Below are 57,505 nucleotides of genomic sequence, written 5' to 3' on the forward strand. Positions count from 1 at the left end.
ACGCCACCCGCATCGCCACCGCCCAGCTCAACACCCAGGCCAAACCCTGGGTCTGGGGACGCCCACCACCGCCACCACGGCAGCTACGCCGACGGTTCACCTACACCCTTTGAGGAACGCAGCACTAGTGCTCGACGGCATCGCGGTCCGCCGCGAGCGGTGAACTGTCCTGCTATGGGGCCGTGCTCACCGTGCTGCTGGACGGCGAGCCCGACGTCCACGAAGGCCTCTACACCGGTCTGCGGCGTGGGCAGGTCCTGCGCCGTCAGAGCTGACCTCGAATCCGGGAGCGCGGAGCCTCCCGGCATTGGACCGTGCCCGACTAGCCAATTTGCCCAAACTATGGTTAGCCTTTCCTAACTGTTGACCTGTGAGGCTTCACCCCCAAAAGAGAACGGAAGCTCCGCCATGCGCGCATGGCGTCCGGTCCTGGCACTCGCCACCCCTGAGCGTTGTGCTCGCCGGCTGCGGCTCCACCACCACCGGCACCACCGGCACCCGAGGCACCACCGGCACCACCGGCACCGCCGCCGCCTCCTCCGCGCCGTCCGGCCCCTGGTCCTTCACCGACGGCTCCGGCAAAGTCGTCACCGCCGACACCACCCCCACCCGGATCATCGCGCACGTCGGCGTAGATGCCGCCCTGATGTCCTTCGGCATCAAACCGGTCGGCATCTACGCCGACGAATCGGTCAAAACCGACGCCAACCTTAAAGACCTCGACCTGACCGGCATCGAGATCCTCGGCCAGGAATGGGGCAAGATCGACGTGGAAAAGGCCGCGGCACTGCGCCCCGACCTCATCGTCGGCGACTGGTGGCCCGCCGAAAAAGCCCACAGCGGCTTCGAAGAAGGCGTCGACGAAAAAAGCAATAAACTCGCCGAATTGGCCCCCGTGGTGGGCATCTCCCAAGGCAAATCCATCGTCGACCTCGCCAAGGGCTACGAAAACCTCGCCAAGAGCCTGGGCGCCGACCTCGACGCCCCCGCCATCGCCGCCAACAAACAACGCTTCGAACAATCCGTGACCGCCTTCAAACAGGCGGTGGCCGCCAAACCCGGCCTGACCGCGGCCGCGATGTCACCCGCCGGTGACAAGCTGTACTTCGCCAACCCCGCATACGCGCCCGAACTGCTGGACTTCCAGCGCTGGGGACTGAAGGTCATCAACCCCGACAGCCCCGACCCGGGCTTCCCCTACTGGGAGAACCTCAGCTGGGAGAACGCCGACAAATACCAGCCCGACCTGATCTTGTGGGACAGCCGCAACTACACACCCACCTCCAACGCCGACCGGGGCAAGAAACAGCCCACCTGGTTCAAGATCAAAGCAGCCAAGGCGGGCGCGGTCACCCCCTGGCCGGCCTACTGGCTGCACACCTACGGCGACTTCGCCACCGAACTGGACGCCCTCACCCAGGCCATCAAGCCCGCCAACCCCGACATCGGCGACTGACCACCCGCCCATGACCCCTCCGCCAACACCGACCACACCGCCGGCACCGCCGACACCGTCAACACCGAGCACACCGCCGGCACCCAACACACCATCGGCATCGTCGGCACCCGCCGCGCCGCCCCCGCCCGCCGCTTCGGGGACGCTGGGCGGGCGGCGGGCCGTGATCCTCGGCCCGGGCCCGGCCGTGCTGTGCGCCCTGCTGGCCCTGGCCGCCTTCCTCAGCATCACCCTGGGCTCGCGCTCCATCGGCCTGCCCCAAGTCCTGGCCGCGCTCGGCAGCTGGGACGCCGACGCCTCCACCGCCAGCACCGTGACCCTGCACCTGCGGGTACCCCGCGCCCTGCTGGGCATCCTGACCGGCGCCGCACTCGGCGTGGCCGGCGCCATCTTGCAAGGCGTCACCCGGAACCCCCTCGCCGACACCGGCATCATGGGCATCAACGCCGGCGCCGCCGTCTTCGTCGTCTTCGCCATCACCGTGCTCGGCGTGCGCGGCGCCGGCCTGTACGTCTGGTTCGCCTTCGCCGGCGCCAGCGCCGCGCTGGCACTGGTCTACGCCATCGCCTCACTCGGCCGCGAGGGCGCCACCCCCGTCAAGCTGGCCCTGGCCGGCGCCGCCGTCACCGCCGGGCTGGTCTCCCTGACCACCGGCATCGTGATGACCAACATCGACGCCCTCAACGAGCTGCGGTTCTGGCAGGTCGGCTCACTCGCCGGCCGCTACACCCCCATCCTGACCGGCATCGCCCCCTTCCTCCTCGCAGGCCTGGCCACCTCGCTGACCTTCGGGCGGGCGCTCAACGGGCTCGCCCTCGGCGAAGACCTCGCCCGCGGCCTGGGCCAGCGCGTCACCCTCACCCGCGCCGCCGCCTTCGCCGTGGTCGCGGTGCTGGCCGGCGCCGCCACCGCCGCCTGCGGCCCCATCGTGTTCGTCGGCCTGGTCGTCCCCCACCTGGCCCGCATCCTCTGCGGCCCGGACTACCGGTGGATCCTGCCGTACTCCATGCTGCTGGCCCCCATCGTGCTGCTGGCCGCCGACGTGCTCGGCCGCATCGCCGCCGCCCCCGACGAGCTGCAGGTCGGCGTGGTCCTCGGCGTGCTTGGCGCGCCGGCGTTCATCGGCATCGTCCGCTACGGCCGGCTGTCGGAGGTGTGACCATGACCCCCACCACACCGCCCACGCCGCCCGCGCCACCCACGCCGCCCACGCCGTCCACGCCACCCCCGGCACCCGCCAGCCTGGCCACCACAGGCACCACGCCGCCCATCACGCCGCCGACCGGGCCGGCCGGGCGGGCCGCGCCCACCACCCCAGCCGCCACCCCACCGGCCACCCCACCGGCCGGAGCGCCGGCCGCGATGCCCACTGCGGGGGCCTTCCGCGCCACCCGCCGCCGCCGCACCACCCGCCTGATCGCCGTGACCTGCGCACTGACCGCCACCGTGACCGCGTTGTTCGTGCTCACCATGATGGCCGGCAGCTTCCAGCTCACCCCCGGCGAGGTCATCACCTCCGTGCTGCACCTGCGCCACGAGCCCAGCGTCGACTTCGTCGTGCGCGACCTGCGCCTGCCCACCGCCACCTCCGCCCTGGCCGTCGGCCTGGCCCTGGGCGCCTCCGGCACCATCTTCCAGCAACTCCTGCGCAACCCCCTGGCCTCCCCCGACTTCGTCGGCATCACCTCCGGCGCCGGCCTGGCCGCCATCACCGGCATCGTGCTCCTGCAAGCCGGCGGCCTGGCCATCAGCGCCCTCGCGCTCGGCGGCGCCCTGACCGCCGCCCTCCTGATGTACCTGCTGGCCTGGCGCGACGGCCTGGCCGGCTACCGATTCATCCTCATCGGCATCGGCATCGCCCTGTTCTTCGACGGCCTCATCGGCTACATGCTCACCCGCGCCCAGCTGTCCGAAGCCCGCCAGGCCATGCACTGGCTGACCGGCTCCATCGGCCAAGCCGGCCCCGCCGTGCTCCTGGTCGCCCTGGCCGTCGCCGTGGCCGGCCCCATCATCTTCGTCGCCCTGGTCGCCGGCCCGATCGCCAACCGGCTGCTCGGCCCCGCCACCGGCGCCATCATCGCAGCCGCGCTCACCGGCGCCACGCTGCTGCTGACCGCCGACCTGATCGCCAACCACCTGCTGCCCACCCCGCTGCCCACCGGCGTGGTCACCGGCGCGGTCGGCGCCCCCTGCCTGTTGTGGCTGCTGGCCACCGCCAACCGGCAAGGAGCAGGCGGATGACCCGGCTACACGCCCAAGCCCTGACCCTCGGCTACGACACCCACCCGATCGTGGCCAACCTCGACGTGCACATCCCCGACAGCAAGATCACCGCCATCGTCGGCGCCAACGCCTGCGGCAAATCCACCCTGCTCCGCGGCCTGGCCCGCCTCCTCAAACCCCAGCACGGCGCCGTCTACCTCGACGGCAAACACCTGGCCGGCCTCAGCACCCACCAGGTCGCCCAAACCCTCGGCCTGCTCCCCCAAACCCCGCTGGCCCCCGGACGGCATCACCGTCGCCGACCTGGTCGCCCGCGGCCGCTACCCCCACCAAGGCTGGTTCCGCCGCTGGAACCGGCGCGACGACGAGGCCGTCACCCGCGCCCTGGACGCCACCGGCACCGCCGACCTGGTCACCCGCCCGCTGCGCCAGCTGTCCGGCGGCCAGCGCCAACGCGTCTGGGTCGCCATGGCCCTGGCCCAAGACACCGACCTGCTGCTGCTCGATGAGCCCACCACCTACCTCGACATCAACCACCAGGTCGAACTGCTACGCCTGCTGCGCACCCTCAACACCGAATCCGGCAAGACCATCGTGGTCGTGCTGCACGACCTCAACCTCGCCTGCCGCTTCAGCGACCACGTCATCGCGATGGCCGAAGGCGCCATCGTCGCCGAGGGCGCCCCCACCGACGTGATCACCGCCGAACTGGTCGAGAAGGTCTCCGGCTGGCCTGTGTCGTGGTGCCCGACCCGGTCGCCGGCACACCCATGGTGGTGCCCACCTAACAGACGGCCGAATCACCACAGGCGAAGCCACGGAATCGCGGCCGACTCCTTGCCGCCTTCGGCGGGCGCCGGCTCAGGGGTCAGGTTGCGGGTGATGATGTCCAGGGGCCACCGGGTGAGAGCCGCGCCGAGCACGCTCCCGGCCGTGGCGCTGCCGAGGGCGATGCTCCAGCCGACGGGCCCCAGTGGGGTGCAGCCGAAGAAGCCGCTCACGATCGGTGTCTGGATGATGGTGGCGAGCAGGGCGGCGGAGCCGAGGCCCGCCGCCAGGACGTTGCGGTCCGGCCCGCCGATCAGCAGGGTCTGGCCGAGCTGGGTGCCGACCAGGGCCGCGAGTGCCACGGTGGCGGCGCGGCGGGAGCGCCCGGTGAGCCGGGCGGCAAGCCAGGCGCTGCCGGCGCCGGCGGTGGTGGCCAGGGCTCTGATCGTCATCTCCTGGGTGAGCGCCTCACCGAGGGAGATGTCCGGGCCCTCGCGCAGCAGGCGTGCGACGTCGTGCTCGCTCGGTGGGCGCAGCGCGATCGCCAGCGCCGGCGCGAGGTCGGTGAGCAGGTTGACGAGCAGCAGTTGACGGGCGTTCAGCGGGGACCGTCCGGTGAGTGCGGCGCCGAGGACCGTGAAGCCGATCTCGCCGAGGTTGCCGCCGAGCAGGATGCCGAGGGCGTGCCGTACCGATGACCACATGGCCCGTCCCTCGACGAGCGCCGCGATGATCGTTTCGAGGCGGTCGTCGGAGACGACGAGGTCGGCGGCGGCCTGCGCGGCGGGGGTGCCGCGCCGGCCCAGGGCGATGCCGACGTCGGCCAGTCTGATGGCCGGGGCGTCGTTGGCTCCGTCACCGGTCATCGCGACGACCTTGCCCAGCCGCTGGTAGGCCTGGATGATACGGACCTTCTGCGCCGGGCTGCAGCGGGCGATGACGTTCACCTCGGGCAGCCGCCGGTCCAGGGCGTCGTCGTCGAGCCGGTCGAGTTCCGTCCCGGTGAGGACCTGGTTGGGTGCGGCGTCCGGATGCACGGTGGCCGCGATCGCGTCGGCCGTCGCGGGGTGATCTCCGGTGATCATGACGGTCTGGACGCCCGCCTCGTGCAGGCGCGCCGCGGCCGGGGCGGCGCTGGTGCGCACCGGGTCGGCCAGGGTGAGGAAGCCGAGGAAGGTCAGGTCGCCGACCGCGTCCTCGTCGATCTCCTGCGTCGTCATGGGCGTGCGGCGTTCGGCCACGGCGAGCACGCGGTGGCCGGCTCCGGCGAGCCGTTCGGCCAGCTCGGCCAGGCTCTCGTGGTCGCGGTCGGTCAGGTCGTGCTCGTGGCCGCCGGTCAGGCGCCGCCGGCAGCGGGAAAGCACGACCTCGGGGGCGCCCTTGACGCTGAGGACCAGCTGTTTGCCGGACCGGCCGAGGGTGGCGTGGAAGCCGCGGGATGGCTCGAACGGCAGGGCGAGAATCGTGCGCCAGCCGCGTGCGCTGGTGCCGTGCCGGATCCTGGCGCGGCGGGCGCACTCCAGCACGGCGCGGTCGGTCTGGTGAACGGCGTCCTGCGGGTGGCGGACGTCCGGGCTTGCCCGCAGCGCGGCCGCCACCACGGTGCGGCAGGGGCCGTCGAGTGACCGTGGCATACAGCTGTGGGCGCCGTCGTGGATCTGGCTCACCGCCAACCGGCCCTCGGTCAGAGTGCCGGTCTTGTCGAAGCACAGCACGTCCACCCTGCCCAGAGCCTCGATCGTACGGGGGTTGCGCACCAGGGCGCCGAGGTCGGCCAGGCGGCGGGCGGCCGACAGCTGTGCGGCGTTGACCAGGAACGGCAGGCCCTCGGGCACCGAGGCGATGGCCAGGTTCACCGCCGCGCCCAGGCTGTCGCGGATCGGCACCCCGTGCAGCAGCCCCGCGCCGGTGACCGCGGCCGCCGACCCGAGAGCCAAAGGGAGGCTGCGGCGGGTGAGCCGGGTCAGCTGGGTCTGCACGCCGGTGGCGGGCGGGCGCTGCCGGGCGGCGGCCATGCTGCGTCCGACCTCGGTGTCGGCGCCGGTCGCCACGACGACCGCAACAGCCCGGCCGGTCGCCAGGGTCGTGCCCTCGTACAGCATCGAGCGACGCTCGGCGACCTCTGCGGCGATCACCGGGGCGACGTCCTTGGCCACCGGCAGCGACTCGCCGGTCAGCGACGACTCGTCGGCCTCCACCCCGTCGGCCTGCAGCACCCGGCAGTCGGCCGGGACGACGTCGCCGGATTCGAGCCGGATCACGTCGCCGGGGACGAGTTGCTCGGCGGTGACGACCTGTTCGACGCCGTCGCGCCGGACCCGTGCCCCGACCGCGGAGCGGGCCAGCAGGTCGGCCAGGGCGCGGTCGGTGTGTACCCGTTGTGCGGCGCCGGTCAGCGCCGAGATCCCGGTGATCCCGGCGACCAGTCCGGCGTCCACCAGCGAGCCGACGACCGCGCTCAGCGCCGCCCCACCGGCCAGGATGGGGGTCAGCGGGTTGGCGAGCTCCTCCAGGAACGCCGTGCCCAGGCTGGTGCCCAGCGGCTCCAGCCGGCTGCCGGCCCGCCACCGCTTCTTCGCCTCGGCGCTGGTCAGCCCACCTTCGCCGACCTCCAGCCGACGTAGCACGGCCGAGGTCGGCATCAGGTGCCACAGCGGGCGGGCGGCGGCTCGAGCCGGCGTACGGGTGTGCAGGTGGTGAGCACGCCAGACCCCGTCGGCGAAGCCCAGCGCCGCACCGGCGTTGACCGCGTGGAGACTACGGGTGGACGGCCGCGCCGCCCCGCCCTCCAGGGCCGAGACCGCGCCGATGCCGGTGGCCGCCTGGGCCAGCACGATGCAGTCGCGGTCCACGCAGCGGGCCGCCGCCACGGCCTCCACGAGCAGGAGCACCGTGGCGAAGTCGGATCCGACCAGCACGTGCGCGCCCCACGGCGGGGGTGTGCCCTCCTGGTGCACCCCGAGGCCGCAGTCGGCGGCGCCCAACGCCCGGCGGTCGCACGACACCAGCATGACGGCGCCGCCCTCCGCCTGGAGCTCGCGTACCGCGGCGGCCAGGCCGCGCCGGCGCTGCACCACTCTGTCGGCGTAGCCGGCCCGCGGTCGCTGCTCGTCGGTGGCCAGCACGATCGTCAGGTCGGCGCGGCGGGCGGCGCCGATGACCGCGTCCAGCCCGGCCGCGGTTTCCTGCTCGGCGGCCAGGACGGCCTCCAGCCGCCCCCGCCGGGCCAGTCCCAGCACGACGTCGGCCCCCGCTTCGGCGAGCCGCCGCCGCTGCCGGATCCCGGTGCGGCCACGCAGCTGGAGCTCCTCGACCGGACCCAGGCTCCACTCGCCGTCGTGACGTACGGAGCGCGCGTCCTCGGGCGCGAACAACGCGAAACCGGTCTCGGCCACCTCACCGGCGTCCACGCCGGCCAGCGGGACCAGGTCGGTCAGCTCCCAGCGGCCGGTGCGCAGCGCGGCGTCGTCCAGGACGAGCGTGTCGATCCGGCCCAGCAGGCGCAACGCCGCCCGGTCCATCACCAGCGCGCCGTTGCGTGCGAGCACCTGACCCAGATGGGAGGCGAACGCGGCCCGACCCACCTCGGTCGCCTTGGGCAGCGTGGCCAGCCCCACGGCCGCCGCCCGCCGCCATCCGACCAGCGGCGTGGCCGCGGGCACCGCGACCGCCCCGGCGGCCAGCACCCGCCGCTGGTAACGCTCCACCGGGCCGTCCGGCAACGCGCACGGACGCTCGACGGCCACGGGCTCGGCCCCGGCGTCCTCAGGGCCACGGATCAGCCGCGGCTCGGCCTCCTGCCACGCCAGCTGATCGGCGCGGGCCTCCTGCCACTGGCCGATTCGCTGCGCGATGTCCAGAACCGTACCCGATCCGCCCGCCGCCAGAGCGTGCGCCAGGCCGATGCCCATGGACACCAGCGACTCCGCCCGCTCCTGCCCGTGCAGGCGCTTCGCGGTCAGCTCACGCAGGCGCGGGTGCAGCGAAACGGCGGACGCCAGGCCGGCCAGCTCTGTCGGCAGCGGCGCCCACGGCGCCACCCGGGTGAGGCCGGCCAGGGCCAACGCGGCCGTGTCGACGGCCAGATTCGGCAACACCCAGGTGCGCGCCAGGCTCTCGGCCGGATGGTGCAGCTCCTCCTCGGCGATCTCCTCATCCTCGCTCATCGGCGCGGACTCGGCCTGCTCCACCAGGGCCACCAGCTCCCTGCGCGGCGGTGGCGGATCGGTCACGGCCACCACCACCCGGCACGCGGGCGCGTTCACCCTCGCCCACACCACGCCCGGGTGCCGCTCCAGTGCGTGTTCCACCCGGCGAGCCACCCGGGCACCGCCCGCGCCGTGGACGCCGTGCGTCTCGATATGCAGTCGGCCCGGACACTCCCACACATCCCGCGCATCGTGGCCCCCGCCCAACAGCCAGCCCGCCACGCCGGTGACCAACCCGACCGCACCGGAGACGGGAGCAGGCGCCCGCAGCCCCAGCACCGCCAATTCGCCCCCTCTCGTGATGTGTCTCCTTCTGCCCGAGCCGGCTCATGTCATGCCGCAAACCGCGGTGCTCTCCGACGCCTTATCAACTCGAGCCGACAACGACGGTGCCGGCGCTCACCACGACCGCCGGCCCGTTCGTCCAGGGGCCTCGGCGGTACGAGACATGCGAGGCGGCCGGGGACTCACGGTCGTGCCTTGGCACGGCGCGACCAGGCCGGTCTGATCGGTGCCAGCAGCGACAGGACGGCCAGCGCGAAGGTGGGCAGCAGCGCCCAGCGCAGCACCTCAACGCTCACCTCCTGGCTCTTGGTCGTGCTCCCGAGCGAGCTGCCGATGCTGCGATACACCTCGTCCAGCGAGCCGGCGCTCTGGGCGTCGTAGGCCTGTCCCTCCGTGCCCACGGCCAGCGCGCGCAGGGTTTCGGGGTTGGGCGGGACCTGCACCTGCCGCCCTTCGAGCTCGACCGTGCCGTCCGGGGTGCCGAAGGCGATGGTGGAGACCGGCACCTCGGCCCGGGCCGCCTGCTGCGCCGCCTCGGGCACGGTACGGCCGGCGGTGTTGTCGCCGTCCGACAGCAGCACGATGGCCGCAGGAGGCGGGTCGCTGGCGGCCTGCTGGTCGAAGGAGCGGATGGTCTCCAGGCCGGAGAAGACCGCCTCCCCGATGGCGGTGCCCGACGCCGGTTGGAGCGCGTCGATCGCCCGCGCCACGGCCTCGTGATCGATGGTGGGCGAGACCACCACGGCGGCGGAGCGCGCGAACGAGACCAGGGCCACGTTGAACCGGTCGGGCAGGCTGGTGACGAAGGTCTTGGCCGAGGACTTGGCCGCCTGCAGACGGGACGGCGGGATGTCGGTGGCGACCATGGACAGCGACACGTCGATGGCGACGATGATCGTGGCCCGGTCCCGCGGCACCTGCACTGTGGCGGTCGGGCGCGCGGCGGCCACGATGAGCATCCCCACGACCAGCGTGAACAACGCCGCGGACACGTGTCGCGCCCAGCCTGCCCGGCTGGGCGCGATCAGGTCGAGCAGCCGCAGGTCGGTGAAGCGGGCGGCGTAGCGGGGCCGCAAGAGCTGGGCGACGACGTACCCCGCCACGCCGGCGACCAAGGCCGCGAACAACCACAGCCAGCCGGCGGATTGAAAGGTCACCTGCACTCCCTGCAAGGACGCCGGCGCTCCCCGGAGGAGCGCCCCTCGCCCATCGGCGCTCTCTCGTGCGGGTGCACCTTCTTACATACGGACATTCCGGCATCTACCCGCACACGAATGGGCACATGCCAGCGCGGGTCCTGCCGCTCGCCTGGCGGCCTCCGGCCGCGGGCAGAACCAGGGCGCGCGTGCATGCCGCACTCGGCGAGCCCGCCCGCTTGGCGATCGTCCGACCACCTGGCCCTGGGCGACGCGTCACCGGGGAGACCGGCCAGAGCTGGGCCTGCCCACCAACCTGCTCGCCCACCACCTGAAGATCCTCAATCAGGCCGGGCTCATCCGCCGCTGCCAGTCGAAGGGCGACCGGCGGCAACTGGTGCTGGGCACGCCGACCGGCCTGCTGCCGTCGGTGCGCAGCACCTTGAGGTGGTGGGAGACGGTGGGGGCGGTCAGGTCGAAGGCGTCGGTTGCTGGCAGCGGCTCGCGGGCGATCGGCGCGCAGCACGGCCCTGCGGTGGCGGCCACGACGACACCTCAGCCGCAGCAACCGCCGCCGTCGCCGGAGGCGGAGACGGTGGCGAGCGGCAACGGGGTGGCGAGCAGGCCGCCGCTGATGCCGGTGGCCAGGCCGGCCCGCTGCTCCTGGGCCTCGGCGAGGCTGGAGGAGCACACGCCGGTCTCGGGCAGCTCGAGCTGCACCTGGCGGGCCGCCTCCCAGTCTCCTGCCAGCGCGGCCACGACGGAGCGGGCCTGCTCGTAACCGGTGGCCATCAGGAAGGTCGGGGCGCGGCCGTAGCTCTTGACGCCGATCGCGTAGTAGCCGGGCTCGGGGTGCGCGAGCCCGTCCACGCCGTGAGCCGGTACGGTGCCGCAGGAGTGCTGGTTGGGGTCGATGAGCGGGGCCAGCGCGCGGGTGGAGCCGAGGATCGGGTCCAGGTCGAGCCGCAGTTCGCCGGCGATGGAGTGATCGGGCCGATAGCCGGTGGCGCTGACGATCCGGTCCACGACGAGCGACTGCTCCGCACCGGAGGGGTCCCGGCTGACCACTTCGACGCCATGGGCGGTGACGTTGACGCGATGGGTGAAGAAGCCGGTCAGCAGCGTGATGCGGCCGGAGGTGACGAGGGCGTGCAGGCGGGTGCCCAGCGCGCCGCGGGCGGGCAGGGCGTCCGCTTCCCCTCCGCCGTAGGTCCGGGCGGCGTCGCCCGCGCGGATGGCCCACGTGATCGGAGTGTCGTCCAGCTGGGCCAGGGCGAGCAGGGTGGTGGCCGCGGAGTGGCCGGCGCCGACCACCAGGACGCGCTTGCCCTCGTACCGGCCGCGGTCGGCGCCCAGGACGTCCGGCAAGGCGTGGTCGATCAGTTCGGCCGCCGTCTGCTCGCCGTGCGCGGGCAGGCCGCCGGCGCCGAGCACGTTGGGGGAGGCATAGGTGCCGGAGGCGTCGACGACGGCGCGGGCCTGCAGCTCCTGACCGTCGGCGAGACGGATCAGGAAGGGCGCCTGCTCGCGGCCGTTGGTGCGGACGCGGTCGTAGCCGAGCCGGCTGATCGCGGTGACGGCGGCCCCGGTTCGCACTCGCCGGCCCAGGAGCTTGGCCAGCGGGGCAAGGTAGTCGTCGACGAGCTCGGCGCCGGTGGGCAGCCACTCGGGGTCCGGGGCGGTCCAGCCGTCCGCCTCCAGCAGGCGACGGGCGGCGGCGTCGATGTCGTATTTCCACGGGCTGAACACCCGGACATGTCCCCACTTGGCAATCGAGGCGCCCGCCTGCTGCCCGGCCTCCAGGACCAGGAAGTCGAGGCCGCGTTCGGCCAGGTGCGCGGCGGCGGCCAGGCCGACCGGGCCCGCGCCGATCACGACGACCGGCAGGCCCTCGGGCTGGTGCTGGGTGGTGAACTGCTCGATCTCGGCGGTGGCGGGGCCACAGCATCCACTCATGATCCGGCTCCTGAATAGAAATCCATCTAATCAATGAGGAGCTTGCCCTGCTGCTTAGATGATTGTCAAATTAGCCTTCCGTCGAATCTGGATGCGTCCATCCGCGTTCGGCGACGTCTCCTCAATGACACGTACACCGTCTGCACCCCGCCGCCCAGTCGGCCTGCTGCCCGCCCGAGGCGAAGGCCGAGTGCCGCGGCACGACCCAGGCCGCCGAAACGGGAGTCCAGACGCCAGCCCCGACCCTCGGAGTGGCCGGGCCTCCGACCGCTCCGGCCCACGAAAGGAGCCGAGCGCGATGTGTGCGCAAGAGGCCCGGCGTGCGATGCACGGGCGGCTCGGACGGCGCTCGAGCGGTTGTCCGAGCAGACGGTCAGACGATCACACCGGTGGAGTGGTCCGGGTCCGTGCGCGTGCCGCGCCTGATCACGGCCGGTCAGAATGCGCCCTTCAATCGCATCCGCAGGCCGGCGACGTCTGCCCGGGAGGCGGGCAGCAGGCGTTGAGGGTGGCCTGCAGGTCCGACAGCGCCTTGCTTATGCGTACCGGGTCGGCCCGGTAGTAGACGGTCTTCCACTCACGGCGCGAGGTGAGCACGCCGCCGTCGCGCAGGGTCGCCAAGTGGGTGGAGGTGGCCGACTGGGCCAGCGACATGCGTTCGGCGACCTCGTTGACGGTCAGCTCGACGCCGCCGACGAACAGCTCCATGATCTGCTGGCGCGTCTCGCTGGCCATCGCCTTGAGGAAGCCGCGCGCCTCGTCGCTCAGCTCGATCGCCTTCGTCGTCATGGTCAAAGCATCACCCCGGACACATCATATTGTGTCTTCTGGATATGACGATATGATGCGGCGTCATGGACACGATCGTCATCGGCGCCGGCCAGTCCGGCCTCGCCGCCGCCCGCGCGCTTCGCGACCGCGGCGTCACGCCCGTCATCCTCGAAGCCGGCGACCGCCCCACCGGCTCCTGGGCCTGCTACTACGACAGCCTCGCCCTGTTCTCCCCGGCCCGCTACAGCGCCATGCCCGGCCTCGGCTTCCCCGGCGACCCCGACCACTACCCCGGCCGCGACGAGGTCGTCGCCTACCTCCAGCGCTACGCCGGCGGCCTGGACGTGGAGATCCGCACCGGCATCCGGGTCGCCTCCGTGGAAGCCGACGGCGCGGGCGGATTCCTCGTGCACTCCGCCGGCGGCGACACCCTGCGCGCCATGGGAGTCGTGGCCGCCTCCGGGTCGTTCGGCAACCCGTACGTGCCCGTCCTGCCCGGCCAGGACGACTTCACCGGCCAGGCCCTGCACGTGGCCGAGTACCGCAACCCCAAGCACTACGCCGGACAGCGCGTGGTCGTCGTGGGCGGCGGCAACTCCGCCGTCCAGATCGGGTACGAACTGGCCGCGGTCGCCACCGTCACCCTGGCCACGCGCCGCCCGCTCCAGTTCTTTCCGCAGACCGTCGGCGGCAAGGACGTGCACTACTGGCACACCACCACCGGCTTCGACACCCTGCCGCCGCACTGGCTGGCCCGCATCGCCACCGGCACTCTGGTCATGGACACCGGCGACTACGCCGCCGCGGTCGAGTCCGGCCAGATGGAGCGCCGCCCGATGTTCACCGCCTTCGACCGCGACCACATCCTCTGGGCCGACGGCACCCGCGAACGCGTGGACACGGTCATCTACGCCACCGGCTACCGTCCGCACCTGGACTACCTGCGGCCACTCGGCGCCCTCGACGACAACGGCCTCCCCCTGCACGTCGGCGGCCTCTCCGCCACCCATCTGGGGCTCGGCTACGTCGGGCTGGAATTCCAGCGCTCCTTCGCCTCCAACACGCTGCGCGGGGTCCACCGCGACGCCGAGCACATCGCCGCCCCGATCGCCGCCCACGCGAGCAAGGCCCTGGCCGCCTACGGCCTGTGACCCCGAACTCCCCACCTGCCACTCCCTGGTGGCGGCCATGCCGCCCGCCGGCCTGGTCATGCACGCCGTCCCCGGCCCCGTCACGCCGACCCGCTCCTGTCGGAAAGGAACCCAATCGATGACCGCTCACCTGTGGCCCGGCTGTCGTCGGAGGACACCGTCCGGGAGGGGCCGGGGGCCGTCCACTGCCGCATCGATCGGCGGTGGTGGACGCGAGCTGACTGGCCGTTCGCAGGGGCCGGTCACCAGGTGAATCCGCCGACATAGGTGTCGCCCCGCCAGACGACCCTGTGGGGGAAGGCACCGGCGGCCGTCGGGGTGAGGCCGACGCGGAGCAGCTCGTGGTTCTTGCCCCCGCACGGTCTGTTGCCGGCCGCCGAATCGTTCTCGTTGTCCTTACCGACCAGGAGATGCCGGCCGGATCGGTCCAGCGCCATCGACACGATCTCGCCGCAGCTCAAGGTGAGCACCGTGGCCACCTTCCGGTCCCCATCGTAGAGGAGCAGCTCGGACGGCTGCTCATAGCTGCCCTGGCGCACCCGCAGGGTCCGGCCGTCCGGCAGAGGATGAGGGAGAGTGTGGCTGCCGTTGTCGCGGGGCGCCCCGACGAGCACCGCCGCGGCCGGCGGGTCCGACGCGGGCAGCCGCACGTCAAGGGCGCCCTCCCAGGCTTTCACCAACTCCGGCTTCGGCGGGTACGTGACCCCGGTGAAGTGGATGTCGTCGGGAAGCACCAGAGTGTGGGCGTCCCTCCAGTAGAACCCGTACGCGGCAGCCCGCCATTCGACGTCGGGGTCGAGGACGCCGACGTAGGTGGTCTGGTTGTGATCCCGGTCCTCGGTCCGGCGGCTGTAGGCGATGCGGCCCTCGGGCGACACCACGATCCGGTCGACGCTCCCGTTCAGCTTGCCGGACAACGCCGTGCCCAGCTTCGCCTGGCCGTCGGCGTCCACCGTCAGGCGGTGGACGCGCGAGACGACGCCGCGCGGCGACCAGGTGTCCTGGCCACGCCGCAAGGTCACGCTCACCACGTACTCACCCGGCTCCCGGGTGGCGGCCACCGCTTTGATCTGGGTGATGCCCCTCCCGAGGTACGGCATGTACTCATGGGCAATGCGGCCCGTCTCCAGGTTCACCGTCTCCAGGTGGCCGCCGGGGAGCAGCGCGTACCGGGGAGTGCCGTCGTCCGCCACCGGTGGCTCCGCCAGTCGCTCCGGCAGGATCCTCACGGCCTGCACGACGAGCACGATCACCCCGAGCGCCGCGACCAGCCGCAGCACCGAGCCCCGGTCCGGACGCACGCGCGTCCCGGCGGCGCCCGCGAGCAGGATCATCGTCAGCGGAGAGATCACCCACGACAGGACCACCGGCAGGACTCGGAAGGGCGCCGGGTCCGGCAGGCAGCCGGGCGGCGGCTCCGCGGGCGGCCTGAGCACCTCCGCGGCGACCGCCAGCACCTCGGGCGACGCGACGAGCCCGAACCCGAGAACCGCGGCCATCAGGTGGACGCGGGCATCGTCGCGCCTGGCCACGAACAGGGCGATCATCGCCAGGAGGAACGGCCCCGCCAGATACAGCACGCCCGCGGCCGCCTCGGCCACTTCGGCGACTGTGCGGCGGACGGGACCCACCGGGTTCAAGATCGGTGGCCCGGCACACATCACTCGCCGCGGGGGCGTCAGCACCTCCCAGATGACCTCCCATAACGCGTACGAGGCCGCCAGCCACCACCAGAACACCGGATGACGTCGCTGCGGCCCGAGAGTCGACACGGAGAGCACGGCGGCCCGCCCTTTCTACCCGATCCTCCCGGATGATCAAGAACCCTATCGGGCCGGGCAAGCAGCGCGTACGGCGGAAATCGCCGAGACCTGCGGATCGGGTGGCCGTCGTCAGTCAGCGGGGCTGCTGCGCTGATGGTCGGCGTTCAAGCCTCACGGGTGTCGTATGCCTCGCGATTGGCGAGCACCTCGTCCATGTGCGCTTCGGCCCATTCCTTGATGCCGCGCATCACGTGTTGGGAGCGAGAGACCGAGGTCGGTCAGCTCGTACCCGGCCTGGGCTGGGACTTCGCCGGCACCGTCGTCGCCACCGGCCCCGGCGTTGACCTGGCCGTCGGCACCCGGGTCGCCGGTCTGGTGGCCGGCTTCGACCGCGACTTCGGCACCTACGCCGAGCAGCTCGTCGTGCCGGCCGCCGACCTCGCCGTCGTTCCCGACGGGCTGGACCTGGTCGCGGCGTCGACGGTGCCGCTCAACGGGCTGGCCGCCGCCCAGATCGTCGACCTGCTCGGCGACGCGCCCACCGACGGAAACCGGCTGCTGGTGACCGGGGCGGCCGGCGCGGTCGGGGGGTACGTCGCCTCGCTCGCACAGGACCGCGGCTGGCAGGTGACCGGTCTGGCCCGGGCCGAGGACGAGGAGTTCGTCCGCGGCCTCGGCGCCGAGTTCACCGTGGACGCCGAGCCGGGCTGGGACGCGGTCGCCGACGGCGCGGTGCTGCGGCAGCGGGGCCTCGCCCTGGTCCGCGACGGCGGGGCCTTCGTCGGCGTCCGGCCGGGCGCCGAACCGGCATCCGAACGCGGGATCACCGTAACCGTCGTGGTGGCGCACCTCGACAGTCCTCGGTTGGGCGGCCTGCTCGCCCGACTGGATCCGTACCACCGACGCTTTCGACGCCGTCTTCGATGTGGCCCGAGCGGTCGAGAACCCCGAGGCCCCCGACCACATCCACCCCGCCCTGGACGGCGGCGACGGCATGCACCTCAACGACAAGGGCGCCCAAGTCATGGCCGACGCCGTAGACCTGGAAACCCTCGCCGTCTAGAAACCTCGTCCGCTTCCGGATCCGGTACGACACCGTCCCGCCGCATCACGCTCACCCGCTGGGCAGGGCGTCGGTCCCGACCTCAGCCGCCGCGCGGATGCACACTGATGGTCGTCTTCCGGGCTGGCACTGTCAGCAGCAGATCCTCGGTGAGCGGGCGGTGACGGCCTCGGTGCCGGATGCCGCGGACTCGACGGCTGCGAGCATGGCGTCCAGTTCGCGCCGGGGGAACAGCCGGCCGCGGGCCACGACCGTGTTGATCCGCCGGGTGTTGCGGATGTCGCGGAGCGGGTCCGCGTCCAGCACGACCAGATCGGCCGCCCTGCCCGGGGCGACGGCGCCCACGCGGTCCTGCAGGCCGAGGAACCGCGCGACCTCGCTGGTCATGCAGCGCAGCGCCTGTATCGGGCTGAGGCCCGCCTGGACCAGCAGTTCCAGCTCGTCGTGTGCGCCGAAGCCAGGGAAGGTGTACGGGTTGGGGGTGTCGGTGCCGGCGAGGATGCCCACCCCGTAATCGTGCATGTCCTTCACCATCCTCAGCCGGAAGTCCAGGTACGCGCGCTGCTCGGCGATCTGTTCCGGGGTGCCGGGCGCCAGTTCGAGGATGCGCCGGCTCCAGAAGGCGCGTACGTCGGCGGGGACGTACTTCAGCCTGGGGTCGTTCGCGTAGGTGCCGGCCGGCGAGCCGACCGCCCGCAGGACCGTCAGGGTGGGCGACTGCCAGGCGCCGCGGCGTACGAGGTGGCCGAACAGCGCCTCGGCCTTGGCCGGGTCGTAGCTGAGCGACGCCTGACGGTCCAGCTCGCGGGCCAGGTCGTAGTACTGGCGCGGGCGGGCCGGGTCGATGGGGGTGGTGGCCAGGATGTGCCGGATGTCGTCCTCGCGGGAGGAGACGGCGGTCGGCATGCCGAAGAGGTGCTCGAACGAGCGCAGGCCGAGGTCGGCGGCCTCGGCGATGGACATCCTCCACGGCACGTGCCCGACGACCGGCATGCCCAGCCGGCGGCTCTCGTCGATGACGGCGGCCAGCGTGTCGCGTCCCATGTAGGAGTACGTCTTGACGAAGTCGGCGCCCATGTCCTTCGTGGCGTGCGCGGCCGCGCGCGCCTCGGCCTCGGTGGAGACCTGGATCGCGTTGTCGCCGGCCCATACGGAGTTCGGGCCGTCGATGATGTCGCCGGACATGATGATCCGCGGGCCGAGCACCTGGCCGCTCTCGATCCGCTGCCGCAGGGCGTGCAGGGCGGGGGCGCCCCACATCTCCCTGATGCCGGTGACCCCGTTGGCCAGGTGAAGGGGAGGATAGACGGCCTCGGCCGAGGAGGTCATGTGGGTGTGGGCGTCCCAGAGACCGGGGATGACGAACTTCCCGCGGACGTCCACGAGCCGCGCGCCCTCCGGCATCACCGCCTCGCGCCGCCTGCCCACCCAGACGATCCGGTCGCCGGCCAGGACGACGACGGCGTCCGTCAGCGGTGTGCCGCGGACACCGTCGATCACGGTGGCACCGGCGAGCACCACGACACCGGCGCTCCCGGCCGCCGCGGGGTCGGCCCCTAACACGCCTCCTGCGAGGGTGAGGCCCGCCGCGCCCAGCAACAACCATCTGCCGAACTCGCGCCGGTCGACCATGGGAGGCTCGAAGTCAGTCACAAGGGTCTCCTTCATCCGTCTTCGCCGTTTCGGGCACGATCGCGCCCTGCCCGCCGTCACCGTAGGCACGATCCGCTCGACGAGAATCCGTCACCTGACTAGGCAAAGGTCACGCGCTGACCGGTCGCCCGCCATGAGCCGGATCGGGCGGATGCGCGTGAGCGAGGTCAGCAGCTCTCGGTCGACGGTGGCCCTGCTCGTCGATCCCGAGGGGATCCGCGCCCGCGGCTTGAACGGAGTTCGCGGGGATGTGTTCGACAGTGATGTACGGCGCCACGAATCGCCGCGAATGCGGACGGGATGGTGGCCGGTGCGTGCCCCCGCGGACCGCCGCTATGGCGCCCGGCCGGTCAGGTACCGCTGGAGCGTGGGCGCGAGCCAGGCGACCAGCTGGGAACGCTCGGCGGTCACCAGCGCATCGGCCCGCACCGCGTAACGGGTGATGGCGAAGCCGACGAGCTGGCTCGCCGCGAGTGCCGCCCGCATCTCGGCATGGTCGACTCCGAGCGATCGGGTGACCTCTCCGAGCATGTTCTTGGCCAGGAACTCCCTGGCCACGGCGGCGGCCTGCTCGCTGGTCGCGCCGGAGCGGATCAGGCCGAGCAGCGGGCCCGGGCGCTCCACGTCGCCGAGCAGATCGAGGACGAACCCCGCCAGCCGCTCCCCCACTTTGCTCCGAGGGCCCTCGATCAGCATGCCGACCGCGTCCTCCACCTGGAAGACAGACGCCATGACCGCGCCGAACAGCTGCTCCTTGCTGCCGAAGAAGCGGCGTACCAGCGCCGGGTCCACCCCGGCGTCGGCGGCCACCTGCCGCATGCTGGTGGCCTCGTAGCCGCCGGCGCTGAATGCCGCCGCCGCCGCCGCCAAGATCTGTTCTCTGGTCGTCGACGTCCCCGGCCTCCGCCCCGTCCTCGCCATCAGCCCTCCCTCATCGCCGGTCGATCATATCCCCTCCTGAGGACTTTTCCTTCCTACGAGGGCGATATATCCTCCCATGAGGACTTGAGCAGGCCACTGGCGAACTCAGGGCGAGCCGCGAGCGACTCGGCTTCGGCCGCATCAGTCTCGTGGCGGCTCCGGCGCTCCGCGCGGCCTCGACGTGGGCGCACAGCGAGGTGAGCGTCCATGGCCCGATCCGGCAACACGCGCCGCATCCGGGTGAGGAGCTTGGCATGGCCGCCGATGCGACAGCGGGTCCTCGGCCGCCGGCAGGTCAGCGGCCCGGACCACCGCACCGGCGATCACCTCTGGCGGGCTTCCGGTTCGCTCATGGCCGGCGGCGATCCGCTCGACTCCCCGGCCGCACCCTAGCCCGTACGGCTCTCACGCCGCGTTGCGCGACCTGGGTCACTTCGCTTCGATGTCGGGGATGGCGCCGGTCCTCGCGATGCTGACGGCGCCGGTGATCGTGGCGACCTCTTCAACCTGGAACTCTTCCAAGGCCAGGCGGATGTTCTCGGCGGCCTGCCGTGCCCGCCTGACGTGCTCCTCGCTTTCGAACAGCGTCACGGTGACGATCATCCCGTCGTCGTCGGCGACGGCGTAGTAGCCGAGAATGCCCTCGGGAAGCGTGACCGGCGCCGATGCGCCCGCCCCGGACAGCTGGGCCGCGAACTGCCGGTCCACCGTCCGCATCAGGTCCTCCACGGCGCCGGCCCCCATCCGGTAGCGGCGTATGAACGCGTGCATGGATCTCCTTTTCCGTCAAGGAAGGCGTCGCCGATGAAAGGCGAGCGCGATGTCTGATTCTCCGGCCGGCGAACTGCGGCACCTCGGGTTCTTCGCGGGAACGTGGGGAGGGTGAGGGCGCGTTCGAGCCCACGGAGTTCTCCCCGGCGTTCATGCGGGTGGAGTCGGGGTTTCGGCTCGGGGGCCACCGGCTGGAGCAGCGGCGCCGGAGGCCACGTGGAGCGGACCACGTGCTGCATCGCCGGGTGGCCCGGGCAGTCCGCACCGCCCTCACGCTCTGCCGGCCAGCACCTCGTCCAACTCCTCCAGCGCCGCGACCGCCTTGGTGACGCCCATCTCGGCGGTGAAACGCACCGCGTCGCGGACCTCGTCCGGGCCGGCCACCTGCAGGGCCAGCTCGACGTGACGGCGGAAGGACGGCCCGAGCGCCTGCAGGGTGACGAGGGCGGCCAGCGCGACGAACGCCCGCTCGCGTCGTGACAGTCGCTCCTCGCTCCAGGCGCGGCCCAGACGGGAGGCCAGGAAGTCCGCCATCCAGGAGTCGGCGACCGGCCAGACGGCCTCCTGCCCGGCGGGCACGCCCCTTCCCGGGTCGGTGTCGGCGGCCACCTCCAGCCCCAGCTCGCCGGCGTACTGCTTCAAAGCGCTCAACGCACTGGCGGCCGCGGGATAACCGGAGTACGGCGCCACGAACCTGATCAACGCCAGCAGATCGGCATAGGAGGCGCCGTGCTGATGCGCGGCCATGACGTGCATCTTGAAGGCCAGCCCCACATTGGCCAGGCAGATGTCATGCGCGGCGACCTGCAGCAACTTCTCCCGCGTGGTCGTGTGGCGCAGGCCGAAGGTGAAGCCGCCCGTCTCCAGGGCCATCGTCTCGAATTCCGCGTCCACCTCGGCCAGCGGACTGCTCGGCAGGTCGACCATGTCACATTCCTTCCGTTCGACGTCGTCGTGCCCGGGGTCAGCTCACGGTCCCGGCGAAGCGGACCGGGGCGGCGACCGCCGCCGCGGCTCGGCTCACCATCACCTCGCCGCGGTGGACGGTGGTCTCGTCCACGCCGAACCGCTCGGCAAGGCTTCGCTGCACCTGGGTCACCATGGCCTCGGAGCGGGTGGCGGACTCGGCATCGGCGAACAGCGTGATGGTCATCGCGGCGCCCTCGCCGGTGTCGACGGCGGTGTAGAGCAGGGAGCCGACCTGCTCGGGGATGCGGTCGGCGAACTCGGCGTCCACCTGGCGGACCATGTCCCGGACCGAGCCGGCATCCGTGCGGTAGTGACGAACGATCGCGTACATGTCTCCTCCTGGGGACTTTCTCTCGACCTTGAGAATATATCCCCATGCGGGGACTTTCAAGCGTGCTCGGGGCGACGCGCCGGCCTGCCACGGCGGCCTACTAGTGTTTGTTCATGCTCTTCGGGCGGAATGCGGAGCAAGCGGGCATCGACCGGATGTTGGGGGACGTACGAAACGGTCGCAGCCGGACACTGGTGATCCGCGGCGAAGCGGGGATCGGCAAGACCGCTCTGCTGAACCATGCGGCGGCGACCGGGCACGACATGCGCATCCTCCGGGGCACAGGCATCGAGCAGGAGATGGAATTACCCTTCTCAGGCCTCCACCTCCTGCTGCGAACGGTCCTGGACGGCGTGCCGGCGCTCCCCTTGCCGCAGGCGGAGGCGCTGCGATCGGCGTTCGGGCTTTCCTCGTCCCCGGCCCACGACCGCTTCCTGGTGGGCATGGCCGTCCTGACCCTGCTGGCGGACCTGGCCGACGAGCGGCCGCTGCTGTGCCTGGTCGACGACGCCCACTGGCTTGATCACGCCTCCGCCGAGGCCCTGCTGTTCGCCGCTCGCCGTTTGGAGGCCGAGGGAGTGGCGCTGCTGTTCGCCGCCCGCGACGACGACAGGACGTTCCACGCCGCCGGGATCGAGGAGATGCGGCTCGGCAGGCTGGACGACGCGGCCGCCGCCCGAATGCTCGCCACGCACGCCGGCGACCTGCCCCCGCAGGCACGGGACCGGGTGCTGCGGGAGGCCCAGGGCAATCCGCTCGCCCTGGTGGAGCTGCCCACGATGCTGGCCGACGTCCGGCAGAACGCCCTGGACATCGGCCACGTCTCCGCCTCCGGGCGGGTACTGCGGGCGTTCGAGGAGCGCGTGTCATCGCTCCCGGAAGCGACGCGGACGATCTTACTGGTGGCGGCCGCCGACGACACCGGCCGGCTGGAGCTCGTGCTGGAGGCGTCCGGGCGGCTGGGCGCGTCCGTGGCCGACGTCGAGCCGGCCGAGGCGGCGAGGCTCGTCCACCTCGACCATCGCAGGCTGGTCTTCCGCCATCCGCTGGTGCGAAGCGCCGCCTACCGCAGCGCCCCGCTCACCAGGCGGCTGGCCGCCCACCATGCGCTCGCCGAAGCCCTGGACGGCAGGGCCGAGGACCTCGACAGGCGGGCCTGGCACCTCGCGGCCGCGGCGACCGGCCCGGACGAGCAGGCGGCCGCCGCGCTGGAGCGCAGTGCGGAACAGGCCCGTACGCGCGGAGGGCACGCCGCGGTGGCCGCCGCCTACGAGCGCGCCGCCCAGCTCAGCCCGGAGCCGGCGCGGCGTGCCCGGCGACTGCTGGCGGCGGCGCAGGCGGCTCTGGACGCGGGCCGGCACGACCAGGCGCACGATCTGGCCGACCGGGCGTCCGCCGAGCTGGATGATCCCTTGGTCCTCGGGCAGGCCGCGCGCTTGCGCGCCACCATCGCCAACGCCCAGGGCCGCCCCAAGGTCGCCCACGCCACGCTGGCCGAGGCGGCGGACGCGATCGCCGCGAGAGACGGCGACACGGCAGCGGTGATGTACTTCGAGGCGATCAGCGCCGCCTTCGCCGCCACTGAGTTCGCCGCCGCGGCTCACACCGCGCACCGGGCGGCCGCGCTGGGCCCGTCCGTCACGGGCCCCGCCGAGCATCTGCTGCTAGCCGCCTCGGGGCTGGCCCGGGTGACGTCCGAGGAACCGGTCAAGGCGCTGGACGGGCTGCGGGACCTCATCGAGGGCGTGCGCCGGCACGGCGACCCGGCCACGCTGCAGGAGCGGGCCAGGATCGCGATCTTCGACCTGGTGACCGGGGACGACAACGCCGCCTATGAGCGTGCCGCGGCCATCGAACACGATTGCCGCGCTCAGGGCGCGATCGGCGTGCTCCCGCTGGCACTGGCGCTCCTGTCCAGGGCGCAACTCTTCCTTGGGCGGCACCGGGATGCGCACGCCAGCGCCGAGGAAGGGCTGCGCATCGCACGGGACACCCTCCAGCACGACGAGGCCGCTGCCCTGCTGGCCGGCGTCATGGCATGCCTGGCCGCGATCGAGGGAGACGAGGAGCGGTGCGTGACCCTCGTGGACCGGATTCGCGACACCGGCAACGCCAGCGCCAAGGGCATGAGCTTCGCGGCGCTCATTCTCCTCGACCTCGCCCTGGGCCGGTACGAGGACGCCGTCCGCTTGGCGGAAGAGCACGGCGCGGCCCTGCCCGCAGGGCGTCTCATGCTGACCCTGCATCGAGCCCCAGACCTGGTGGAGGCGGCGGTGCGGGCCGACCGGCTCGACTTCGCCCGGACCACTTCCGTCTGGCTGGAGCAGTGGGCCGCCCAAACCGGCCAGCCGTGGACCCAGGCCGTCAGTCTCCGCTGCCGCGCGCTGCTGACTCCTGGCGAAGAGGCCGAGCGGCACTACTCGGCCGCCGCGCAACTGCACCAGCAGGGTGACAGGCCGTTCGAGCAGGCACGCACCGAGCTGCTCTACGGCGAGTGGCTGCGCCGCGCCCGGCGCCGCAGCGAGGCCCGCCCGCATCTCCGGTCCGCGATGGAGATCTTCGAACGCCTGGGCGCCCGTCCCTGGGCCGAACGCGCCCGCGCCGAGCTGCGTGCCGCCGGGGAACGCCGGTCTCGCACCGGCCCCGCACAGGCCGCCGCCCTCGACCGGCTCACCGCGCAGGAGCTGCAGATCGTCCGTATGGCGGCCACCGGCATGACGAACCGCGAGATCGCCGCCCACCTCTTCCTCAGCCCCAGAACCGTCGGCTACCACCTGTACAAGGCCTATCCGAAGCTCGGCGTCGCCTCCCGCGGCGAACTGGCCCGGCTCCCCCTCGACGAGGCCTCGAGCCGGCTCCCTTGATCCAGCGCCTCCAGCGAACGCCCGAAGGTGCTCGATCTGTTCGCGCGACCGTAAGCCTGTACTCTTCGTTCGCCTGACGCACCTGCGCAGCGACGGGTTCTGGCCGGGCGGGCAGGGGCCGCGGGCATCATGTCGTTCATAGGGACGCGCATTGCTCCGATGCGCACTCCCGCCGGTCTCACCTGCGGGACACGTCGCCCCGCCGATAGAGGATGAGCAGGACGACCGCGATCAGCGGTTGGAGGATGTCGGTGGGGATCGTCCAGATGTTGTAGGGCGCCGTGTTGTCATGAGCGACCCACTGCATGATGTGGCCGGCGGCGTCACCCCAATAGAGGACGGCGAGGGCGATGACCGCGGCGGTCATGAACGACCCCCTGTTCCAGATACTCAGCAAGCCGATGAGGCCGACCGCGATGTCGGCCCACCCCACCTCCCACTGGAACGGGCTGCGCGCGAACCCGATGCTGTCGGCGATCTGCGGCGCGTACGGACCGATGTGCATCAATCCCCCGAACATCGCCAGCACGCCACCCCCGGCCACGAACCACAGCAGCCAGAGCTCGATCACACGGTGCCGGGTGCGCCGCGCCGGGGCGCCATCGACAAGGGTATGCACCAGCGCGGCGACGGCCAGTCCCAGGAAGGTGACGAGGACGAAGATCATGACATCAGGCTAAGGACAGTCCCGGCGATTGAACCGCACCTGGCGGCGCGTGTCCTGAGACGCGCGAAGCCGCCCGCATCGAATGCCCGCCCCTGCCGTCGCGTTCACGAAATCCGCGCGTAACGATCCCGCAAAGGGCTCTTCCCGAGGGCACGTGTGACCGGTCACACTTGCCGTCAAGCATGTGACCGGTCACACGAGCCTGGTCAGCCGGTCTCAGCCAGCGGCACCCACTCCGCCCGGAAGAGAGATCCCGATGTCTGCTGCCGTCGTTGACACCCTGCGCCGAGGTGCCGTCGCCTGCCGCGGTCACCATCAGCTCGGTCCGGATCGTGCCGCCGTCCCCGGAGGAGGCCGCCCGCATGGACGGCGCCGGGCCGGCGCGCGTGCTCGTCCCGGTCATCCCACCGCCGCTGCGGCCCGTGCCGGCGGCGCCGTCAAGTAAGCCGCCCTCCCGGGTCGCACCCCCACCCCCCAGCCGGACGGACAGCCCGGCACCAGGAGAGGACAGTCATGCACCGACATCGGTTGTTCCGGCATGCCCGCACGGCGTCCGCGCTCGCGGCGCTCGCCACCCTGACCGCCGGCCTGCCCGCCACCTCGGCCGCCGCGTCCGCCGCCCCGGACGTGGTCGCCGTGGACTTCGCACAGCGCACCGGCCCCGTCCACGGCGGCGCCACCGGCATGCTCTACGGCCTCTCGGACCCGGGCGTCCCCGGCGACCCCCTCGTCGCCGGCGCCCGGCCGCGCACCGTCTCGCAGAAGGCACCGGACGGTGACCAGCATCCGAACGGTGATGCGCTCGTCGTCGCGGACGGCTACTTCGCCAACGGCGGCGAAGAGATCGTCATCATGACGCAGGACGTCTACAGCCAGTGGCCCTACGAGAACCTCGGCATCGACGACTACCTCGCCAAGGTCGACACGATGGTGCGGAAGGTCGTGCGGGAGCGGCCGCAGGACAAGCACAAGTTCGCCTGGGTGCTGTTCAACGAGCCCGACCTGATCTGGTACCAGAACTGGTCCACGCAGAAGCAGAAGTTCTTCAGCGACTGGAAGGCCGTGTTCGAGAAAGTCCGGTCGATCGATCCCGACGCCAAGATCGTCGGCCCGAACGAGGCGATCTACCGGCACGACAGGCTCCGTGACTTCCTCACCTGGGCCAAGAACACGCCCTGTGCCGGGGACCCCGAGGGCGACTGTCTGCCGGACGTCGTGTCCTGGCACGAGCTGCAGCGGAGCCGGCTCGCCGAATACCGGGGCCACTACCAGCACTTCCGCCAGATGGAGCGCGACCTCGGCATCGGCCCGCTGCCCGTCAACGTCACCGAGTACGGCAACCGCCGCGACATGTCCGTACCCGGCCAGATGATCCAGTGGATCTCGCTGTTCGAGGACACCAAGGTCGACGCCAACGGCGCCTACTGGACCTACGCCGGCAACCTCGACGACCACGCCGTACGCACCCGCCAGGCCAACGGCGGCTGGTGGCTGCTCAAGTGGTACGCGGACCTGACCGGGCAGACGGTCAAGGCGACCCCGCCCCAGCTGAACGTCGCCGACACGGTCCAGGCGGTCGCGGCCGTCGACGCGTCCGCGCGGCGCGGCACGATCCTGGTCGGCGGCGGCTCGGAGCCCGTCCGGCTCGACATCTCCGGGCTCGACCCCGCCGTCTTCGGCGAGCGGGTCGACGTCGTGGTGTCCAAGACGACCTGGACCGGGTACGAGGGCGACGCGCTCAAGCCGCCGGTCATCGCCGCCCGGCGCGCCGAGGTGCCCGGGGGCGCGCTGCAGGTGGACCTGCCCGGCGGAGACGTGATGGCCGCCTACCGGGTCACCGTCGTGCCCGCGAGCGGCGGCGAGCCCGCGCCCGACGCGCCGTGGACGGTCTCGGTCGAGGCGGAGTCCGCCACGCTCACCTCCGCGCAGGCCTTCAACCAGGACACGACGGCGGACCCCCAGCTGTACGCGACCTCCGGCAAGCGGGACGTCGGCGCCATGAACCGGACCGACTCGGCCGCGACGTTCTCCGTGACCGTGCCCCGCGACGGCCGCTACCGGCTGGGCATCTACCAGGGCGCGAACAAGGCGCCGGGCAGGCACGCCCTGTTCGTGGACGGCACGCTGAACCAGATCGTGCAGTATTCGGCGAACCTCGGCTGGACCTACCGCGGCCGCACCGACGTCGAGCTCGAGCTGACCGCAGGCACCCACGAGCTGTCGGTTCGCACCAGCGCCGACGGCGTGAACCGGCTGCCCGGCAGCGACATCACACTGGACAAGTTCGACCTCACCGAGGTGACCGGGGCCGAGCGCGCGGCCTACCCCGCCGACGAGGCGCGGCTGTCCGGAGGCGCGCGGATCACCCGCCGGGCGAAGGGACCCGCCATCGCGCTCGGCGGCGACGCGCGGGCCACGTTCTTCGTCGTCGCGAGCGAGGACGGCTATTACGACCTGACGCTCGCCTACCGGGCGCACGGCAGGGGCGAGCTGCGGGTCCGAGTCGACGGGCGGGCGATCGGCGGCCTGCGGGCGACGCATCCCGGCGAGGGCTCCTCGCGGGCCCGGGTGTACCTCCCGGCCGGCATCTCCACGATCGACGTGGGCGGCCCGGCCCACCTGCAGCTGCGCGAGCTCACCACGGCACGGGCGGCGGAGGCGGACGCGGCCGTCCACCGGATCGAGGCCGAGCAGGCGCCGCGCGCAGGAACCGCGAGCGTGGTCAACGTCCCCGCCACGAGCGGGTCGAACGCCTCGGCGGGCGCGTACGTCGGCCACATCGGAAACGGCCCGGGCAACACGCTCACCCTCCCCCGCCCGGACGGGTTCGGCCCCGGCGAGTACGTCCTGACGGTGCACTACGCCAACGCCGACAGGAACACCGGACACCCGTACAACACCGACGTCATCAGCCGTTTCCTCGACATCACCGAGACCGGCGGCACGACGACGCGCGGCGTGTTCCGGCACAACTACGCCTGGGACAACTTCTGGCCGCAGGCGACGCCCCTCACGCTGACCACGGGCACGGGCGCAATCGTCCTCGGGAACGCGGCGGCGTACGGACCGGACATCGACCGGCTGGAGCTCGCGCGTTTCGTCCTGACAACCGATAACAACTCACACGGATGACAGCCGCCGCGACCCGCCGCACACCCATGCGGCGGGTCCGCCTTCGCCACATGCCGGAGCACCGCCGCGGCCCCGCGTGAGCGGCGCAGCGTCGGCCGATTCCGGCCTCCATCTCCCCCGATGGCCGGGCCCGTGACGGTTCGATGAGGTCCTCCATGGTGCAGTCAAGGATGTCCAGCAGCGCCATCAAGGTACGGAGGCTGAGCCGCTCCGGCTCGGCGGGTTCGGGCGGCCGGACGTTCAGCCGTTGGTGAGCCAGATCGAGCACAGCTTCGCCCGGCGGGTGCGGTCGCTGCCGGCGCCGGCGCAGCAGATGTTGCTGACGGCGGCGGCCGAGCCGCTCGGTGACATGACGTTGTTGCTCCGCGCGACCGCCGCACCGTGCATCGAGCCCTCGCCGAGGCGATCGACCCCGCTGCCGACCCAGACCGGCGCGCGTGGCACCGTGCACACGCGGCGGCCGACGCCGACAAAGAGGTCGCCACCGAACTGCCCGCCTCCGCCGACCGGGCCCAGCGTCGCGGTGGTGTCGCGGCCATGGGCGGGTTCCTGCGGCGCGCAGACCGAGCTGACCCCGACGCGGCGACGCGCGCGATCCGCGCCTTGTCCGCCGCCGAGGCCGCACTGCGGTACGGCGCCTTCGACACTCGCTGGTGGTCGTGCGCCTTTTCTCCGGCGAGCGCGCAGCGGCCGTCTCGCTGGCCGCGGAGATCCAGGCCATCGGGGTGGGCAAGGCCGAGGCCGTGCTGCAGTTGCCAAGGGGCTGACCGTGCGCGGCGCAGCGCCACCAGCGTCTCCCAGTAGCTCGGCCGTGGAGCCGGTTTTCCTCTCAAATGAGACCGTATCGAATAAAAAGGTCTTCGGTAAAATGTCCTTATGACCGGCGACCTCCCTCACAAAACCACCGCCTCGCGTGCGACCGACCGCCCCGGGGATGCCTCGCCTTTCGCGCTCGGCCTCCTGCTGCGCCAGGCGCACTGGCGCGCGGCCACGGTGATGACAGAGGCGCTTCGGCCGCTCGGCATAGAGTTGCGGCATTTTGCCGTGCTGCTCGTGCTGGTCGACCGCGGACCCACGGTGCAGCGGGACCTTGCGGCGGCGACGGGGTCGGACAAGGCGGGAATCATGCGTGTCGTGGACGACCTGGAGCGGAAGGGGCTGGCCGTACGCAAGGCCGTTCCGGGGGACCGGCGGGCGCGAGCAGTGGAGATCACGCCTCAGGGTGTCGAGCTTTTCGATGCAGCCCATGTGGCGGCGGAGCCGCTGGCTGAGCGTCTGGCGGCCGGATTGGAGCCCGGCGAAGCGGAGCAACTGAGGGATCTGCTGATCCGGTTCGCCTATCCCGCAGGCGGCGAGGCCTAAGCGCGCCCGGGCGCCGTCGCCCGCCGCGGGCGCTTCGTCCTATGCGGCTTCCACGCGATACGCAGGACACATATGACGGCGAATAGTATTGAATGATACGATCGCAAGTAATACCGTCCAGAACGTAACGAAGTTAGACGCGTTGAGCGATGAGGAGGTAGCGATCATGGATGTCTATGAGGCGGTCACGAGCCGGCGGGCGGTGCGCGGATTCACCGACCGGCCCGTCCCGAGGGAGGTGCTGGAGCGCGTGCTGTCCGCCGCGGCCTGGTCGCCGTCCGGATCGAACCTCCAGCCCTGGCACGCCTACGTGGTGACCGGCGGACCGCTGGCCGAGCTCAAGAAGCGCGCCGGCAGGCGCGTGGCGGCGGGCGATCCTTGGGACGAGCGGGAGTACGAGATGTACCCGCCCGCGCTGAAGTCCCCGTACGGTGAGCGCCGATCCACCTTCGGCAAGGAGCGTTACAGCGCACTCGGTGTTACGCGCGAGGACTGGGAGGCGCGCCAGAGGGCCGCTGCCGACAACTGGCAGTGTTTCGGCGCGCCCGCCGCCCTGTTCTGCTACATCGACCGCGACATGGGCCCGCCCCAATGGGCCGACGTCGGCATGTATCTGCAGACCGTCATGCTGCTGCTGCGCGCCGAAGGACTGCACAGTTGCCCTCAGATGGCGTGGTCGGTCTATCGCAGGACCGTCGCGGAGGTTCTGTCACCCCCAGAGGAGCTCATCCTCTTCTGCGGCATGTCGATCGGGTTCGAGGACGTCACGGTGGGTTACGTCCGTACGGGCCGCGCGCCGCTCGACGAGACCGTCACGTTCGTCGAGGGCTAGTACGGCAATCGCCTGCGGTGTGACCGGGGCGTCTCCCGCCTGGTGTGGCTGTCGTCGCCCGCCCGGCTCTTGCCACGGAGTCCTGCCTCGGCGCCGGCCGAAGTGACGCTCCCGCTTTCTCACAGACACCACATCTCATAACGAGGAGAGACATGACCAACCGGTTCCGCCTCGGCGGCGACCTGACGATCGACCGGCTCGGCTTCGGCGCCATGCGCCTGCCCCAGGCCGGCCCGGGCGGGCTCGCCCGCGACCCCGAGACCGGCCGGGCCGTCCTGCGCCGCGCCGTCGAGCTCGGCGTCAACCACATCGACACCGCCGGCTTCTACCGCAACCAGGACGGCTCGGTGCGCGCCAACGCCCTGATCCGCGAGGCCCTGTCCCCGTACCCGGACGATCTGGTCATCGCCACCAAGGTCGGCCCCGTCTTCGGGCCCGACGGCCCCCGCCCGGGCGGCCCCGCCGACCTACGGCCCCAGGTCGAGGCCAACCTCGAGAGCCTGGGCCTGGACCGCCTCGACCTGGTCTACCTGCGCATCGGCACGATGGAGCCTCCCCACGGCGAATCACTCGCCGAACGCTTCGAGGCGCTCGCCGCGCTGCGCGAGGAGGGCCTGATCCACCACTTGGGCCTCAGCAACGTCGACGCCGGCCACCTCGCCGAGGCCCGCCCGATCGCCCCTGTCACGGCCGTCCAGAACCACTTCCACATCGCCAACCGCGACGAGACGGCCGTCCTGGACGCCTGCACGCAGGCCGGCATCGCCTTCGTCCCCTTCTCCCCGCTCGGCGGCGGCCGTGCCGACATCAACGACCCCGGGCTGGTCAAGGTCGCCGAACGGCACGGCGCCACCGTCCAGCAGATCGCCCTGGCCTGGCTGCTGGCGCTGTCCCCGGTCGCCCTGGCCATCCCGGGCACCGGCTCCGTGGCACACCTGGAGGAGAACGTGGCCGCCCGGTCGATCACCCTCACCGAGGAGGACCTCGCCGACCTCGCCTGATCGCAAAAGGCCGTGGGAGGGCGCCATTCTCCGCCGCGCCGCCTGAGAGAAGAAATTCACGGCAGCTGCCACAACCCCGGAGGCTGTCTTGTCTGAGCTGGCGACCGGTCGGCACATGGGTGCCCCGGCGGGCAGGACAGGGTTCCCATGAAGGTCGTCGTAATCGGCGGGACCGGCACCCTCGGTGTGGGGCGGCCGAAGCGGAACATTTCACCGCGAGTAGGACACTGGTACGCCCAGTGACGAGGTGGTGTGGCCCGATCAGGCTCCGGACCGCGTCGGATCCGCACGAGCCCCGGCGTCCGACCGCCCACGCGTCAGCGCTCGCAACACATACTCGACGGGACCGTACCGGTGCCGGCGCAGCCACCACATGCTGAGTGCCAGCAGCACTGCGTAGATCGCCGCCGCGACGCCCATCACGGCCAGCGGTGACAGCGTGCCCGCCAGCGCCAGCCCGTACCCGGTGAAGACCAGGCAGCACAGCACCGACTGGCCGAGGTAGTTCGAGGCCGCCATGCGCCCGGCGGGGGCCAGCGCGCGGCCGACGGCGGGCACGCGCTTGATCACCTGGAGCAACGTGACCACGTAGGCGGCGGTCAGGAGAACCGAGGTCACGTTGTTCAGTGCCATCGCGACCAGTTGCAGGGCCTCGCCGCCGCCCGAGGTCGCCCAGCTGAAGAAGACCGCGGCGGGCACGCCGACGCCGAAGCCCGCCCACTGCACACGCGGCACCAGGTGTGCCCAGCGCTCCGGCTCCTCCAGCAGCCGCGCTTTCCCCGCCGCCAGCCCGAACAGGAACAGCGCCATCGCCATCGGCCCCTGCCCGAGCAGCACCATCGCCGCCAGAGCCGGATATGTCTGGACCTGGAACGTCAAAAAGCCCAGAGGGCCGTCCCTGACCAGTTCCTCGGCCCGCAGTCCGGCAGCCGCGTCCCCGGCCTGGGGCGAGCCCGGGTCCAGCAGCGTCAGCCCGGCGAGGATCAGCCAGATCACCGACATGACCCCGATGATCCAGCAGCCGACGACGACCGCCTTCCTGGCCGACACGCCCCGCATGGCCAGCAGGATCAGCCCGAGCGCGGCGTACAGGGTGAGGATGTCGCCGATCCACAGCAGGAACCCGTGCGCCACCCCGATCACGAACAGGCCCAGGCAGCGTCGCAGCATCCTGCCCTTCACGTCCACGCCGTCGCGGGTCATGAGTGTGAAGGAGTAGCCGAACAGGAACGAGAACAGGATGTAGAACTTGGTCAGCACGAACGTGCTGACCAAGAACGCGACGGGGCCGTCGCTGATCGGCATGGTGCCGATGGAGACGGCGTAGCGGGGGTCGGCGAAGAACCCGATGTTGGCCACAAGGATGCCGGCCAACGCGAAGCCCCGCACGGCGTCGATCTCACGCACTCGCGTCATGGGAACGACGCTAGGAAGGACGGAGCGCACGGCACATCGACCTTCGGAAGGGTGAGGGACCGACCAAAGTCGGCCCTTCACGACCGACGCCGGCGATCCCCGATCCGTGCCATGGGCACTCAGGATGACGAGACAGATGCGGAAGGTGCCCGAATTTCTCAATCATCGCCCGCGGAAGGGATCCAACTCCCCCACTCACCGCATCCCATCTGTATAGGACCGGTTTCCGTGCGAGATCGGCCCCATACGAAGGGAGTACGACCGAATGCGGCCCAACGTGTTGACTCAACAGGCATGCAGGCACGACTGGACCACGGACGTCACCGAACGGCCCATCGGCCCGGTGGTCACCCTGCAGCGTGACACCTGGCGGTTAAAGGTCGTCTTCGACGGCAACGCCCCCCAGGCCGCCACCTTGACCGGCCCGGGCTACGAGGGCAGACGGCTCAACCTCCGCGCGATCAACCCGCTCGTCCGCACCAGTCCGGACGAAATCGTTCAGGTCGCCGCCACGGTGACCGGCCGCCCCACCGCGACCACCAATGCCTGACCTCGCCCCACTGTCAGGTCCACCAGCCTCCGACGACCTCGACGCCCTCACTCTCGAGAGCGTCGTGCCACACCGGATCACGCAGCAGCCGCGTCTCCCAGGTCCGCACGATGCCGTCCGGTCCCGTGACCGCGTCCTCGCGGGACGGATGCAGGAACAACTCGCTCGTGCCTTCCGGAAGGGCTGACAGCCGGCGGAGGTAATCGTCCCGCAGTCGCTCGTAGGCGCCGAGCTCACCGGCGCTGCGCCGGTTGGTCGCGATCGTCTGTGGGATGGACACGCCCAGTGCGTCGGCGAGGGCGACGGCGCGCTCGTGCGCGGCCGCGAGCGGCGGCGGGAGCGGCCCGCCGAAGTACGGCTCCGGGTCACGGGGCAGCCGGAAGGCGAGACCGTGGCGCGCACACCACTCGAGCGCCTCGGCGAGCCACGATCTGCCGTGCAGACCGTAGAGGGTGCCGGCGTGGGAGTCGGCCGCCTCAGGAACGGGGCCCCGCTCGCGCATCCAGCGCAGCTGTGCCTCCGCCTCCCGTATGACATCCTGGGCCTCGCCCCGGGCCCCCAGAACCCACGGGTCGTCACTGAGTGTCCCGTCCGGATCGACGAGGCTCGCCGCGCCGTCGAGGGGCCGCCAGCGCGGGAGCCCGCGCTCGCTGGTGAGCGTCACGTGCAGCCGCGGCACGACGCCGAGCTCCCGTACCTGTTTCGCGGCCTGCTCCGCGGCCGGCGAGACGCAGATGAGCGTCGTCGCGGAGACATGTCCGTCGGCGAGCAGTGCGGCGATGACCTCGGTCGTCCCCGGTTCCCGGCCGAGATCGTCGGCCGTTATCACGACGCGACGGGTCATCGGGGGCGCTCCACGGGGGACTCGTCCACAGGCCCGGGGGGCGGCGGCTCGACCGGCTCAGCCGCCTCGGGCGGCGTCTCGACCGGGACCGAGATGAGTCGCGCCGCAATCGCGCCGATCGTCGTCAGCACGAACGGGTACGCGCATAAGTACACCCGGAACGCGAGCCCGGGGTCGGCGCCGGGGTCGTCGCCCGAGTTGTAGCCGAAGAAGACGCCCAGCGATGTGAGCGCAAGCCCGGTCACGATGCCGTTGAGCCGGCCGAAGAAGCCGAACGCGGACAGGAAGAGCCCTTCGCGGTGCTCCCCGTTGCGCGCCGCGTCGGCGTCCAGCACACGCGCGACGATGAGGTCGTTCGTCGCCAGCATGCCCGACCACCCGGCACCGACGAGCATCCCCGCGGCGATCGCGGTGAGGAGGTCGGTGGCGAAGAACAAGGCCGCGAAGCCGGCCGCGAGGACCGCGAAGGCGAGCCGCCAGGTCCACAGGGCGCCGCGTCGTGCGACGACGCGCGTCCACACCACGAGGCCGCCCGCCGAGACGAGGATGACGACGCCCTGGAGGTAGAGCGCGTTCCCGACCGGGAGCCCGAGCGAGTAGCGGACGTACAACTGGATGCCCGAGAGCACGAGCGCCATGGCCATCCCGTAACAGGCGCCGGTGAGCCCGACCGTCCAGAACATCGGGTTGCGCACGATCGACCACAGGCTACGCAGCAGCAGCGGCCGCCCCCCGTGTGGAGTAGCGGGGATTCTCGCGCGCGCCGAGCGCCATGAACACGATCACGACGAGCGCGACCGCGCCGTAGATGATCGCTGTGATCTGGAAGCCTTCGGTGGATTCCTCGGTGCCGAACACCTCCGTCGTGAGCAACGGGGTCACCGCGAGCGAGATCACCAGCGCCACGAGCTGGAAGCCCTGGCGCAGCCCGTTGGCAACGGCGCGGTCGCGCTCCCGCGGGTACAGCTCCGGGAGCAGCGCGCCGTAGTTGGCGTTGAGCATCGAGTCGAAAGCCTCGCACAGGATCGCGAACACCGCGAACCAGAGCAGGAGGCCCATGCCCCCCAGAGTGGTCGGCGCGGAGAAGAATGCGATCATGCAGGCCGCGAGCATCGGCGCGCCGACGAGCAGCCACGGCCGGCGCCGGCCGAACCGGCTTCGGGTGCGGTCGGAGAGATGGCCGAGCAGCGGGTTGTCGAGCGCGTCGATGACCGCGTAGATCACCATGACCACGCCGTAAGCGCGGACGTCGAGCCCGTGAATGTCGACGTAGAAGAGGATCATCGACCCTTTGATCATGTTGATCGGGATGGAGGTGCCGAACATCCCGATGGCGTAGCGCCACGCTGGAGTCCGCTGTGGGACAGAGGCCGTACCGGGCTGGGACACGCGATCACCTTCCTTGCCGATGCCGCCGCTGTGCGCGACGTTACCCTCGCGCTCGAAGGAGAACAGCGGGTGAAGCGGAGTCGTGCCGCGCCGGACGACCAGGAAGAGCAGGGACCGTCATGACCAGCGGCCATTCGCCTCACGCCGATCCGTCCCTGCCCATTCGTGACTTTCGGCATTTAGAGATATCCCTGGGGTGCTCCCCGAGGCGGCAGCGAACATGGCCCTCCGACGGTGAAGAACCTGACGGCACCTGGTGTGCCGGCCGAGATGTCCCGCCTCGTGCTCTTGGCCGCTTGCTCAGCCTTGACGGCGACCCGCCGCAGGTGCACACCGATGGACGGGCGTCTGCGCCCCTTCGCCAACGGCGTGTCGCATCATCACGACCTCGGCACCGTCGACCGCGCCGAGACAGCGATCCGGCGCTTCCGGTCCTTTCGGCACGCGCATGAGCGCCAAGTGCTGATGAGTGCTCGGCCGTCACCAGGCGTTCTGGTCCGCGTGACAGGGCCGCGCTGCTGGGCAAGGATCCGGTGTGCTGGGGATCGATCGCGAAGAGTACGTGCAGCGGCAGATCGCGATGCGGCGCCTGGCCGCGCGGGCCGGGTTCCAAGGGGTCGTGGCGTGGTCGAGAGGCGGCTCGGGACACGACCACTACGCCGACGTCTACTACCTCACGGGCTTCTACCAGCACCAGCCGTTCGTCCCCGACGCCCCTGGGCGGTGGCGGGCCCAGGGACACGCGGCCGTGGCGCTGCCCGTGGACGGCCCCGCGCTGCTGCTGACCGACGCCGACGCGGTCCAGGAGCCGCGCCCGGCCGCCCCGTTGCGGACCGCCCCCGATCTCGTGGACGCCCTCGCCGAGCAGATCAGGGAGGCGATTGCGACGGGCACGGTCGGCCTGATCGGATGCGAGGTGATGGCCGCTCCCTGGTGGCGCAGGCTGCGTTCGACACTGCCGGGACACGAACTGGTCGACGCCGACGATCTGGGCCTGCGGGCGCGCAGGATCAAGAGCCCGGCTGAGCTCAGCCTGCTGCGTGCCTCGGGAGCACTCGGCGCCCGGGCGATGGCGGCCGCGGGCGACGCGGCCACGCCGGGGGCCACGGAGGCCGAGGTGGCGGCGGCGGCGATCGCCGAGATCGTCCGGGCCGGCGGCGCCTACTACGGGATGGGCATCTCGTCGGGCACAGAGTCCCACATTTTCGCCGCCTCCGGCCCCGCCCCCTACTCCGCCGGCCGACGGCTGTCCGCGGGCGATCTGCTGAGAATCGACCTGTACGGGTCGGTGCACGGCTACCTGTTCGATGTCGCCCGTACCTGGGTCGTGGGCGCGGAACCGACCATGGAGCAGCGGCGCCTGCTGGCCGCGGTGCGTGACAGCGTGCGTGCCGGGATCGAGATGCTGCGGCCGGGGCGGCGGGTCGGGGAGGTGGCGCGGCGGTGTCAGGAGGTGTTCGAACGGTCGGAGTTCGTGGCCCATCACGGGCTTCCCGGCTCGGAGATGGGCGGGGCGTGGGGGCACGGGCTCGGGCTGTCGTTCGAGCCGCCCTGGGTGGCCGAGGACGGACCTGACGCGAGCGGGCGACTCGAGGCCGGGATGTGCCTCGCGCTGGAGCGCAGGATTTCCATGCCTGCTGTCGGCGGCGCCAACTACGAGGACGACGTCATCATCACCGACTCCGGCCCCGAGCTGATCACCTCCGACCCTCGCTGAACACGTCCATCGCCATCCCGGTGGAGCGCCGAGCCGGCCGCCGCCGAGCTCCGGAGCATCGAATTTGCTGGGCCCCTGCGGCGGGCCCACGCTGGACGGGACAGCAGACACCGCTTCGAGGTCCAGGGCGGGAGGGCACATGGGCAAGGAGTGTTCTCACAAGTCGGCCCGGTGTTCATCCTGCCTGCGCTGCGGGCGACGGCCCTGCGCCCTCCGGCAAAGTCCTCGCGCTGTCGCTCTCCCTCGCCGCCACCAGAAGTAGCGGACAAGCGGTCCGGGGGCTTCCTGGGAGGCGGGCTTCCGTGCCCCGATCAGATGACGTTGACGGCGTCGAGGAAGCGGGCGGCGAGCTCGGTGTCGCCGGTGACCGTCACGTCGCTGTCGCGCCAGGACGACCGCTGCGTGCCCCAGTCGGGGAAGGTCAGCGCGGGGGCGGTGACGTGCGCGGCGACCGCGCCGGTGGAAGGAGCCAGGCCGCCTGCCTCGTCGATCCACCAGGTCCCGCCGCCGGGGCCGGTGAGAGTCAGTGCGACGCGGGCGCCGAGCCCGGCGACTGGCGCCTGCGCGACCTGATTGCTCAGTACGGCGATCATCCACGTCAGGACCGCGCGTATCCTGTCTGCATCGGTGGGCGGCACGGGCCGGCCGAGCGCTGGGGCCATGTCGTGGCGCAGGTGCGTGTGATGGTCGAAGACGAGTGCGCCGCCGATCATCAGGCCCAGGGGGTAGCGTCCGAGTTCGACGAGCGGTATGCGTAGCCGGGCGGTGGGGGTGCGTCGGATGAGGTCGAGGAGTGTGGTCGCTCGGCGGGTGGCGCGGGTGTACTCGGCCATGACCTGTGCCCGGCTCCAGCCGCGTCGCCGGGCGACGGGGCCTTCGTTGAGTTGTTCGAGGCTGGTGGCGAGGAGCATATCCAGTCCGGGGGGTGTGCAGAAGCTCCGCGCCGTCGCACCGATGTGGGCGACGACGTCGGCGATGCGCCATCCAGCTGCGGCGCTGGGTGCCGCCCATTCGTCGTCGGCGAGGCTGCTGGTGAAGTTCACCATCTCGGCGCGTTCGGCGCGGAGGGCGGCGACCATGTTCGGCAGGTCCGCCGCGGGCAGGCGATCGGTCATGTCATCTTCTTCTCTGGTTGTGAGGTGGGGCGGCGGATGGCCTGCACGGCCTCGTCGTAGAGGTCGAACAGGTCGACCTGTCCGCCCATGCGCGCCCACTCCTCGTTCGCTGCCTGGAGGCAGGAGATCGCCGCGGCGGAGATCGCGCGCGCCTGCAGGGTGCGGCGGTCGGAGTCGGGCAGTCGCGGCTCGATCAGCGGCGCGAACAGATCCTGCCAGCGAGCCTGCTTCTCGGCGTGCCCGGCGCGCAGGGATTCATTGCCGAACAGCAACGTGATCATCTCGAGCCGGCGCTCGGCCGTGAGGTCTATCTCCTCGAGCACCTGGAACGCCGCACGCAGCGACGTCCACGGGTCCTCGTCGGCCGGGCGCTCGGCGAGCCGCGCGGCGATCAATTCCCCCTGCTCGGACAGGCCGTTGAGCGCGAGGTCCTCCTTGTTGCGGAAGTAGTTGAACAGGGTCCGTTTGGAGACACCCGCTGCGGCGGCGATCTCCTCGAGTGTCGTGTCGTCGTACCCCTTGGCGGCGAACAGTTCGAGGGCGGTTCGGGCGAGTAGCGCGCGAACCACCGAGCGGGTCTGCTCCCGAAGAGGTGCCGGTTTTTGACCGTCATCGTCACCGGAGCGAGCTCCGGGCTCGGCGCGGAATTCGCTCGCCAGTTGGCCCGCCGCGGCTCGGATCTCGTACTCGTCGCCCGCCGGGCGGACCGGCTCAAGAAGCTGGCCGACGAACTCACCCGCGCCCACGGCGTCACGGTGACCGTCATCGCCCGCGACCTCGGCCTGCCCGACGCCGGCCGCACGCTGCGCGCCGACCTCGAATCCCGCGGTATCTACGCCACCGGACTGGTCAACAACGCCGGCTTCGCCACCCACAACGCCCTCACCGACGAGGATCCAGACCGCCTGCAGAGCATGATCGCGCTGAACATCAGCGCGCTGGTCGACCTCAGCCGCGCCTACATCGGCCCGCTGACCTCCGCCGACACCGGCATCCTGATCAACGTCGCGAGCCTGCTGGGCTTCCAGCCGACCCCGTACCTGAGCGTCTACGGCGCCACCAAGGCCTTCGTCCTCAGCTTCACCGAATCGCTCTGGGAGGAGAACCACGACACCGGCCTACGCGTCCTCGCCGTGTGCCCCGGCGCCACGCAGACCGAGTTCTACGACGCCGCCGGCAGCCAGACGGCCGACTACGGCACGAAGCGAGCCGCCCCTGCCCACGTCGTCAGGACCGCCCTCGACACGCTCGACCGCCGCTCCGCGCCCCCGTCGGTGATCACCAACGGCCGCCCGCTCGCCCTCGCCAGCAAGTTCCTGCCGCGCCGCCAGACCGTCCGCCTCATGGGCCGGATGGCCCGCCGCTAGCCGGCGCTGCTCCTCCATCACCCTCACAGCAGCAAAGGAACAACATCATGACCATCACAGAAGTCACCCCACAGCCCACGGACGCGGAGCGCTTCGGTCACATCCTCGCTGTTCAGCGTGCTGCTTACCTCCGCGACGGAGCGCCCTCACCGGCGGCGCGGCGCAGCGATCTGAGCAGGCTCAAGGCGGCACTGATCGCCCGGCGGAACGCCATCGAGGAGGCGATCAACACCGACTTCGGAAATCGCTCGCGACACGAGACCGCGATGATGGAGCTCGGCGGCGTCGTTCAGGGCATCGACTACCTGAAGCGCAATCTCCGTCGATTCATGCGCCCGACCCGCCGCCACACCGCCCTGCACATGCGTTTCGGCACCAACCGCATCGAATATCAGCCGCTCGGAGTGGTCGGGGTCATCTCACCGTGGAACTATCCCGTCAACCTGTCGCTGATGCCTGTCGTCACCGCGATCGCCGCCGGCAACCGCGTCATGCTCAAACCGTCGACGTTCGCCCCGGCGACGAACACCGTGCTCGCGTCGATGCTGAGCGAGCTCTTCCCACCAGAGCAGGTCACGATCGTCAGCGGCGACGGTTCCGCGTTCTCCTCCTTGCCCTTCGATCATCTGGTCTTCATGGGAAGCACCGAAGTCGGACGAGCCGTGATGAAGGCGGCGAGCGAGAACCTCGTCCCCGTCACGCTGGAACTGGGCGGCAAGTCTCCGACCATCGTCGCCAAGGGACACGTACGGGACCGGACCGTGTCCGACATCGTCTTCGGCAAACTCCTCAGTGGCGGACAGACCTGCATCGCCCCCGACTACACCTCGATCATCAACGACAAGCAGTACGCGATCCTCACCGACCTGATCGAAGACGCCCGTAGCCGCGGGGCACGGATCATCGAGGTCGGTCACCGGCCGGGCGAGGCCGTCCACCGCCCGCACACCCTCGCGCCGACCGTCGTGCTCGGCGTCACCGACGAGATGCGGATCGCTCACGAGGAGATCTTCGGCCCCATCCTCCCGATCTTCCCCTACCGCGACATCGACGATGCCATCGACTACGTCAACGCACGACGACGACCGCTCGCGCTCTACTACTTCGGCAAAGACGACACGGACCGGCGCAAGATACTCGACCGCACGATCTCCGGCAACGTCACCGTCAACGGCACCATCATGCACGTCGGGCAGGACGACCTCCCGTTCGGCGGCGTCGGCGCGAGCGGAATGGGCCAATACCACGGGATCGAGGGCTTCCGGACGCTCAGCCACCCCAAGGGCATCTTCGTGCAAGGCCGCTGGAACGCCGCCCGCCTCCTGTATGCCCCCCTTCGGCAAGCGTACCGACGCTCTTCTCAACTTCTTCCTTCGATAACCGGCGGCTTCCGCCGCCAAAGCCTGACCCGCATCGAAGCACGTCGGCAGGTGCCGCCCCCGTCACCGAGCCGCAGGCCGTGCGGCTCGGGACGTGAGATGGCGAGCAGGAAGAGCGGCGACATCGCGCCGGCGAAGAAGAACGGCCACCAGAGCAAGGCAGGACACGGGCCGGGGGTGGGCTGGGGTCCGGCGGCGTTGAGCACCGAGCGGTCCTCACGCCGTCGCGGGTGTGAGACGGCCCTGGTCCACGCCGGCGAAGAACGTGCGCCCCGCCATGGTCATGGCCGGCTGGTAGGCGGCCATGAGGCGGGTGCGGTGCGGCGTGTCGGCGAAGCGCGGCTCGAGCTGGAACTCGGCGGCGACCGACCACCAGGTCACCGGGACGATGCCGGACATCGCCATGCGCTGCACGGCCATGTCGTGCGCCTCCTTGCTGGTGCTGGCGGCGGCGTCGACCACGACGTACGGCTCGTAGCCCTCCCGCTGTGCGCCGAGCGCGGTCTGCAGCACGCAGCCGTCGGTCGCGATGCCGCCGATGAGGAGCCGTCGCCGGCCGGTGGCCCGTACCGCTTCGGCGAAGTCGGGGTCGAGGAAGGAGTTGAACGCGGTCTTGCGTTCGATCACCGGCTGGTCGCCGAGCACCTCGAGCAGTTCCGGGTAGAGGGGGCCGGACGGCTTGGACGCCTCGCCGTTGGTGACCACCAGACCGCTGCCGTAGAGCTTGGCGGTCTGTGCCAGGCCGACCACGTTGGCGATGTGGTCGCGCAGGTCGTGCGAGCGGAGCAGGTTGGCGAAGCCGACGGCGTAGTCGACGAGGACGACCGTGGCGTTGTCCGGGGACAGCGGTTCGAGGTTCATCATGAGCCTTTCAGAGTCACTTAATGACCAACTGGTCATTAACGTACCACTGTCGAAGTTTAATGACCAGTCGTACATTAGAGCGCTGCCATCCCCGCGTCGCCGACCGGAGCGCGCAGTTAATGACCGGATGTACACTTCGTCGGTGAGCACTGAGCCGATCGTCAGGAAACGCAGGCGTGATCCCGAGGCGAGCCGGGCCGCCATCCTCGACGCCGCCCGCGCCGCGTTCGCCGAGCGCGGCTACGCCCGCGCCACCATCCGGGAGATCGCCCAGCGCGCCGGCGTCACGCACGGCCTGGTCATGAGGCACTTCTCCTCGAAGGAGCAGCTGTTCATCGCCGCCATGCCCGGCGCCAGGGACCTGGAGACCCTGATGCCGGGCACGCCGGAGACCCTCCCCGAACGCATCGCGCAGGCCTTCGTCGACCGCATGGAGAACGCCGACGGCAACGACCCCTTCATCGCGCTCATCCGCAGCGCCGCCTCGGACGAGCGCGCCGCCACGAACCTCTACCTCGCCATGCGGCAGCACAGCATCGACGCCTACAGCGCGCTCATCACCGGAGCCGACGCCGAGGAGCGCATCGACCTCCTGGGCGCATACCTCATCGGAGTCACGTTCAGCCGCTACGTCGTCAAGAACGGACCCTTGGCCGATATGGCACCGGAACGCCTCGTCCACCACCTGACAGGGACGGTGCACAGCATCCTCTTCGGCTCCCGCTGAGAAGGGCCCTGCTTCGAGAACGTGTCCACCACAGCAAGATCGGCTCGGGCCCGGTCTGCATCGCCGCCATGAGGCCCCACGCGGGTGTGGAGGACGCGGTACAAGACGTCGGCGACCTCAGCCCCGGGGTCGGCCGGATCGCCGTCGGCGCACCAGGCCACGTAGCCGTCCGGACGGACCAGGACCGCGGCGGCGTCGCGGTAGCGCGCCCGCCAGGCGTCCTCGAGGCCGATCAGGTCCGCACCGACGTGGTACCCACGCACGTTCTCGACTTGTCCGCCGCCCTCGCCCAGCCCTTCCCGCGCGGTCCGCAGAGCAGGATGAAGGAGTCGTGGAACAGGTCGTGCACGCCGAATACCGTCTCGTGCTCGGCCCCTGGCGTCGCCGTGGACCGGTATCTCTGGCCCAGCATGCACAGGATCGCGTCCTTCGGGTCGTCCTCGGGATGTGAGCCCGACCTGGCCGCCTGGCTGCGTACGGTCAGATCGGCCAGTTCCAGCGCGACGGGACGACGCTCGGCCTCGTAGGTGCCGAGCAGTGCGTCGGAGGCCCGGCCCGCGAGCACGGCGGCGAGCTTCCAGGTCAGATTGTGCGCGTCGTGCACCGCGGAGTTCTGGCGGTGGGCGCCGACCGGTGCAGCGCTCATCTTTTGGTTGAATGTCGGCGCAGGTGTCGACGATCGCGTGTGGTTGCTCGCCGACGTCGCGATCGGCGAGGAGCTCGGCCTGCTTTCCGCGGGCGGCAGGCCGTAGACGGAGAAAGTCAAGGCCATCGTGTCACGTCACGTGTCATGCGCAGAAGTGTTCGCCTTCTAAGCTCCCATGCATGGCAAAGTACTTCGCTGTACATCCGGACAACCCGCAACCTCGGATGATCCGTCAGGCGGTCGATCTCCTTCACGCGGACGGGCTGATCGCGTACCCGACGGACTCGTGCTACGCGTTGGGGTGCCGGCTGGGCAACAAGGAAGGCATCGACCGCATCAGGGAGATCCGGCATCTCGGCGACGACCATCACTTCACCTTAGTTTGTAGGGACTTTGCCCAGTTCGGCCAGTTCGTTCACGTGAACAATGCGCTGTTCCGCTCGCTCAAGGCGGCGACCCCCGGCGGCTACACGTTCATCCTGCCTGCGACGAAGGAGGTGCCGCGGCGGTTGCTGCATCCCAGGAAGAAGACGGTCGGTGTTCGGATACCAGATCACGTCGTCACGCAGGCGTTGCTGACCGAACTCGGCGAACCGCTGCTGTCCAGCACCCTGCTGCTGCCCGATGAGACCGAGCCGATGACGCAGGGCTGGGAGATCAAGGAAAGACTGGACCACGTCGTGGACGCTGTGATCGACTCCGGCGAGTGCGGTGACGAACCGACGACGGTCATCGACTTCTCGCAGAACGAGCCCGAGATCCTCCGCAGAGGCACCGGGGACCTGTCCCTCTTCGAGTAGGTGATCGAAACAGTCAAGCACACACGGTTGCGCGATGGCTGCTCGCACAGGAACCCGTTGCCCACGATCAGCCGTGGCCTCAGCGAGTACGGCGGCCCTCGTGACAGCCGCGGTGAAGGGGTCTCGGCCGGCATTGTGGGCAATGGGATCGGAGGACCGCTTCGAGAGGGGTTTCACGATCTGACTCGCAACGTCCCTCTGCGTCCCGTCCTCACAGCTCATCGCGCCAGAGGTTCCAAGGGGCCTTCTCCGAGCGTCGGAACGGTGCCAGATGTCGGGCGCGTTCGCAGGCGACGGCTTCTGCCCTGCCGCTCACCGAAGGCGGCCGACACCCGGTCGAGGTAGATCGCGAGGATCACGACGGAGAGCCCGCCCTCGAAGCCGCGCCCGATATCGAGCCGGGTGACCGCCTCGACGACCACCGCGCCCAGCCCGCCGCCGCCGACCATGCCGGCGATCACGACCATGGACAGCGCCATCATGATGACCTGGTTGACCCCGGCCATGATCGTGGGCATCGCAAGCGGCAGTTGAACGTCACGGAGGATCTGCCGGGACCGCGATCCGAAGGCCTGTGCGGCCTCGATCACCTCCGAATCGACCTGGCGGATGCCGAGTTCGGTGAGCCGCACCGCGGGCGGGATCGCGAAGACGGTGGTGGCGACGACGCCCGGCACGACACCGATCCCGAAGAAGAAGACGGCCGGTAGCAGGTAGACGAAGACCGGCAGCGTCTGCATGAAGTCGAGAACCGGACGCACGGCGACGCTCAGCCGCGGGCTACGCGCCGCGGCGATGCCGACCGGAATGCCGACGACGAGCGCCACGACGGCGGCGACGATGACGACGGCGAGGGTCTGCATCGTCTCGGCCCACATCGCCATCGACTGGATGAGCAAGAGGCCGAGGCACGTGATGAGCGCGGGTTGCCACCGGCGCGTCGCCGCCCACGCGAGCGCGGTGAAGCAGGCCAGCAGCACGAGCGGATGCGGGCGGATCAGCACGAAGTACGACGCGTTGACGAGTTGCAGGATCAGCGTCGAGGCCACGTCGAACACGCCGGAGAAGTTGTCCAGCAGGAATTGGACGGCGCGCTCCACCCACGCGTCCACCGGCAGGTCAGGCATGAGCCGTCACCTTCTTCGGACTCGCCAGGGAGGAGAGGATCGCGGCCCGCGGCACCACTCCGAGCAGCCGCCCGTCCTCGTCGACCGCGGCGATCGGGACCGTGTGCCGACCGGCGAGATGACAGAACTCGATCAGCGGCCGGTCCACCGGCACGGTCTCGTACTCCTGCACCAGGCAGTTGCGCAGATCTTCCTCACCGTTCCGCACGGCGTCGGCCAGCAGGTCGTCACGGGCGACGCCGAGGAGACATCCCAGTTCGTCGAGCACGAAGAGGCCGTTCATCTCGGCGGCCCCGAGGCGCCGCAACACGTCCTCGGGACTGTCCGCCAATCGCGCCGTCAGCAACGGCGGACGCAGCACCGAGGCTGCGGTGAGGACACGTGAGCGGTCGACGTCGGCGACGAAATCGCTGACATAATCGTCGGCCGGTGAGGCCAGGATCTCCTGCCCGGAGCCGCACTGCACGACGCGGCCGTCCTTCATCACCATGATGCGGTGCCCGATCCGCATGGCCTCGTTGAGGTCGTGCGTGACGAAGACGATCGTGCGCTGATCTTCGGCCTGCAGCGTCAGCAGCAGTTCCTGCATCTCCCGCTTGATCAGCGGATCAAGGGCACTGAACGGTTCGTCCATGAGCAGGATGTCCGCATCCGTCGCAAGCGCGCGGGCCAGGCCGACACGTTGTTTCATCCCGCCGGACAAGGCGTCCGGACGCGTGTCGCCGCGGTCCCCGAGACCCACGCGCCGCAGCGCCCAGTCGGCCCGTTCGAGCCGCTCCTTGGCGGGGACGCCGCGCACCTTCAGGCCGTACGCGGCGTTCTCCCGGATCGTTCGGTGCGGGAACAGCGCGAAGTGCTGGAACACCATGCTGATCCGGCGATTGCGCAGCTCCCGCAGGTCGTCCTCGGCCATGGCCAGGACGTCCCGTCCGTCGATGATCAACCGTCCGCCGGTCGGTTCGACCAGCCGGTTGATCATGCGGAGCACGGTCGACTTCCCCGAGCCGGACAGGCCCATGATGACGAACAACTCCCCGCGCTGGACCCTGAGGCTCACGTCGTCGGCGCCGAGGAATCCACCGGCCTGTCGTACGGCCTCGTGCCGCCGATCGTCAGTCAGCAGCGGCAGCGCCCGGTTCGGCGGCAGCCCGTACACCTTGCTGAGGTGACTGGCCTCGATCATCTGGTCACCCCTTTCCGAGGACCACGTCGGCTGCGGGCTTGCCGTCGACGCTCGTGACACCGTCGAGCCACGTCCGCAACACGCCGGGGTTGCCGCGGATCCAGTCCTGGGCCACGGTCTCAGCGGGCTTCTTCTGCTTCTCGATGCTCGAAATCCACTGCGACGCGGTGTCGGGCTCGACACGGATCTGCGAGAGGAATCGGTGCAGGTTCGGATCTTCGCCGGCGAGGCCGTGGCGGGTGAGCACCCGGATCTCACCGGCCCCGGGCCACACGTGCTTCGGGTCGTCGAGGAAGTGGAGCTTGAACTCCGGGGTCATCCAATGCGGGCTCCACCCGAGGAAGACGACCGGTTGCTGCTTCGCGGCGTAGCGGGTCACCTCGGCGAGCATGGCCTCCGTGCTGCTCTGTACCAGCTTCCAGTCACCGAGCCCGTAGGCGTCCTTCGCGATGGCGTCGCTGATGACCTTGTTGCCGGGAGTGCCCGGCTCGATCCCGAGAATCTGCCGGCCGAACTCGTCCGCGTGCTTGTCGAGATCGGCGAGGGAACGCACCCCGAGCCGCTCGGTGACGTACCCGGGCACCGCCGGTGCGTACTGGGTGCCGGTGAGCAGAGTCCCCGCTACCTCCACCTTCTTGTCGTCCAGCAGTTTGCCGAAGACCGTCTGCTGGCTCGGCCACCAGTTGCCGAGGTAGGCGTCCGCCTGTCCCGTCGACAAGGCCTGCCCCGCCAGCGGCACCGACACCTCCTGGGTACTGGTCTTGTAGCCGAGCTGATCCAGCACCTGGGTGGCGATCTTCGTTTCCACGACGAGGTCGCTCCACGGCTGTTGCACGAACCGCGCGACATGCTTGCCGCCGCCGGACGAGTCGGCGAACCCTTCGGTGCTCGCACCACTACACCCGGCGAGCAACGCGATGAGCGCCGCGAGCACGATCGGGCCGAACGGTTTCCTCGACATCACCGATACCTCTCTTCCACAGGAGTGCCGACCCAGATCGGCGAGGACCATGCCATCTCGCCGTCGGTCTGATAGACGCGCACGTAGTACCAAGCCGGCGCGCCGGACAGGTCGGTCCATCGCAGTCGCCGCTCGTGTCCGCCGAGGCCGGTCAGCCCACCGACGCCCGGCTGCAGCCGCAGCCGCCCCGGCCCGTTGACCGGCACATCGACGACGCCGTCTTCGAGCGCGCCAAGGGTCGTGGTGACCCCGCCCTGCGCCGTCTTCACGATCACCGTGGCCTCGGCCGGTCCGATCAACGTGAACTCGACGCCGCCGCGTTGCGCGCCGTACGGCGCACCGAAGCTCTTGGTGGTGTTCGCCCAGCAGACGCGGTGCCGGTCCGCCTCGGTGATCTCCGGGCTCCAGTACGGTGTCCGCAACAGCTCGCCCCCGAGGATGCTGACGCAGCCGCTCCAGTCCGTCGTCACCGGGCTCATGCCCCACTCCACCCGTACCGGGACGGCGATCCAGCGCCGAGGCAGACCGAGGTCCGGAAGCACGGTGTGGACGACCTCGCCGTTGCGCACGACCTCGATACGGGCGAGCTCCCCGTAACCGCGGGCGAACGCGTCCAGTTCCACCGGACCGTCGAGCTCGGCCTCGCCGCCCATGAAGACGTCGCCGATCCGCGTGTCGACGACGATGCCACGCTGGGTGGCCGCGAACACGCGGCGGTTGTAGAGCGCGTCGAACACCGCTTCGCGATCGAGTCGTTCGGCGTACGCGCCGACGTAGCTGGCCCCGTGCCCGTGGTCGGAGGACGCGATGAGCCCGAACCGCTGCCCGCGACGCAGGCCGTCGAGGACGAACGTGCCGGGAAGCGTGCCGTCGGCGTACTGCCGGAAACAACCGTCGTCCTCGTAGTTGCCGCGACAGGCCTGGAAGACCTCTACGACACGCAGGAACTGCGGGTCGTGGTAGTCCCAGTCGAACGGCACCATCGCCGAGCCCGGATGGTGCGGAATGGTGATCGCTGGAAACTCCGGGTGCCGGCGAAGCCCCTGCCACAACTCCGCGGGGGTTTCCGATCCCTTCGCGTAGGCCGAGAAGATCGGTGCGCCGCGTTGCACGTCCCCGTAGATGACGTTCTGGTGCCCCATGAGCCCGGTCCATTCGAAGCCGTACAACGGAACGAAACGCCCGTCGACGCGGAACAGGTCGGCCATCTTCTGGATCGACCACCATTGGTAGTCGGTGCTGTTCTCGGAGTGGTCGGTGACCGCCCAGAAGTCGTACTCACATACGTCCCAGGAGTAGCGGTAGAAGTCCTCGAGGGACGGCTCGTCGCCGGACGTGCAGCGGCTGATGAGGGAGTGGCGGTGCAGGTCACCCCAGTACAGCGCATATTCCGTGTCGTTCACGGTCGTGCGGTAACGGCTCCCGCTGGAGTCGGCCCATCCGCGCGCCTCGCGCCGCTCGTCGCTGTGAACGACGTCGAGCCTGCGCGTCGCGATCGCCCGCCCCGTCGCGGTCAACGTGGCCGCCCTGATGGCACCGGTCCCATGCATCCCGTGCCAGATGACCTCACCGTGGTGCTCCAGCAGGAACGGGCACTCCCGGCCGCCGAAGCCCTCGGTCCAGGTGAGTGCGCGCTCCAGACGGTTGTCGGTCTGCCACGCCACGAGGGAGCCGCTCGGCAGCGGAGCGATCGCCGGTTCCTCGAGCGTGCCGTCGCTGGCGGCGAGCGTCGTCGGTGGTGACCAGCCGTCCGGGCCGAGCGTCTGGGTGGCGACCTCCCAGTAGTAGGTCATCAGGGGCAGGCGACGGTGGATCCGATAGGCGACGGTCAAGCCGCCCGCAGGGTCGGCGGCGAGGCGCGGCAGCCCACTCGGCACGACGTCGAGGCCGGGCGCGAGCAGACCTTCCGGTTCGTACAAGCCGTCGTTGCCGAGGCGCACGACCCGGATCGAGGCGGAGATCTCCGGCAGTAGCTCCGGTGGGATGAACTCCCCGCTCTCCCGCATCCCCACGATGCTCGGCGAGTCCGGCAGTTCGTCGGCCGGTCGCAGGCGGGTGGGGCCGGAGCCGCCGTGGCCGGCGACGGTGATGACGTCGAAACCGCACCAGACGGCCCCGTCCGCGGTGACCGCGAGGCTGGGGTGCAGCGCGTAGTCGCTCCCGCTGGTCACCGGACGCGGGTCCGCGAGTGCGCCGGCGGGGTCGGCATGGCGGACCGCGATGCGGTAGGCGCCTTGGCGGTACTCGCACCAGGCATAGACGGTGCCGCCTCCCGGCGCGGCAGCCGCCGCGGGATCCCACACGTTCCCCTCGACTCCGTCACTCACCAGGCGCGGCTCTGACCAGGTGCCGTCACGCCAACGGCGGGCGTAGATGCCGAACCGCTTGCCCAGCGGCCCTTGCCAGCAGACCTCGACGCCACCGTCGACGTGCGCGATCGCCTCCTGGTTGAACGACGGGTGATCGGTCGTGCTGACCAGCTCTTCGCCGGTCCAGCCGCCTTGTTCGCGGCGGCGGCAGAAGACCGATACGGCGCCCTCCTGCGCGCGAGCGTAGAAGACCCACGGGCGGCCGTCGGCGTCGAACAGCGCGGTGGGGCGGAAGCAGTCGGCGGGCTCACCGGACAGCACGACCGGGTCCCCTTCGGCCTCCGCAGCGCCGAGGAGCAGCGCCATCACGCGGTCGCCGGCGTCCTTCTCCCACTCGATCCAGGCGTGGAGGACGCGACCGTCCGGTGTGGTCGCGACGCTGGGACGGGTCGCGGTCCCCGACTCCCAGACGCTTCCCCCGGCCGCTCGGCGGTGCCCTTCGAGACGTGGTGCCGAGGAGAGCGACGCCTCGGCCCGCTCGAGGAACTCGGGAAGCCGGCCGCCGCCCTCGTCGACCCACATGTAGCGCAAGGGGTCCGGATCGAGCAGCGCCTCCACGCCGGACACGTCGCGGCAATCCTCGATCGCCTTCGCCATCCGCCGGTTGAAGGCGAGCACCCGGTCGAGATCCGCGCGTTGCGCCTCGGTGTATTCCCCGGTGTGGTGGTCGACCCCGCAGCAGCCGTGGCCGCGATGTCCGCCGTGCTGTCCGCCCACGTCCTGGCCTTTCCGAAACTCAGATAGCCCGCCGCCGCACACTTCGGGCATGCATAATGGGAATGCCGGCGAAATGCCGATGAAACAAAGGCGCTGGTCACGCCAATTGCGTAACCGTTGGTTGGTAATCGTTCTTCGCGGCGGTCGCGGGCGCAACAAAAAGAGGCGGGCAAGCCAGACCGCCTTTTAACTGCTCCTATAGAGGCGCTCTATGGCTGTGTGGCCGACTCGTCGATGTGGCCGGAGGCGTGCTCTCGCACCACCATCTCGACGAACGCCCGTCCCGCGTGCGACAGCGGCTCGGGACGCCACAGCAACCGGACACGGCGCACAGCGGGCGGATCGATCGCCCCGATGCGAGCGCCTTGACGTGCCGCGTCCTCCGCCATTGGACGCGGGAGCAGTGCCACACCCGCACCGGCAAGGACCAACGGGACGATCGCCGCGCGATGCGGCGTCTCCACCGCGATGCGCAGGGGGACGCCGGCCCCCGCGAGTGACTGCTCAAGCAGCATCCGCGTCGCCGTGCCCGGCTGAGTCGTGATCAGGTCCATCGCAGCCACCTCAGCCATCTTCAGCACCCGGCCTGGGGCTGTTTCGGCATCCGGCGGAAGAACCGCAAGCAGTTCCTGCTCCCGGAGCTCCACAGCACGCAACCCAGCCATCGGCACAGAGAAATCCGCGAGACCGAGCTCGCATTCGCCGACCCGCACCATTTCCGCCACCGCTGCCGCGTGCTCGGGGTCCTCGATCCGTATGTCGACTCCCGGATGTGCGCGCCGGAAGGTGCCGACAAGACCGGCCAGCGGGTAGACGGCCAAAGTGGTCAAAGCGACGATGTCGAGTCGCCCGGCCTGCAGCCCGGCGACCTGCTGAACCGACGACAGCGCGGCGGCGAAAGAGCGCATCACCTGCTGCGCGGAACCCACGAGGGCCTCGCCCTCGGGCGTCAGCCTGACCCCGCGACCAAGCCTGTGGAACAGCGTGGTGCCCAGCTCGCGCTCCAGCGCCCGGATCGTGTACGACAGCGAGGGTTGCGCGACCCGAAGGGCGGACGCGGCGCTGGTGAAGCTGCCGTGCGACGCCACCGCGAGGAAGTACTCAAGCTGCCGCCGGTCCACCCGAACCCCCAATCGTCGCCGCATGGTTTCTGGTCAGAATCACACGCGATTCCCGCGTGGTGTCGGAGGATGCGATCGGTCACGTCCACGGACCTGGTGCAGATCCTGTTTCTGCAGGTTGAGTGGTAAGTGTATGGGAGTGTGGTACTGCAGCAGCATGGCACCGTCGATGACGCGGACGCGGGCTTCGGCCAGTACCTAGAAGCTCATGTAGCGGCGGGCCGTTCCCGGCTCGCCGGCTGTGGCCGTCTGCATGCTGAGCATGATGGCCTTCCACGTCGTCGTCGGCGCGACGTCCTACCGGCGGCCGAGGTAGTTGCGACAGAACGGAGAGAGGAGGCGATCCCCGAGCCCCACATTAGCCGTCGAGTCACAGCGGTAGATCACCCGGATCCAAGCAGGTTGCCACTGCCCGCGCTCTCCGGGCCTGCCAAGCTGCCCCGCTGGGTCACGGTCACCGCGGGCCTGGGGTGCGTGTTCCTGGCGGCGGTCGCGTGGGCGATGGCGACGGTCGGCGCCGATATGGCCGGCACGGTCACCGATGCGCAGTGGGACAGCCCAGGCCTGCCGGCGTTCGTGGACCTGATCCACAAGGTGCTGCTCTGCGGGGTGGGCCTCGGCGCGCGGACCTCCTGGTCAGCCGGTGGCCCGGAGGGCCGCAGGCTCCGCCGCGCGGACCTGCCTCAGCAGGAGCGCGGCCAGTACCGCCCAGGTGACCGCCTCCACCAGCACCCCGGGGTCGCCCAGCGCCAGGGTCAGCGGCAGCGTGGCAGGCAGGGCGACCGCGACGGCGCGCGGGATCCGCCTTGCCTTGAACGCTCCGATGGCCATCAGCACGAGCCCGAGCAGCCAAGCGGCCAGCCCCGGGGTGAACAGGGTGAACAGCGCCTCCGGCGGATTGTCGCCGCGTACGAACGTGACGGTGACGGGCACCGCGAGCAGCGCGTGGCCCAGGGCGTAGAGGCCGGCGCCCATGTCGCCGAGCCGCCCCCAGCCGCCGGGCCCCGCGTGGGCAGCCCGCAGATCGAGCACGGCGAGCACCGCCGCGACCAGGTAGAGCGCGTACGAGCCCTCGATCAAGTAGTCGGCGAACGTGACGAACGGGATGTTCTGGTGTCCCGTCACCAGCTGGGTGACGCCGAGCGTCAGCGCCGCGGCGGTGGCGATCAGCGGTGCGACAGCACGCGTGGGAAGCATTAAGGTTTCCTCTCGGAAGCAAGTGGTTCGTTGCGACCCCCGAGTGCTGCGGCGCGTTCCCGTCCAGCAGGGCGTTCGTTCCCGTCACGCCGGGCAGCCGTCCCGTCAGCCCGGGAACACCCGGCGAGCGGCCGCCACCGCCGCCGCGCGGTCCGGCAGTCCCAGCTTGGCCAGGATCGCCGACACCGTGTTGGCCACCGTCTTCGGGCTGACGCCCAGGCGCGCCGCGATCGCGTGATTTCCCAGCCCTTCGCTGATCAGGCCGAGCATCTCGTACTCCCGCTCCGTGAGCTCGGGGAACGGCCGGGGGGAGGTCCTGGGTGGCGCGTGCAGCAGCCCGATCACCGCCTCGGCCGCTCCCGCGCCGAACACCGCCTGCCCCCGCGCGGCCGCCCTCACGGCGGCCACCACGTCTTCCTGGCTCGCGTCTTTCAGCAGGTAGCCGCGAGCCCCCGCGCGTACGGCGGCCAGCAGCGACAGGTCGTCATCCGACATGGTCAGCATCACCACGAAGGGGGCAGACGGCTCGGCGGACAGCCGGCGGGTGGCCTCGATCCCATCCATCACGGGCATCGCGATGTCCATCAGCACCACGTCGGGGGTGTGCTCCCGCGCCGCCACGAGGGCCCGCGCCCCGTCCTCGGCCACGGCGACGACCTCCACACCGTCCACCGTCGACATCAGCGCCCGCAGACCGTCCCTGACCAGCGGGTGGTCGTCGGCGATGAGTAGCCGGATGCTCACCAGTCCTCTCCCTCCTGAACAGGGATGACGGCCCTCACGACGGTGCCGCCTCGCGGGCCGGCGCCGGAGGAGAAGGCGCCGTCGAGTTCCTCGACTCGCTCGCGCATCGACGTCAGGCCTATGCCGGGAGCGGTCCGCTCGGGGATGCCCGTGCCGTCGTCGGCCACCTCGATCTCCAGCTTGCCGCCGGAACTGCGGAGCCGTACCGCGCAGTGAGTGGCGGAGGCGTGCCGTGCCGCGTTGGTGAGCGCCTCGCGGACGACGTGGTAAGCCGCCACTTCCACCGCCGCGCCCAGCTCCGCGACGCCGTCGGCGTCGATCGACACCTCCATGCGCAAGCCCAGCGCCGTCTGCTCCACGGCCTTGACGATGCCCAGCTGCGCCAACTCGGGCGGGCGCAGCCCCCTGACCAGGTGGCGCACCGACTGACCCGCCTCACCCACCTGGGCGCGGATCTCGCCGATCAGGACGAGCGCCCGCTGCGGGTCCTGCTCCAACGCGTTGCGCACGGCGTCAGCGGTGAAGCCGATCCCGGCCAGCACGGGTCCCAGCCCGTCGTGCAGGTCCCTGGTGATCCGCCTGCGCTCCTCCTCCCGCGTGGTGACCAGCTGCAGGCGGGAGTGCTGCAGCGCGGCCGCCCGGTGCGCGGCGGCCAGCGCGGCGCCCGCCTGGAGCGCGATCTGCTCCAGCGCCCGCACGTCGTCGCCCCCTGCCACGTCCAACCGGCCCAGTTCCTCGCCCTGGAAGCGCAGCGGCACCGACATGGTGATCTGCGCCGGCTGCCCGCGTTCCACGCTCTTCAGCGGCTCGTCTTCCGGGCCGAGCCGGACTCGCGTGTACGGCGTGCGCAGCGCGTCGGCCGCGGCGTCCGCGACCACGGCCAGGATCTCGCCGGGGGCCGAGGCCTCTGCCAGCCTGCCGGCCAGCCGCGACTGGATCTCAAGGGGATCGCCGTGCCCCCCGTACAACATCCGTCCCGCGGCTCTGGCCAGCCAGCGGCGCACCGGCTCCACCGCGATCGCGACGGCGGCGGCGGCCACGGCCGCGGCGGGCCCGCCGTCGAGCACGGTGCTCGCCCCCGCGAGTACGGCGGCGTACAGGCCCACCATGAGAACGGTGAGCAGGCCGTACGTGAGGAAGCGGCGCAGCGGCGGCCCGGTCTGGTAGAGGTCGTGCCTGAGCATGGCCACGGCGATGCTCACCGGCAACGCGAACGTCCCCGCAAGCGTGAGTGGCAGCAGGTACGGCGGCACCACCGAGGGCGCGAACACGCTCGCCACGAAACACACCGCGCCCACGCAGATCCACAGGAGCTGCAGCCGCCGCTGCCCGCGCGCGCGGACCGTGCGCACGATGAGACCCACCGCACAAGCCGCCGCGATCAGCACCAGCACCACCAGGATCGGCCCCAGCGCCCCCATGACCGGCCGCAGCGCCTCCAGGCGCAGCGGATTGCCTTCCTCCGGCGCGAAGCCCACCAGCAGGGTGAAGACCGCCGTCGCGACCGCGCAGACGTACACGACGGGACGCCAGCGCGGACCCGGCAGCTCACCGTCGGGGACGTATAGCAGCAGCACGGTGCACACCACCAGCAGCGGTGGGGCCCAGACCCAGCGGGCGACCCAGACCGCCCACGCGGCAGAGTGCGCCTCCGCCGCGTACGCGACGGCACTGAACACCGCCAGCAGGCACAGCGGACCGACCACGCCGCCCTGCCGCCGCGCGACCAGGTACGCCCCGAGCGGGACGAACCCGAGCGCGATCGCCACGTCCTCCAGGTGCTCTCCGGAGGAGCCGCCCGCGACGATCAGCACGCAGGCCAGCCCGAACACGGCCCAGGCCAGAGCGGCACGCATGGGCCCTCCTCGATCGCCTCAAAGTCGACTCATCATAGGTGCCCCTGATCCGTGCGTCGCCGCTCCGACGTCACCCTCCGGGACCGGTTGACTGGACCGGCGCGCTGTCGCCCTTCTCGAGCAGGTGCCCGCGTTCCACCGGGCTCAGCGAAGTTCCCGCCTGAGCAGATGGCGAAGGTGCGAGAGTTCATCAAGAGCCCACGGGTCTTCTTGACAAGGAGGGTCCATCGCGGACGCGAATAGCCGCTCGATGGTTGCTCGCAAGTACGCGATACAGCACGGCACGCGTGGTCAGAGGCCGACACGACGGCGGAGAGAATCCACTCGCCCCTACTCTCAAAACGCCGTTCGACCTCGGGTTTCTCGTTCCATAAGGCTTGCGATCGAGTAGCTGATCATGTTCGGTTGCTCGCTGGTTGCTTTTGGGCGCGGACCGGGCGGATCGGTAGATCATTTCGTTCGCCTGTGTCAGCTCCGACCCCAAAGACGACCATCAGAAGGAAAGGTGGCAGGCCCGCGACGTGACGTCAGCGGCCCTGCCTCCACTTGCTGGTGGTTCAACCGCGACGGAACACGCCGGCCGCTGCTCAGTAGCGCACCCGGTTCCTGGACCACCGCGCGCCCAGGGCGTTGACCAGGAACATCGCCGCGACAATGCCAGCGGCCACGGCAAACGGGCCGTCCCACACCGCGTGCAGTCCCCAGGCCGCCGCGCCGAACGCGAGATGCGCGACTGCACGCACCACCGTGCCCGGCAAGTCCACTCTGGTGAAAGTTCTCGCGAGCACGCCGGCGAGCAGCACGCCGCCGGCCAAGCGAGCGTGCCTTCGCCGCCCACCTGCGCGCGGAGCAGGAGCACGACCGGATCCGGGACGACGCGGACGTCGGGTCGCCCGCACTCGCCCTCGTGGGCTCTACGCACCAGCTCCCGCTCACTCGCGGCCCGCACGCACCCGACCTTCACGCTCGTGCCCGCAGGGCGGTTACGGCAGTGATCTCGGGGATCACGCTGGAGGAGTAGCGCCGGGCGGCCGTCTCCGCTGCCGCGCCCAGGTCAGTCGAGCCAGCCCAGCCGGGCCGCCCGGACCCCCGCCTGGAACCTGCTGTCCGCGCCCAGCGCCGTCGACAGTTCACCGACCAGGCGCGTGACGGTGCGCGTCGAGACGCCGAGACTGCGGGCGATCGCCGAGTCCTTGGCCCCGGTGGCGAGCAGCCGCAGCACGGCGCGCTGCTGTTCGGTGAGGGTGGAGCCGTCCGCCGAGCGGGGCACGTCCTCCGGCTCCGAAGCGGTCATCCAGCAGTAGTCGTAGATCGCAGCCATCGACCGCACCGCGCTCAGACCGCTGATCAGCACCGCGCCCGCCTCCAGGTCGTCCGGATCGGCCTGCAGGATCGCGGTGCGCCGGTCGTACAGGAGCATGCGGGTGGGGACCACCGGCGTGACGCGCACTTCGACGCCCAGTTCCCGCCAGCGGCCCATGAACTCACGGATCAGCGGATGGGCCAGGGAGATCTGCGCGTACAGGGCGCGGATCCTGGCGCCGTTGGCCACGCTCACCTTGGTGCGCGCCAGGCCCTCCTCCAGGCTCTCGCGCGTCCAGTCGGCCGGCGGCTGCAACCCGAGGATCTCGTTCCTGGCCAGTTCGGCCAGTTCACTGATGCGCCGGCTCAGGCGCGCGCGCTCGGAGCGGGGAAAGAACTCGACGTGCGCGCCGCCCTCGGCCTGCCTGGACAGGTCGAGGTAGCGATGGGCCAGCGCCGCCATTCTGACGTGCTGCTCGACCAGGCTGTCGAGCGTGCGGTGGCTGTTCTGGAGGGTGCGCGCGAGGACGGCGGCCACGTCGACGGCGGTCTCCGTATCCGGGTCCAGCAAGTTGAGGCGAACGAGCTGGGCACGGGCCCGCTCGATCTCCGTCGCGGCCAGTTCCAGGCCCTGGGCGGCCTCGGGGAGGGATTCGCCCCGTCCGCGCATGCGTGCATACAGGGCCTGAGCGGCACCGTCATCCTCCGAGCCGTCCACCGCACTCCTTTCCAGCACGAGCCACCAAACCATGACATATCCGGCTTCGCCGCTGCAAAGCCGCTTCCGGTTTCCGCCATGGCGTTTGCCGGAAGCCGTCGAAATCCATTTGA

At 70.9% G+C, this 57,505-nt stretch carries 48 protein-coding genes and 3 pseudogenes; 18 read left to right on the plus strand and 33 right to left on the minus strand.

What is annotated here, in order from left to right:
• Positions 1–454 precede the first annotated feature (454 nt).
• The 4 genes and pseudogenes from ID574_RS36290 to ID574_RS36305 all read left to right on the plus strand — a co-directional run bounded on the left by ID574_RS36290 (position 455) and on the right by ID574_RS36305 (position 4,467).
• Positions 455–1,456: an ABC transporter substrate-binding protein gene (locus ID574_RS36290; protein ID WP_188193548.1), complete on the plus strand. Its 1,002-nt coding sequence runs from the start codon at positions 455–457 to the stop codon at positions 1,454–1,456.
• Between the two features lie 163 nt (positions 1,457–1,619).
• Positions 1,620–2,615, plus strand: coding sequence for a FecCD family ABC transporter permease (locus tag ID574_RS36295; protein WP_223167434.1), 996 nt, complete (start codon positions 1,620–1,622; stop codon positions 2,613–2,615).
• 2 nt (positions 2,616–2,617) lie between these two features.
• Positions 2,618–3,697: a FecCD family ABC transporter permease gene (locus ID574_RS36300; RefSeq protein WP_223167435.1), complete on the plus strand. Its 1,080-nt coding sequence runs from the start codon at positions 2,618–2,620 to the stop codon at positions 3,695–3,697.
• A pseudogene (locus ID574_RS36305) lies at positions 3,694–4,467 on the plus strand (ABC transporter ATP-binding protein). The gene ID574_RS36300 and the pseudogene ID574_RS36305 overlap by 4 nt, the downstream one beginning before the upstream one ends.
• A 12-nt stretch (positions 4,468–4,479) precedes the next feature.
• Here ID574_RS36305 and ID574_RS36310 read toward each other — a convergent pair.
• The 5 genes from ID574_RS36310 to ID574_RS36330 form a co-directional block, all read right to left on the minus strand.
• Positions 4,480–8,757 (minus strand): HAD-IC family P-type ATPase, encoded by a 4,278-nt coding sequence (locus tag ID574_RS36310; RefSeq protein WP_223167436.1) that lies wholly within the window; start codon positions 8,755–8,757, stop codon positions 4,480–4,482.
• Positions 8,758–9,122: 365 nt separating this feature from the next.
• Positions 9,123–10,097 carry a VWA domain-containing protein gene (locus tag ID574_RS36315; RefSeq protein ID WP_188193551.1) on the minus strand — a complete coding sequence of 325 codons (975 nt, stop codon included), beginning with the start codon at positions 10,095–10,097 and terminating at the stop codon, positions 9,123–9,125.
• A gap of 324 nt (positions 10,098–10,421) precedes the next feature.
• Positions 10,422–10,622: an ArsR family transcriptional regulator gene (locus ID574_RS60455; RefSeq protein ID WP_223167437.1), complete on the minus strand. Its 201-nt coding sequence runs from the start codon at positions 10,620–10,622 to the stop codon at positions 10,422–10,424.
• A 9-nt stretch (positions 10,623–10,631) separates the two neighbouring features.
• Complete coding sequence (locus ID574_RS36325) at positions 10,632–12,032, minus strand: FAD-dependent oxidoreductase (protein WP_223167438.1); 1,401 nt, start codon at positions 12,030–12,032, stop codon at positions 10,632–10,634.
• Between the two features lie 450 nt (positions 12,033–12,482).
• Positions 12,483–12,821 carry an ArsR/SmtB family transcription factor gene (locus ID574_RS36330; RefSeq protein WP_188193552.1) on the minus strand — a complete coding sequence of 113 codons (339 nt, stop codon included), beginning with the start codon at positions 12,819–12,821 and terminating at the stop codon, positions 12,483–12,485.
• A gap of 65 nt (positions 12,822–12,886) precedes the next feature.
• Between ID574_RS36330 and ID574_RS36335 the strand changes: the two genes are divergently transcribed.
• Positions 12,887–13,954, plus strand: coding sequence for a flavin-containing monooxygenase (locus ID574_RS36335; protein ID WP_188193553.1), 1,068 nt, complete (start codon positions 12,887–12,889; stop codon positions 13,952–13,954).
• Between the two features lie 242 nt (positions 13,955–14,196).
• Here ID574_RS36335 and ID574_RS36340 read toward each other — a convergent pair whose 3' ends face one another.
• Complete coding sequence (locus ID574_RS36340; protein ID WP_188193554.1) at positions 14,197–15,726, minus strand: hypothetical protein; 1,530 nt, start codon at positions 15,724–15,726, stop codon at positions 14,197–14,199.
• A gap of 228 nt (positions 15,727–15,954) precedes the next feature.
• On the opposite strand from ID574_RS36340, the gene ID574_RS60460 reads away from it, so the two are divergent.
• Positions 15,955–16,944: an alcohol dehydrogenase catalytic domain-containing protein gene (locus ID574_RS60460; protein WP_223167439.1), complete on the plus strand. Its 990-nt coding sequence runs from the start codon at positions 15,955–15,957 to the stop codon at positions 16,942–16,944.
• Here ID574_RS60460 and ID574_RS36350 read toward each other — a convergent pair.
• Both ID574_RS36350 and ID574_RS36355 read right to left on the minus strand, forming a co-directional pair.
• A complete protein-coding gene (locus ID574_RS36350; RefSeq protein ID WP_223167440.1) occupies positions 16,913–18,433 on the minus strand; it encodes an amidohydrolase family protein in 1,521 nt (506 codons plus the stop codon). The genes ID574_RS60460 and ID574_RS36350 overlap by 32 nt on opposite strands.
• Positions 18,434–18,766: 333 nt before the next feature.
• The gene (locus ID574_RS36355) at positions 18,767–19,354 is read right to left on the minus strand and encodes a TetR/AcrR family transcriptional regulator (protein WP_188193555.1); all 588 of its coding nucleotides are present in this window, start codon (positions 19,352–19,354) and stop codon (positions 18,767–18,769) included.
• 264 nt (positions 19,355–19,618) lie between these two features.
• On the opposite strand from ID574_RS36355, the gene ID574_RS61905 reads away from it, so the two are divergent.
• On the plus strand, positions 19,619–19,747 hold the full coding sequence (locus tag ID574_RS61905) for a hypothetical protein (protein ID WP_262496090.1): 129 nt from the start codon (positions 19,619–19,621) through the stop codon (positions 19,745–19,747).
• Between the two features lie 36 nt (positions 19,748–19,783).
• On the opposite strand, the gene ID574_RS36360 is transcribed toward ID574_RS61905, so the two are convergent.
• The 3 genes from ID574_RS36360 to ID574_RS36370 all read right to left on the minus strand — a co-directional run bounded on the left by ID574_RS36360 (position 19,784) and on the right by ID574_RS36370 (position 21,425).
• Positions 19,784–20,125 (minus strand): hypothetical protein, encoded by a 342-nt coding sequence (locus tag ID574_RS36360; protein WP_188193556.1) that lies wholly within the window; start codon positions 20,123–20,125, stop codon positions 19,784–19,786.
• Positions 20,126–20,395: 270 nt separating this feature from the next.
• Entirely contained in the window at positions 20,396–21,052 is a 657-nt protein-coding gene (locus tag ID574_RS36365) for a carboxymuconolactone decarboxylase family protein (RefSeq protein ID WP_188193557.1), read from the minus strand.
• Positions 21,053–21,089: 37 nt separating this feature from the next.
• Positions 21,090–21,425 (minus strand): hypothetical protein, encoded by a 336-nt coding sequence (locus ID574_RS36370; RefSeq protein WP_188193558.1) that lies wholly within the window; start codon positions 21,423–21,425, stop codon positions 21,090–21,092.
• 113 nt (positions 21,426–21,538) lie between these two features.
• On the opposite strand from ID574_RS36370, the gene ID574_RS36375 reads away from it, so the two are divergent.
• Complete coding sequence (locus tag ID574_RS36375) at positions 21,539–24,289, plus strand: helix-turn-helix transcriptional regulator (protein ID WP_188193559.1); 2,751 nt, start codon at positions 21,539–21,541, stop codon at positions 24,287–24,289.
• A 178-nt stretch (positions 24,290–24,467) separates the two neighbouring features.
• Here the strand turns inward: ID574_RS36375 and ID574_RS36380 are convergent, their stop codons facing one another.
• Positions 24,468–24,956: a DUF6790 family protein gene (locus ID574_RS36380; RefSeq protein ID WP_188193560.1), complete on the minus strand. Its 489-nt coding sequence runs from the start codon at positions 24,954–24,956 to the stop codon at positions 24,468–24,470.
• 513 nt (positions 24,957–25,469) lie between these two features.
• On the opposite strand from ID574_RS36380, the gene ID574_RS36385 reads away from it, so the two are divergent.
• On the plus strand, positions 25,470–28,088 hold the full coding sequence (locus ID574_RS36385; protein WP_188193561.1) for a hypothetical protein: 2,619 nt from the start codon (positions 25,470–25,472) through the stop codon (positions 28,086–28,088).
• Positions 28,089–28,239: 151 nt separating this feature from the next.
• On the opposite strand, the pseudogene ID574_RS63020 reads toward ID574_RS36385, so the two are convergent.
• Together ID574_RS63020 and ID574_RS36395 are read right to left on the minus strand one after the other, a co-directional pair.
• Positions 28,240–28,356: pseudogene (locus tag ID574_RS63020) on the minus strand (hypothetical protein); the annotation flags it as partial.
• Positions 28,329–28,532 carry a hypothetical protein gene (locus ID574_RS36395; RefSeq protein ID WP_188193562.1) on the minus strand — a complete coding sequence of 68 codons (204 nt, stop codon included), beginning with the start codon at positions 28,530–28,532 and terminating at the stop codon, positions 28,329–28,331. The pseudogene ID574_RS63020 and the gene ID574_RS36395, both read right to left, overlap by 28 nt.
• A 432-nt stretch (positions 28,533–28,964) precedes the next feature.
• Between ID574_RS36395 and ID574_RS36400 the strand changes: the two genes are divergently transcribed.
• From ID574_RS36400 to ID574_RS36410, 3 genes are all read left to right on the plus strand, one after another.
• Entirely contained in the window at positions 28,965–29,450 is a 486-nt protein-coding gene (locus tag ID574_RS36400) for a MarR family winged helix-turn-helix transcriptional regulator (protein ID WP_188193563.1), read from the plus strand.
• A gap of 166 nt (positions 29,451–29,616) precedes the next feature.
• Positions 29,617–30,282 carry a nitroreductase gene (locus tag ID574_RS36405; protein ID WP_188193564.1) on the plus strand — a complete coding sequence of 222 codons (666 nt, stop codon included), beginning with the start codon at positions 29,617–29,619 and terminating at the stop codon, positions 30,280–30,282.
• Between the two features lie 152 nt (positions 30,283–30,434).
• Positions 30,435–31,283, plus strand: coding sequence for an aldo/keto reductase (locus tag ID574_RS36410; RefSeq protein ID WP_188193565.1), 849 nt, complete (start codon positions 30,435–30,437; stop codon positions 31,281–31,283).
• Between the two features lie 261 nt (positions 31,284–31,544).
• Here the strand turns inward: ID574_RS36410 and ID574_RS36415 are convergent, their stop codons facing one another.
• Positions 31,545–32,699, minus strand: coding sequence for a DUF418 domain-containing protein (locus tag ID574_RS36415; protein WP_188193566.1), 1,155 nt, complete (start codon positions 32,697–32,699; stop codon positions 31,545–31,547).
• Positions 32,700–32,964: 265 nt separating this feature from the next.
• Between ID574_RS36415 and ID574_RS36420 the strand changes: the two genes are divergently transcribed.
• Complete coding sequence (locus tag ID574_RS36420; protein WP_188193567.1) at positions 32,965–33,249, plus strand: hypothetical protein; 285 nt, start codon at positions 32,965–32,967, stop codon at positions 33,247–33,249.
• A 13-nt stretch (positions 33,250–33,262) separates the two neighbouring features.
• Here ID574_RS36420 and ID574_RS36425 read toward each other — a convergent pair whose 3' ends face one another.
• The 3 genes from ID574_RS36425 to ID574_RS61915 are packed head-to-tail and all read right to left on the minus strand — an operon-like array spanning position 33,263 to position 35,419.
• Positions 33,263–34,093: a carbohydrate deacetylase gene (locus ID574_RS36425; protein ID WP_188193568.1), complete on the minus strand. Its 831-nt coding sequence runs from the start codon at positions 34,091–34,093 to the stop codon at positions 33,263–33,265.
• Positions 34,090–34,788, minus strand: a complete 699-nt coding sequence (locus tag ID574_RS61910) for an MFS transporter (protein WP_262496091.1) — start codon at positions 34,786–34,788, stop codon at positions 34,090–34,092. The genes ID574_RS36425 and ID574_RS61910 overlap by 4 nt, the downstream gene beginning before the upstream one ends.
• Positions 34,789–34,801: 13 nt before the next feature.
• Positions 34,802–35,419 carry an MFS transporter gene (locus tag ID574_RS61915; RefSeq protein ID WP_262496092.1) on the minus strand — a complete coding sequence of 206 codons (618 nt, stop codon included), beginning with the start codon at positions 35,417–35,419 and terminating at the stop codon, positions 34,802–34,804.
• A 598-nt stretch (positions 35,420–36,017) separates the two neighbouring features.
• Here ID574_RS61915 and ID574_RS36435 point away from each other — a divergent pair.
• Positions 36,018–37,199 carry a M24 family metallopeptidase gene (locus tag ID574_RS36435; protein WP_188193569.1) on the plus strand — a complete coding sequence of 394 codons (1,182 nt, stop codon included), beginning with the start codon at positions 36,018–36,020 and terminating at the stop codon, positions 37,197–37,199.
• Between the two features lie 311 nt (positions 37,200–37,510).
• Here the strand turns inward: ID574_RS36435 and ID574_RS36440 are convergent, their stop codons facing one another.
• Positions 37,511–38,314: a maleylpyruvate isomerase family mycothiol-dependent enzyme gene (locus tag ID574_RS36440; RefSeq protein WP_188193570.1), complete on the minus strand. Its 804-nt coding sequence runs from the start codon at positions 38,312–38,314 to the stop codon at positions 37,511–37,513.
• A complete protein-coding gene (locus tag ID574_RS36445; RefSeq protein WP_223167441.1) occupies positions 38,311–39,060 on the minus strand; it encodes a TetR/AcrR family transcriptional regulator in 750 nt (249 codons plus the stop codon). The genes ID574_RS36440 and ID574_RS36445 overlap by 4 nt, the downstream gene beginning before the upstream one ends.
• Here ID574_RS36445 and ID574_RS36450 point away from each other — a divergent pair.
• Together ID574_RS36450 and ID574_RS63025 are read left to right on the plus strand one after the other, a co-directional pair.
• A complete protein-coding gene (locus ID574_RS36450; RefSeq protein WP_223167442.1) occupies positions 38,974–39,681 on the plus strand; it encodes an SDR family NAD(P)-dependent oxidoreductase in 708 nt (235 codons plus the stop codon). The two genes, ID574_RS36445 and ID574_RS36450, sit on opposite strands and share 87 nt — an antisense overlap.
• A 47-nt stretch (positions 39,682–39,728) precedes the next feature.
• A pseudogene (locus ID574_RS63025) lies at positions 39,729–40,952 on the plus strand (coniferyl aldehyde dehydrogenase); the annotation flags it as partial.
• Positions 40,953–41,276: 324 nt separating this feature from the next.
• Here the strand turns inward: ID574_RS63025 and ID574_RS63030 are convergent.
• On the minus strand, positions 41,277–42,128 hold the full coding sequence (locus ID574_RS63030; RefSeq protein WP_188193795.1) for an isochorismatase family protein: 852 nt from the start codon (positions 42,126–42,128) through the stop codon (positions 41,277–41,279).
• Here ID574_RS63030 and ID574_RS36465 point away from each other — a divergent pair.
• On the plus strand, positions 42,067–42,651 hold the full coding sequence (locus ID574_RS36465) for a TetR/AcrR family transcriptional regulator (RefSeq protein ID WP_223167443.1): 585 nt from the start codon (positions 42,067–42,069) through the stop codon (positions 42,649–42,651). The genes ID574_RS63030 and ID574_RS36465 overlap by 62 nt on opposite strands.
• Here ID574_RS36465 and ID574_RS63035 read toward each other — a convergent pair.
• Both ID574_RS63035 and ID574_RS36470 read right to left on the minus strand, forming a co-directional pair.
• Positions 42,552–42,914 (minus strand): aromatic-ring hydroxylase C-terminal domain-containing protein, encoded by a 363-nt coding sequence (locus tag ID574_RS63035; protein WP_442939360.1) that lies wholly within the window; start codon positions 42,912–42,914, stop codon positions 42,552–42,554. The two genes, ID574_RS36465 and ID574_RS63035, sit on opposite strands and share 100 nt — an antisense overlap.
• The gene (locus ID574_RS36470) at positions 42,884–43,297 is read right to left on the minus strand and encodes an FAD-dependent monooxygenase (protein ID WP_223167444.1); all 414 of its coding nucleotides are present in this window, start codon (positions 43,295–43,297) and stop codon (positions 42,884–42,886) included. Before ID574_RS36470 ends, ID574_RS63035 begins: the two co-directional genes overlap by 31 nt.
• A gap of 179 nt (positions 43,298–43,476) precedes the next feature.
• On the opposite strand from ID574_RS36470, the gene ID574_RS36475 reads away from it, so the two are divergent.
• Entirely contained in the window at positions 43,477–44,097 is a 621-nt protein-coding gene (locus tag ID574_RS36475) for an L-threonylcarbamoyladenylate synthase (protein ID WP_188193573.1), read from the plus strand.
• Between the two features lie 218 nt (positions 44,098–44,315).
• Here the strand turns inward: ID574_RS36475 and ID574_RS36480 are convergent, their stop codons facing one another.
• The 10 genes from ID574_RS36480 to ID574_RS36525 form a co-directional block, all read right to left on the minus strand.
• Positions 44,316–45,197: an ABC transporter permease gene (locus ID574_RS36480; protein WP_336245585.1), complete on the minus strand. Its 882-nt coding sequence runs from the start codon at positions 45,195–45,197 to the stop codon at positions 44,316–44,318.
• A gap of 19 nt (positions 45,198–45,216) precedes the next feature.
• Positions 45,217–46,407, minus strand: a complete 1,191-nt coding sequence (locus tag ID574_RS36485; protein ID WP_188193575.1) for a quaternary amine ABC transporter ATP-binding protein — start codon at positions 46,405–46,407, stop codon at positions 45,217–45,219.
• Between the two features lie 4 nt (positions 46,408–46,411).
• Positions 46,412–47,368 carry an ABC transporter substrate-binding protein gene (locus ID574_RS36490; RefSeq protein WP_188193576.1) on the minus strand — a complete coding sequence of 319 codons (957 nt, stop codon included), beginning with the start codon at positions 47,366–47,368 and terminating at the stop codon, positions 46,412–46,414.
• On the minus strand, positions 47,368–50,454 hold the full coding sequence (locus ID574_RS36495; protein ID WP_188193577.1) for a DUF3604 domain-containing protein: 3,087 nt from the start codon (positions 50,452–50,454) through the stop codon (positions 47,368–47,370). The genes ID574_RS36490 and ID574_RS36495 overlap by 1 nt, the downstream gene beginning before the upstream one ends.
• 209 nt (positions 50,455–50,663) lie before the next feature.
• A complete protein-coding gene (locus ID574_RS36500; protein WP_188193578.1) occupies positions 50,664–51,575 on the minus strand; it encodes a LysR family transcriptional regulator in 912 nt (303 codons plus the stop codon).
• 636 nt (positions 51,576–52,211) lie between these two features.
• Entirely contained in the window at positions 52,212–52,772 is a 561-nt protein-coding gene (locus tag ID574_RS36505; RefSeq protein WP_188193579.1) for a hypothetical protein, read from the minus strand.
• Positions 52,773–52,877: 105 nt separating this feature from the next.
• Positions 52,878–53,516 carry a response regulator gene (locus tag ID574_RS36510; protein ID WP_223167445.1) on the minus strand — a complete coding sequence of 213 codons (639 nt, stop codon included), beginning with the start codon at positions 53,514–53,516 and terminating at the stop codon, positions 52,878–52,880.
• Positions 53,513–54,700: a sensor histidine kinase gene (locus tag ID574_RS63040; protein ID WP_442939364.1), complete on the minus strand. Its 1,188-nt coding sequence runs from the start codon at positions 54,698–54,700 to the stop codon at positions 53,513–53,515. The genes ID574_RS36510 and ID574_RS63040 overlap by 4 nt, the downstream gene beginning before the upstream one ends.
• A 1,259-nt stretch (positions 54,701–55,959) precedes the next feature.
• A complete protein-coding gene (locus ID574_RS36520; protein ID WP_188193581.1) occupies positions 55,960–56,187 on the minus strand; it encodes a hypothetical protein in 228 nt (75 codons plus the stop codon).
• 239 nt (positions 56,188–56,426) lie between these two features.
• Positions 56,427–57,344 (minus strand): helix-turn-helix transcriptional regulator, encoded by a 918-nt coding sequence (locus ID574_RS36525; RefSeq protein ID WP_188193582.1) that lies wholly within the window; start codon positions 57,342–57,344, stop codon positions 56,427–56,429.
• Between the last annotated feature and the right edge of the window lie 161 nt (positions 57,345–57,505).

The organism is Nonomuraea sp. SYSU D8015 (assembly GCF_008065375.1).
Lineage (GTDB): Bacteria > Actinomycetota > Actinomycetes > Streptosporangiales > Streptosporangiaceae > Nonomuraea.

What these genes read in the sequence shown, in the direction of transcription:
- ID574_RS36415 (WP_188193566.1), bottom strand. Translation starts at nt 32,699, where the DNA reads ATGACGCGAGTGCGTGAGATCGACGCCGTGCGGGGCTTCGCGTTGGCC.
- ID574_RS36420 (WP_188193567.1), top strand. Translation starts at nt 32,965, where the DNA reads ATGCGGCCCAACGTGTTGACTCAACAGGCATGCAGGCACGACTGGACC.
- ID574_RS36365 (WP_188193557.1), bottom strand. Translation starts at nt 21,052, where the DNA reads ATGGTCGACCTGCCGAGCAGTCCGCTGGCCGAGGTGGACGCGGAATTC.
- ID574_RS61915 (WP_262496092.1), bottom strand. Translation starts at nt 35,419, where the DNA reads ATGTTCGGCACCTCCATCCCGATCAACATGATCAAAGGGTCGATGATC.
- ID574_RS63040 (WP_442939364.1), bottom strand. Translation starts at nt 54,700, where the DNA reads ATGCTCAGGCACGACCTCTACCAGACCGGGCCGCCGCTGCGCCGCTTC.
- ID574_RS36355 (WP_188193555.1), bottom strand. Translation starts at nt 19,354, where the DNA reads ATGGCGAGGACGGGGCGGAGGCCGGGGACGTCGACGACCAGAGAACAG.
- ID574_RS36485 (WP_188193575.1), bottom strand. Translation starts at nt 46,407, where the DNA reads ATGATCGAGGCCAGTCACCTCAGCAAGGTGTACGGGCTGCCGCCGAAC.
- ID574_RS36330 (WP_188193552.1), bottom strand. Translation starts at nt 12,821, where the DNA reads ATGACGACGAAGGCGATCGAGCTGAGCGACGAGGCGCGCGGCTTCCTC.
- ID574_RS36405 (WP_188193564.1), top strand. Translation starts at nt 29,617, where the DNA reads ATGGATGTCTATGAGGCGGTCACGAGCCGGCGGGCGGTGCGCGGATTC.
- ID574_RS61905 (WP_262496090.1), top strand. Translation starts at nt 19,619, where the DNA reads ATGCGACAGCGGGTCCTCGGCCGCCGGCAGGTCAGCGGCCCGGACCAC.
- ID574_RS36525 (WP_188193582.1), bottom strand. Translation starts at nt 57,344, where the DNA reads ATGCGCGGACGGGGCGAATCCCTCCCCGAGGCCGCCCAGGGCCTGGAA.
- ID574_RS36360 (WP_188193556.1), bottom strand. Translation starts at nt 20,125, where the DNA reads ATGCACGCGTTCATACGCCGCTACCGGATGGGGGCCGGCGCCGTGGAG.
- ID574_RS36400 (WP_188193563.1), top strand. Translation starts at nt 28,965, where the DNA reads ATGACCGGCGACCTCCCTCACAAAACCACCGCCTCGCGTGCGACCGAC.
- ID574_RS36505 (WP_188193579.1), bottom strand. Translation starts at nt 52,772, where the DNA reads ATGCTTCCCACGCGTGCTGTCGCACCGCTGATCGCCACCGCCGCGGCG.
- ID574_RS36335 (WP_188193553.1), top strand. Translation starts at nt 12,887, where the DNA reads ATGGACACGATCGTCATCGGCGCCGGCCAGTCCGGCCTCGCCGCCGCC.
- ID574_RS36475 (WP_188193573.1), top strand. Translation starts at nt 43,477, where the DNA reads ATGGCAAAGTACTTCGCTGTACATCCGGACAACCCGCAACCTCGGATG.
- ID574_RS36440 (WP_188193570.1), bottom strand. Translation starts at nt 38,314, where the DNA reads ATGACCGATCGCCTGCCCGCGGCGGACCTGCCGAACATGGTCGCCGCC.
- ID574_RS36410 (WP_188193565.1), top strand. Translation starts at nt 30,435, where the DNA reads ATGACCAACCGGTTCCGCCTCGGCGGCGACCTGACGATCGACCGGCTC.
- ID574_RS36300 (WP_223167435.1), top strand. Translation starts at nt 2,618, where the DNA reads ATGACCCCCACCACACCGCCCACGCCGCCCGCGCCACCCACGCCGCCC.
- ID574_RS36375 (WP_188193559.1), top strand. Translation starts at nt 21,539, where the DNA reads ATGCTCTTCGGGCGGAATGCGGAGCAAGCGGGCATCGACCGGATGTTG.
- ID574_RS36385 (WP_188193561.1), top strand. Translation starts at nt 25,470, where the DNA reads ATGCACCGACATCGGTTGTTCCGGCATGCCCGCACGGCGTCCGCGCTC.
- ID574_RS36470 (WP_223167444.1), bottom strand. Translation starts at nt 43,297, where the DNA reads ATGAGCGCTGCACCGGTCGGCGCCCACCGCCAGAACTCCGCGGTGCAC.
- ID574_RS36325 (WP_223167438.1), bottom strand. Translation starts at nt 12,032, where the DNA reads ATGAGTGGATGCTGTGGCCCCGCCACCGCCGAGATCGAGCAGTTCACC.
- ID574_RS36380 (WP_188193560.1), bottom strand. Translation starts at nt 24,956, where the DNA reads ATGATCTTCGTCCTCGTCACCTTCCTGGGACTGGCCGTCGCCGCGCTG.
- ID574_RS36425 (WP_188193568.1), bottom strand. Translation starts at nt 34,093, where the DNA reads ATGACCCGTCGCGTCGTGATAACGGCCGACGATCTCGGCCGGGAACCG.
- ID574_RS36490 (WP_188193576.1), bottom strand. Translation starts at nt 47,368, where the DNA reads ATGTCGAGGAAACCGTTCGGCCCGATCGTGCTCGCGGCGCTCATCGCG.
- ID574_RS36370 (WP_188193558.1), bottom strand. Translation starts at nt 21,425, where the DNA reads ATGTACGCGATCGTTCGTCACTACCGCACGGATGCCGGCTCGGTCCGG.
- ID574_RS60460 (WP_223167439.1), top strand. Translation starts at nt 15,955, where the DNA reads ATGCCGCGCATCACGTGTTGGGAGCGAGAGACCGAGGTCGGTCAGCTC.
- ID574_RS63030 (WP_188193795.1), bottom strand. Translation starts at nt 42,128, where the DNA reads ATGGCGGCCCGGCTCGCCTCGGGATCACGCCTGCGTTTCCTGACGATC.